This is a genomic window from Xanthomonas sp. LMG 8993, from assembly GCF_009835065.2.
GTDB lineage: Bacteria > Pseudomonadota > Gammaproteobacteria > Xanthomonadales > Xanthomonadaceae > Xanthomonas > Xanthomonas arboricola.
In genome coordinates this window covers 112,934-170,604 of record NZ_QVIF02000009.1, presented here as the reverse complement: position 1 = coordinate 170,604, position 57,671 = coordinate 112,934, and the positions used below count along the sequence as shown (strand labels likewise).

Annotated in this window: 47 protein-coding genes (2 of these 47 running past the window's edge); 24 read left to right on the top strand and 23 right to left on the bottom strand. The window is 66.2% G+C overall.

Going from position 1 to position 57,671, the window contains the following annotated elements:
- Positions 1–112: the 5' portion of an exodeoxyribonuclease V subunit gamma gene (gene recC / locus DYQ94_RS16470; RefSeq protein ID WP_126966917.1), read on the bottom strand. 3,293 nt of this gene lie to the left of the window's left edge; 112 of the gene's 3,405 nt are visible here — the first part of the coding sequence; the start codon lies at positions 110–112; its stop codon lies off the left edge, out of view.
- A 361-nt stretch (positions 113–473) separates the two neighbouring features.
- Positions 474–5,696, bottom strand: a complete 5,223-nt coding sequence (locus tag DYQ94_RS16465; protein ID WP_164738962.1) for a putative Ig domain-containing protein — start codon at positions 5,694–5,696, stop codon at positions 474–476.
- A gap of 258 nt (positions 5,697–5,954) precedes the next feature.
- Here DYQ94_RS16465 and DYQ94_RS16460 point away from each other — a divergent pair, with 258 nt between their 5' ends.
- The 4 genes from DYQ94_RS16460 to DYQ94_RS16445 all read left to right on the top strand — a co-directional run bounded on the left by DYQ94_RS16460 (position 5,955) and on the right by DYQ94_RS16445 (position 8,266).
- Positions 5,955–6,500, top strand: coding sequence for a phage tail protein (locus DYQ94_RS16460; protein ID WP_102585303.1), 546 nt, complete (start codon positions 5,955–5,957; stop codon positions 6,498–6,500).
- A 65-nt stretch (positions 6,501–6,565) separates the two neighbouring features.
- The gene (locus tag DYQ94_RS16455) at positions 6,566–7,093 is read left to right on the top strand and encodes a phage tail protein (protein ID WP_104544315.1); all 528 of its coding nucleotides are present in this window, start codon (positions 6,566–6,568) and stop codon (positions 7,091–7,093) included.
- Between the two features lie 59 nt (positions 7,094–7,152).
- Positions 7,153–7,692 carry a phage tail protein gene (locus tag DYQ94_RS16450; protein WP_024940541.1) on the top strand — a complete coding sequence of 180 codons (540 nt, stop codon included), beginning with the start codon at positions 7,153–7,155 and terminating at the stop codon, positions 7,690–7,692.
- A 4-nt stretch (positions 7,693–7,696) separates the two neighbouring features.
- Positions 7,697–8,266, top strand: coding sequence for a GNAT family N-acetyltransferase (locus tag DYQ94_RS16445; protein WP_126966915.1), 570 nt, complete (start codon positions 7,697–7,699; stop codon positions 8,264–8,266).
- On the opposite strand, the gene DYQ94_RS16440 is transcribed toward DYQ94_RS16445, so the two are convergent.
- Positions 8,259–8,546: a DUF6916 family protein gene (locus DYQ94_RS16440; protein ID WP_102255219.1), complete on the bottom strand. Its 288-nt coding sequence runs from the start codon at positions 8,544–8,546 to the stop codon at positions 8,259–8,261. The two genes, DYQ94_RS16445 and DYQ94_RS16440, sit on opposite strands and share 8 nt — an antisense overlap.
- A 235-nt stretch (positions 8,547–8,781) precedes the next feature.
- On the opposite strand from DYQ94_RS16440, the gene DYQ94_RS16435 reads away from it, so the two are divergent.
- Genes DYQ94_RS16435 through DYQ94_RS16410 form a run of 6 tightly spaced genes read left to right on the top strand, consistent with a single transcriptional unit; the run spans position 8,782 to position 12,890 of the window.
- A complete protein-coding gene (locus DYQ94_RS16435) occupies positions 8,782–9,576 on the top strand; it encodes an ABC transporter ATP-binding protein (RefSeq protein WP_054592475.1) in 795 nt (264 codons plus the stop codon).
- Positions 9,576–10,325 (top strand): MlaE family lipid ABC transporter permease subunit, encoded by a 750-nt coding sequence (locus tag DYQ94_RS16430; protein ID WP_016902129.1) that lies wholly within the window; start codon positions 9,576–9,578, stop codon positions 10,323–10,325. Before DYQ94_RS16435 ends, DYQ94_RS16430 begins: the two co-directional genes overlap by 1 nt.
- 11 nt (positions 10,326–10,336) lie before the next feature.
- Positions 10,337–10,882, top strand: coding sequence for an outer membrane lipid asymmetry maintenance protein MlaD (gene mlaD, locus DYQ94_RS16425; protein ID WP_016902127.1), 546 nt, complete (start codon positions 10,337–10,339; stop codon positions 10,880–10,882).
- Positions 10,879–11,541: an MlaC/ttg2D family ABC transporter substrate-binding protein gene (locus DYQ94_RS16420; protein WP_024940545.1), complete on the top strand. Its 663-nt coding sequence runs from the start codon at positions 10,879–10,881 to the stop codon at positions 11,539–11,541. The genes mlaD and DYQ94_RS16420 overlap by 4 nt, the downstream gene beginning before the upstream one ends.
- Complete coding sequence (locus DYQ94_RS16415; protein WP_016902122.1) at positions 11,531–11,830, top strand: STAS domain-containing protein; 300 nt, start codon at positions 11,531–11,533, stop codon at positions 11,828–11,830. Before DYQ94_RS16420 ends, DYQ94_RS16415 begins: the two co-directional genes overlap by 11 nt.
- Before the next feature lie 10 nt (positions 11,831–11,840).
- Entirely contained in the window at positions 11,841–12,890 is a 1,050-nt protein-coding gene (locus tag DYQ94_RS16410; protein ID WP_047129784.1) for an MlaA family lipoprotein, read from the top strand.
- Between the two features lie 247 nt (positions 12,891–13,137).
- Here DYQ94_RS16410 and DYQ94_RS16405 read toward each other — a convergent pair whose 3' ends face one another.
- The 3 genes from DYQ94_RS16405 to DYQ94_RS16395 all read right to left on the bottom strand — a co-directional run bounded on the left by DYQ94_RS16405 (position 13,138) and on the right by DYQ94_RS16395 (position 15,959).
- On the bottom strand, positions 13,138–13,683 hold the full coding sequence (locus DYQ94_RS16405) for a glutathione peroxidase (protein WP_126966914.1): 546 nt from the start codon (positions 13,681–13,683) through the stop codon (positions 13,138–13,140).
- 153 nt (positions 13,684–13,836) lie between these two features.
- Positions 13,837–14,241 carry a hypothetical protein gene (locus DYQ94_RS16400; RefSeq protein ID WP_184428997.1) on the bottom strand — a complete coding sequence of 135 codons (405 nt, stop codon included), beginning with the start codon at positions 14,239–14,241 and terminating at the stop codon, positions 13,837–13,839.
- Positions 14,242–14,423: 182 nt separating this feature from the next.
- Positions 14,424–15,959, bottom strand: a complete 1,536-nt coding sequence (locus tag DYQ94_RS16395) for a DNA recombination protein RmuC (protein WP_024939176.1) — start codon at positions 15,957–15,959, stop codon at positions 14,424–14,426.
- A 306-nt stretch (positions 15,960–16,265) separates the two neighbouring features.
- Between DYQ94_RS16395 and DYQ94_RS16390 the strand changes: the two genes are divergently transcribed.
- Together DYQ94_RS16390 and DYQ94_RS16385 are read left to right on the top strand one after the other, a co-directional pair.
- A complete protein-coding gene (locus DYQ94_RS16390; RefSeq protein ID WP_016902107.1) occupies positions 16,266–16,646 on the top strand; it encodes a hypothetical protein in 381 nt (126 codons plus the stop codon).
- 181 nt (positions 16,647–16,827) lie between these two features.
- The gene (locus DYQ94_RS16385) at positions 16,828–18,243 is read left to right on the top strand and encodes an amino acid permease (RefSeq protein WP_065046939.1); all 1,416 of its coding nucleotides are present in this window, start codon (positions 16,828–16,830) and stop codon (positions 18,241–18,243) included.
- 455 nt (positions 18,244–18,698) lie between these two features.
- Here DYQ94_RS16385 and DYQ94_RS16380 read toward each other — a convergent pair whose 3' ends face one another.
- The 10 genes from DYQ94_RS16380 to DYQ94_RS16335 form a co-directional block, all read right to left on the bottom strand.
- Positions 18,699–21,176 (bottom strand): GH92 family glycosyl hydrolase, encoded by a 2,478-nt coding sequence (locus DYQ94_RS16380; RefSeq protein ID WP_126966913.1) that lies wholly within the window; start codon positions 21,174–21,176, stop codon positions 18,699–18,701.
- 120 nt (positions 21,177–21,296) lie between these two features.
- On the bottom strand, positions 21,297–21,557 hold the full coding sequence (locus tag DYQ94_RS16375) for a hypothetical protein (RefSeq protein WP_237474937.1): 261 nt from the start codon (positions 21,555–21,557) through the stop codon (positions 21,297–21,299).
- A gap of 547 nt (positions 21,558–22,104) precedes the next feature.
- On the bottom strand, positions 22,105–22,497 hold the full coding sequence (locus DYQ94_RS16370; protein WP_016902101.1) for a DUF2628 domain-containing protein: 393 nt from the start codon (positions 22,495–22,497) through the stop codon (positions 22,105–22,107).
- Positions 22,498–22,634: 137 nt separating this feature from the next.
- A complete protein-coding gene (locus DYQ94_RS16365) occupies positions 22,635–24,365 on the bottom strand; it encodes a sensor domain-containing diguanylate cyclase (RefSeq protein ID WP_386135079.1) in 1,731 nt (576 codons plus the stop codon).
- Positions 24,366–24,507: 142 nt separating this feature from the next.
- Complete coding sequence (locus tag DYQ94_RS16360; protein WP_126966912.1) at positions 24,508–25,686, bottom strand: sugar diacid recognition domain-containing protein; 1,179 nt, start codon at positions 25,684–25,686, stop codon at positions 24,508–24,510.
- 161 nt (positions 25,687–25,847) lie between these two features.
- The gene (locus DYQ94_RS16355) at positions 25,848–27,017 is read right to left on the bottom strand and encodes a glycerate kinase (protein WP_126966911.1); all 1,170 of its coding nucleotides are present in this window, start codon (positions 27,015–27,017) and stop codon (positions 25,848–25,850) included.
- 25 nt (positions 27,018–27,042) lie between these two features.
- The gene (locus DYQ94_RS16350) at positions 27,043–28,353 is read right to left on the bottom strand and encodes an MFS transporter (RefSeq protein ID WP_126966910.1); all 1,311 of its coding nucleotides are present in this window, start codon (positions 28,351–28,353) and stop codon (positions 27,043–27,045) included.
- A gap of 477 nt (positions 28,354–28,830) precedes the next feature.
- Entirely contained in the window at positions 28,831–30,084 is a 1,254-nt protein-coding gene (locus DYQ94_RS16345; RefSeq protein WP_160954928.1) for a dipeptidase, read from the bottom strand.
- A gap of 236 nt (positions 30,085–30,320) precedes the next feature.
- Positions 30,321–30,638, bottom strand: coding sequence for a hypothetical protein (locus DYQ94_RS16340; protein WP_039518152.1), 318 nt, complete (start codon positions 30,636–30,638; stop codon positions 30,321–30,323).
- A gap of 31 nt (positions 30,639–30,669) precedes the next feature.
- On the bottom strand, positions 30,670–31,836 hold the full coding sequence (locus DYQ94_RS16335) for a class I SAM-dependent rRNA methyltransferase (RefSeq protein ID WP_024939159.1): 1,167 nt from the start codon (positions 31,834–31,836) through the stop codon (positions 30,670–30,672).
- Positions 31,837–32,097: 261 nt separating this feature from the next.
- Between DYQ94_RS16335 and DYQ94_RS16330 the strand changes: the two genes are divergently transcribed.
- Together DYQ94_RS16330 and DYQ94_RS16325 are read left to right on the top strand one after the other, a co-directional pair.
- Positions 32,098–33,054: a TerC family protein gene (locus DYQ94_RS16330; protein WP_160954927.1), complete on the top strand. Its 957-nt coding sequence runs from the start codon at positions 32,098–32,100 to the stop codon at positions 33,052–33,054.
- A gap of 436 nt (positions 33,055–33,490) precedes the next feature.
- A complete protein-coding gene (locus DYQ94_RS16325; protein ID WP_160954926.1) occupies positions 33,491–34,276 on the top strand; it encodes a rhomboid family intramembrane serine protease in 786 nt (261 codons plus the stop codon).
- Between the two features lie 86 nt (positions 34,277–34,362).
- On the opposite strand, the gene DYQ94_RS16320 is transcribed toward DYQ94_RS16325, so the two are convergent.
- Together DYQ94_RS16320 and DYQ94_RS16315 are read right to left on the bottom strand one after the other, a co-directional pair.
- Complete coding sequence (locus DYQ94_RS16320) at positions 34,363–35,463, bottom strand: glycerophosphodiester phosphodiesterase (protein WP_160954925.1); 1,101 nt, start codon at positions 35,461–35,463, stop codon at positions 34,363–34,365.
- Between the two features lie 254 nt (positions 35,464–35,717).
- Positions 35,718–38,018 (bottom strand): TonB-dependent receptor, encoded by a 2,301-nt coding sequence (locus tag DYQ94_RS16315; protein WP_065033268.1) that lies wholly within the window; start codon positions 38,016–38,018, stop codon positions 35,718–35,720.
- 195 nt (positions 38,019–38,213) lie between these two features.
- Here DYQ94_RS16315 and DYQ94_RS16310 point away from each other — a divergent pair, with 195 nt between their 5' ends.
- Positions 38,214–39,074: an acid phosphatase gene (locus tag DYQ94_RS16310; protein ID WP_160954924.1), complete on the top strand. Its 861-nt coding sequence runs from the start codon at positions 38,214–38,216 to the stop codon at positions 39,072–39,074.
- 173 nt (positions 39,075–39,247) lie between these two features.
- On the opposite strand, the gene mnmE is transcribed toward DYQ94_RS16310, so the two are convergent.
- From mnmE to rpmH, 5 genes are all read right to left on the bottom strand, one after another.
- Positions 39,248–40,594, bottom strand: coding sequence for a tRNA uridine-5-carboxymethylaminomethyl(34) synthesis GTPase MnmE (gene mnmE / locus DYQ94_RS16305; RefSeq protein ID WP_184428924.1), 1,347 nt, complete (start codon positions 40,592–40,594; stop codon positions 39,248–39,250).
- A gap of 20 nt (positions 40,595–40,614) precedes the next feature.
- Positions 40,615–43,317 carry a polysaccharide deacetylase family protein gene (locus tag DYQ94_RS16300; protein ID WP_184428926.1) on the bottom strand — a complete coding sequence of 901 codons (2,703 nt, stop codon included), beginning with the start codon at positions 43,315–43,317 and terminating at the stop codon, positions 40,615–40,617.
- Between the two features lie 93 nt (positions 43,318–43,410).
- Positions 43,411–45,132, bottom strand: coding sequence for a membrane protein insertase YidC (gene yidC / locus DYQ94_RS16295; protein ID WP_160954921.1), 1,722 nt, complete (start codon positions 45,130–45,132; stop codon positions 43,411–43,413).
- 15 nt (positions 45,133–45,147) lie between these two features.
- Positions 45,148–45,594 (bottom strand): ribonuclease P protein component, encoded by a 447-nt coding sequence (gene rnpA / locus DYQ94_RS16290; RefSeq protein WP_039512801.1) that lies wholly within the window; start codon positions 45,592–45,594, stop codon positions 45,148–45,150.
- A 38-nt stretch (positions 45,595–45,632) separates the two neighbouring features.
- A complete protein-coding gene (gene rpmH, locus DYQ94_RS16285) occupies positions 45,633–45,773 on the bottom strand; it encodes a 50S ribosomal protein L34 (RefSeq protein ID WP_002805908.1) in 141 nt (46 codons plus the stop codon).
- Between the two features lie 242 nt (positions 45,774–46,015).
- Here rpmH and dnaA point away from each other — a divergent pair, with 242 nt between their 5' ends.
- The 9 genes from dnaA to exbB form a co-directional block, all read left to right on the top strand.
- A complete protein-coding gene (dnaA, locus tag DYQ94_RS16280) occupies positions 46,016–47,344 on the top strand; it encodes a chromosomal replication initiator protein DnaA (RefSeq protein ID WP_024939149.1) in 1,329 nt (442 codons plus the stop codon).
- Positions 47,345–47,621: 277 nt separating this feature from the next.
- A complete protein-coding gene (gene dnaN, locus DYQ94_RS16275) occupies positions 47,622–48,722 on the top strand; it encodes a DNA polymerase III subunit beta (RefSeq protein ID WP_016901842.1) in 1,101 nt (366 codons plus the stop codon).
- Between the two features lie 1,085 nt (positions 48,723–49,807).
- Positions 49,808–50,914, top strand: coding sequence for a DNA replication/repair protein RecF (recF, locus tag DYQ94_RS16270; RefSeq protein WP_126966905.1), 1,107 nt, complete (start codon positions 49,808–49,810; stop codon positions 50,912–50,914).
- A gap of 114 nt (positions 50,915–51,028) precedes the next feature.
- Positions 51,029–53,473 carry a DNA topoisomerase (ATP-hydrolyzing) subunit B gene (gene gyrB / locus DYQ94_RS16265; protein ID WP_016901840.1) on the top strand — a complete coding sequence of 815 codons (2,445 nt, stop codon included), beginning with the start codon at positions 51,029–51,031 and terminating at the stop codon, positions 53,471–53,473.
- A gap of 67 nt (positions 53,474–53,540) precedes the next feature.
- A complete protein-coding gene (locus DYQ94_RS16260) occupies positions 53,541–54,377 on the top strand; it encodes a CPBP family intramembrane glutamic endopeptidase (RefSeq protein WP_126966904.1) in 837 nt (278 codons plus the stop codon).
- 62 nt (positions 54,378–54,439) lie between these two features.
- A complete protein-coding gene (locus tag DYQ94_RS16255; protein WP_016901838.1) occupies positions 54,440–55,246 on the top strand; it encodes a M48 family metallopeptidase in 807 nt (268 codons plus the stop codon).
- 152 nt (positions 55,247–55,398) lie between these two features.
- Positions 55,399–56,595: a tetratricopeptide repeat protein gene (locus DYQ94_RS16250; protein WP_024939146.1), complete on the top strand. Its 1,197-nt coding sequence runs from the start codon at positions 55,399–55,401 to the stop codon at positions 56,593–56,595.
- A gap of 153 nt (positions 56,596–56,748) precedes the next feature.
- A complete protein-coding gene (locus tag DYQ94_RS16245) occupies positions 56,749–57,420 on the top strand; it encodes an energy transducer TonB (protein WP_046345197.1) in 672 nt (223 codons plus the stop codon).
- A gap of 85 nt (positions 57,421–57,505) precedes the next feature.
- Positions 57,506–57,671 carry the 5' end (the start) of a TonB-system energizer ExbB gene (gene exbB, locus DYQ94_RS16240; RefSeq protein WP_005912445.1) on the top strand. It continues 596 nt past the right edge of the window, so 166 of the gene's 762 nt are visible here — the first part of the coding sequence; the start codon lies at positions 57,506–57,508; its stop codon lies beyond the right edge, outside the window.

Sequence of the window (57,671 nt, the reverse complement as noted above, 5' to 3'; positions counted from 1 at the left end):
GCAACGGCTGCTCCGGCACCGGCCGGCGCAGCTCCTGTGCGAGCAAGGCAGCCAGCGTATCCAGCGCATTTGAGGGATAGAGGCGGAAATCGGGCGCGGAAGTGGCGTGCATGCGTACGCGCATTGTGCCGGATGCGGCCGTGCTGCGCTGTTGGCCCAGGGCCGGCGCGCAGCGAGTGGCGCCACTGTTCGGGCCGTACTGGAGTGGGCAGGCGCGCGGCCAACCATGGCGATGACGGCCGACACGCTGGAGCTACTGCACCCGAACGCAGCAGGCACGAGCGGATTGCCGATTGCCTGCGATGCCGTGCGGCCGCGGCGCTCGGCGGTATCGCTGCAAGCCGCCGTCGACCAACGCGCCTCCAGGCGCCGGCACCGCCATGCAATACCCCTGCGGGGGCATCACAAAAAGCGATGGGCCGGGGTCTTCGCCCGGCCCATCGTGTTGGCTTGGTGCACGACGCGGGAGACGATCAGTATTTCTTTTCCAGGTTGATCATCCAGGTCTGATCGTTGTTGCTGTCGCCATCGGTGATGCCGCGGTATTCCAGCCGCGTCGACAGGCCCTGCTCGGTCAGCAACGCCGCGCCGATGCCCACCATCAGGCGGTTGCGATCGAACGCGCTCTGGCCCGCGCGGTAGAACGGCCCGCCGTTCAGATCGGCGTAGCTCAGCGTGGCATCGCCGCGGCCCTGGAAGTCGCGCTGATATTCCACGCGCAACTGCGGGGTCAGCCGGCCCCAGGCCACTTCGCGGCGCCATTCCAGGCGCAGGCCCAGGTTGCCGGTGGTGGTGGCCACGTCCATGTCGTCATAGCGCAGCGCGAACGGCGCCACGCCATCTTCGACATAGCCATCCAGCGTGGCGCGCGCCACATCCACACGCGCATACGGGGTAATCTGCAGCTCGCCGCGTTGCAGGTCCGCACCGGTGGACAGCGAGGCGATCCACTGCTTGCCGTCGCGGTTGCCTTCGGCCATCGAGGCGTCGTCGGTGACATAGCGGCGCAGGTCGTAGGACAGCAGCTGGTAGCCGACCAGGGTGTCGAAGAAGAACGCCTTGCCCGGATGGAAGCTGGCATACAACGCCATGGTGTAGGCGGTGGCCTTGGAGTGGCTGCCGTTCCTGCCCACATCGCTGTCGTCGCGGCCCCAACCCAGACCCGCACCGATCGCCAGCGACTGCGCCACCCGGTAATCGGCACCCACGCTCAGGCCGTCGGTCTGGAAATCCACGCCGTTGCTGTTGGACTGCTTGTCCAGGCTGCCCGAGCGGATCGCACCGCCCACCCACAGCCCCAGATCGCCCTGGCCCTGCGCGGTGCTGGTGCCGGTGCTGGCCACTGCCGGCGCATCGCGGAAGTCGTTGTCGGCCTCCTGCGTGTCCGGGCTGCACGGCTGCGCACTGATGCCGCGGTCGGCCTGGCGGCAATGCGAGGTCGGCTGGAAGCTCACCGCGTTGCTGAAGGTGCTGCCGCCGCGATGGGTGGCTTCCAGACGGCGCTGGAAGTTGTCGATCTGCGCCCGCGCAAAACGCCGCGTGGACTCGGACTGCGCATCGATCAGGCCGCGTACTTCCGCATCCATGCTGGGATCGCGGCGCGGCGCGATGGTGAACACCACGTTGGCCGGCACCGACGTGGCGAACGCGTTGGACAAGGTGAACTGCACCGTGGCCTGGCCGACGAAGGCCGGGTTCGGGGTGAAGGTCAGCATGAAGGTGGGCGTCTCGGCCATTGCAGCTGCCGCCGGCGACGGGCCCGATGCACGTGCCGCCGCCGCGGTGGCGAGACCACCAACCTGGGTGATGGTGGCGGTACCGGCCGACGCAGGCAGCACCGCAACCACGGCTGCCGCCACGAACGGCCCGCCGGTGGCATTGCGGGTCAGATCGACCTGCTGCGCCTCGCCCGGCACTGCCGCCGCAGTCACCGACACCGCAACCGGCCGCGCATTGACCGCAATGGTCACGGTGGCCGCCGCCGAGGTGCCGCCGCTGCCGGTGACCGTGTAGCTCACCACATCGGTGCCGACGAAACCGGCAGCCGGCGTGTAGACCAGTTCCAGCCCGTTGACCACGGCGGTGCCGTTGGTCGGCGCAGCGGCAATGGCGATCGCGGTGATGTTGCCGGTGTCGTTGGCGGTCACCGCCACCGTCACCGCAGCATCGGACATGGTGGCCGCCACATCCGCTACCGCCACCGGCGCCGCATCGCTCACCGTGAAGCTGTAGGCCTGGGTGGCGCTGGCATTGCCGGCATCGGCCACCGCGATGGTGAAGGACGAGGTGCCCTGCGTCGTCGGCGTGCCCGACAGCGTGCCGTCGTTGGCCAGCGTCAGGCCGGTCGGCAACGTGCCGCTGGCGATGCTGTAGCGATAGGGCGCAACGCCGCCGCTGGCCGTGAGCACCTGGTTGTACGCGCTGCCGCGCACCGCCGGTGGCAGGGTCGGTTGCGCCAGCACCAGCGTTGCCGCCGCGATGGTGACCGAATAGTTCTGGCTGGCCTGCACCGCCGGGCTGGGCGTGCTGTCGGTCGCGGTCAGGGTGAAGTTGAAGGTGCCGGACAAGGTCGGCGTACCACTGAGCGCGCCGGTCGCTGCATCGACAATCACGCCATTGGGCAATGCGCCCGCAGTCAGTGCATAGCGGTAAGGCGCAGTGCCGCCGGTGGCCGGCGTGATCGCCGCGGAGTACGCCTGCCCGGCCGTGCCTGCCGGCAAGGTGCTCGCCGGCAACGCCAGGTTCGGGCCGGCCACGGTCAATGCATAGGCCTGCGTGGCGGTGAAGGTGTTCGCGTCGGTCGCGGTCACGGTCACGTTGAAGCTGCCTTCCACCGTGGCGGTACCCGACAACGTGCCGTTGCTGGCCAGCGTGATGCCGGCAGGCAGGCTGCCCGCGCTGACTGCATAGGTGTACGGCGCGGTACCGCCGCTGGCGCTCAGGGTCTGGCTGTAGGCGGTGCCGCGGGTGGCGGCCGGCAGCGTGGTGGGCGCGATCACGACCACAGGTGCCGCGATGGTCAGCGTGTAGCTGCGGCTGGCCTGCGCCGCCGGGCTGGGCGTGCTGTCGGACACGGTCAGGGTGAAGTTGAACGTGCCTGCCACGGTCGGCGTGCCGCTGAGCGCGCCGGTGGCCGCGTCCACCACCACACCTGCCGGCAGGACACCGCCGGTCAATGCATAGCTGTAAGGCGCCGTGCCGCCGGTGGCCGGCGTGATCGCCGCGGAGTACGCCTGCCCGGCCGTGCCTGCCGGCAAGGTGCTGGCCGGCAACGCCAGGTTCGGGCCGGCCACGGTCAGTGCATAGGCCTGAGTGGCGGTGAAGGTGTTCGCGTCGGTCGCGGTCACGGTGACGTTGAAGCTGCCTTCCACCGTGGCGGTGCCCGACAACGTGCCGTTGCTGGCCAGCGTGATGCCGGCAGGCAGGCTGCCCGCGCTGACTGCATAGGTGTATGGCGCGGTGCCGCCGCTGGCGCTCAGGGTCTGGCTGTAGGCGGTACCGCGGGTGGCGGCCGGCAGCGTGGTGGGCGCGATCACGACCACAGGTGCCGCGATGGTCAGCGTGTAGCTGCGGCTGGCCTGCGCCGCCGGGCTGGGCGTGCTGTCGGACACGGTCAGGGTGAAGTTGAACGTGCCTGCCACGGTCGGCGTGCCGCTGAGCGTGCCGGTGGCCGCGTCCACCACCACACCCGCCGGCAGGACACCGCCGGTCAATGCATAGGTGTAAGGCGCCGTGCCGCCGGTGGCCGGGGTGATCGCCGCGGAGTACGCCTGCCCGGCCGTGCCTGCCGGCAAGGTGCTCGCCGGCAAGACCAGATTCGGGCCAGCCACGGTCAGGGTGTAGGCCTGGTTGCCGGTGAAGCTGCCCGCATCGGTCGCGGTCACGGTGAGGTTGAAGCTGCCTTCCACCGTGGCGGTACCCGACAGCGTGCCGTTGCTGGCCAGGGTGATGCCTGCCGGCAACGTGCCACTGGCGAGCGCGTAGGTATACGGCGCGGTGCCGCCGCTGGCGCTCAACGTCTGGCTGTAGGCGGTGCCGCGGGTGGCGGCCGGCAGCGCGGACGGCGCGACCACGATCGGCGGCGCAGCGATGGTCAAGGTGTAGCTACGTGTGGCCTGCGACGGCGTGCCTGTGGTGCTGTCGGTGGCGGTCACGCTGAAGCTGAAGCTGCCCACGCTGCCGGGGGTGCCGGTCAGGGCGCCGCTGCTGCCGTCGAGCGTGATGCCCGCCGGCAAGGCACCGGCGGTGACGGCGTAGGTGTACGGCGCAACGCCGCCGGTCGCCGGATTGAGCGCACTCGAATAGGCCTGGCCGGCGGTGCCGGCCGGCAGGCTGGTCGCCGGGAAGGTGGTCGTGGCCACGGCCACGGTCAGCGTGTAAGCACGGGCGCCGCTGGTGGGGCTGCCGCCGCTGTCGGTGGCGGTCGCGGTGAAGTTGAAGCCGCCGCTGGCGGTGGGCGTGCCGGACAGCACGCCGCCAGCGCTCAGGCTCAACCCGGCCGGCAACGCACCGGCCGTGATGGCAAAGGTGTACGGCGCGGTGCCGCCGCTGGCGCTCAGGGTCTGGCTATAGGCGCTGCCCGCGGTCGCCGCCGGCAGCGATGCCGGCCCGACCACCACCACCACATCGTCGTTGACGATGGTGCCGGTACCGGTGGCGCGGGCGATGCTCGCGTTGCTGGCGCCGGACAGGCCGACGCTGAAGGTCTCGTTGGGTTCGACCGCGGTGTCGCCATTGACGGTGATCGCCACGCCCTGCGCGGTAACGCCCGGCGCGAAGGTCAGCGTGCCGGAGCGGGCGGCGTAGTCGCTGCCGGCGGTGGCGGTGCCATCGGCGGTGATGTAATTGACCGACACGGTCTGGCCGCTGGCCGCACTCAGGCTCACCGTGAAGGTGGCCGTGGTGGTGCCGCTGTTGCCTTCATTGACGCTGACGTCGTCGATCGACAGTGCAGGCAGCGCATCGTCGTTGACGATGGTGCCCTGGCCCTGGCCATCGCCCACGCTCGCCCCGGTGACGTTGCTGACGTTGACGAAGAAGGTCTCGTTCGGCTCGCTGAGCGTGTCGCCGTTGACCAGCACGGTGAAGGTGGCGCTGCTGCTGCCGGCGGGGATGGTCTGCCCGGTCAGGCTGGAGGCAACGTAGTCCACGCCGGCAGTGGCGGTGCCGTCGGCGGTAGCGATATCGAAGCTGACGCCGCCGGTGCCCGCCGGCTGGCTGAGCGAGACGGTGAAGGTGGCATTGGTGGTGCCGGCATTGCCCTCGTTCACCGACACGTTGTTGATCGACAGCGTCGGCTGGTTAGGAGTGATGGTGATGTTGACGGTGATGGTGTCGCCCCGGCCATCTTCCAGCGGGAACGTATCGCTGGTGGCGCTGTCACCGTTGTGGGTGTAGGTGACGATCTGCGTGCCCTGCGCACCACTCGGATTGGGCACCACGAGCGTGCCGTGCGGGGGTTGCACGCCGTTCCAGCCGATGCCGATATCGTCTGCTCCCGTGCCATCGCAGGTCGTCACGTCGATCTGTACCGAACCGCCCTGCACCACGGTGGCGTTCAGCGTCGGGCAGTAGGTCGAGGCTTGCGCCATCGCCCAGCCTGGCGCCAAGAGCATCATCGCGAACAGGACAAACATCACGGCCAAACGTGCGCGGCCGCCGGTGGCGTCCGCTGGAAACCTACGTTGCTTGTTCACTGTCCACACCCCTGGAGCGCGCCATCCCCGGCGCCGGCAACGATCCTCGTGCCTGAAGACAACGTCGCCCTAGTGGGATTGCTCCCTTCGACATTGCGAGGGTATTTGAACAGGAACTGACTAACGAATAAAGAACAAAAACTTAATACTTCATTCCAATTCTGAATAGTTGAGACTTGCTCTATTCAAACATGACATGTATCTGTGCAAATTATTCCGACACGCAGTCGGCGTTGCACTTACGGGAAGGAAGTCCGCATGAGTGAGTTCTTCTTGGGTCAGATCATGATGACCGGCTTTGTGTTTGCGCCCAAGTATTTCGCGCAGTGCAATGGCCAACTGCTGCCGGTCAATCAAAACCAGGCACTCTTCAGCTTGCTTGGTACGCGTTTCGGTGGCGACGGCCGCACTACCTTTGGCTTGCCGGACATGCGCGGGCGCACGCCCATCGGCTTCGCACCGTCAACGGATCCGAGCTGGCAACCGCCGGTGCCGCCACTGGGCCAGATGGCTGGCAGCGAGAACGTGACGCTGCTGCCAAGCAATTTGCCCGCACATACCCACCTGCTGGAATCCACCAGCACTACGGGCAATAACCGCAGTCCTTCTGGCCGCAACTTCGGCAACAATGCCAGCACCACCGGTCCGGCCACTGCGCTCTATGCGGCACCGGGGACGCTGGTGTCCTTGGACCCGAAGTCGGTAGGCCCTGCCGGCGGCAGCCAACCGCATCCAAACATGCAGCCTTACACCACGATCAATTTCTGCATTGCGCTGTCCGGCATCTTTCCCTCGCGTAGCTAGTTCGCCGGCACTTCTACACGCTGCGTGCCGATGACGGCGCGGCATCACAGACCAGGAAGGACACCATGGCCACTCCATTCATCGGCGAGATCCGCATGTTCGGCTTCGGCCGCACCCCGCAGGGCTGGCAGGCCTGCGACGGCAGCCTGCTGTCGATCTCCGAGTACGAGACCCTGTTCGTGCTGATAGGCACGCTCTATGGCGGTGACGGGCAGAACACCTTTGCGGTACCGGACCTGCGCGGACGCGTGCCGCTGCACCAGGGCCAGGGCCCTGGTCTGAGCAACTACGTCATTGCCCACACCTCTGGCACCGAAACGGTGACGCTCGACAGCCTGCAGATGCCGGCGCACACGCACACGCTGGTCGCCACACCCACTGCCGCCACCGCGACCGCGCCTGCGGGATTGCTGCCCGGCACAGTGACCGGCGACGTGTTCTACGCGACCGATACGACCGGTGCCACGGCAGCGCCGATGGCGACGCAATCGACGACGATCGCCGGCGGCGGACAGGCGCACGACAACACTATGCCGACCTTGACGGTGCAGTACTGCATCTCCACCGCCGGCATTTTTCCACAGCAGAGCTGATCGATTCGGCGCACCGCGCTCATCGCGACGCCCACCCGTTCCATCGGAGGAATGCGTTCATGACCGAACCTTATACCGGCGAAATCCAGCTGTTTGGCTTCGATTTCAATCCCGTCGGCTGGGCGCTGTGCAATGGCGCCACATTGCCGATCGTTCAGAACACTGCGCTGTACTCGCTGCTGGGTGTCGCCTACGGCGGCAACGGATCCAGTACGTTCCAGTTGCCCAACTTCTGCGCGCGCGCCGGCTGCCAGCAAGGCCAGGGCGGCGGACTGAGCAACCGGCAGCGTGGTGACACGTTCGGCACAGCCGGGGTGAGCCTGCTGAGCAATCAGATTCCGCCGCACCAACACGGCATCAACGCATTTTCACAAGCGGACTCGACCAAAAAGACCGGCACACCCGCCAATGGTGCGGCACTGTCGACGATGAGCAGCAGCACCGCACGTCCATTCGTGACGGTGACGCAGCCTGATACGCAGTTCTCGCCGACCGCGCTGCTGCCCACCGGCAATGGCGTAGCGCACGAGAACCAGCAGCCCTATCTGGCCGTGAACTTCTGCATTGCGTTGTACGGCGACTACCCAGACTTCGGTTGACGTCATGGCACGCCTGCTTTCCAGCAAGGTGATGACAGCATCGTTGGGCGCAGGCCAGGCCGCTGTACCGGATGCGCATGCCATCGCATTGCGGGCCGAGCAGGATGCCGATCTACCCTGGCTGCAGGGTCTCTACGCGAGCACGCGCAGCGAAGAGCTGGCGCAGGTGCCCTGGCCGGACACAACCAAGCGCGCGTTTCTGGATCAGCAGTTCGCCCTGCAGCGCGCGCATTATCTGCGCCATTTTCCCGATGCGGACTTCATGGTCGTGCAGTGGCAGCACGAACGCATCGGCCGGCTGTATCTGCAGCGCGCACCGTCGCAACACGCAGTGATCGATATCAGCCTGATGCCGGCATGGCGTGGTAAAGGCATCGGCACTGCGTTGATTGTGCAGGCGCAAACCCGCGCATGTGCAGCGGGATGCGGCTTATCGCTGCACGTTCTGCATGCCAATCCAGCTGCCCAACGTCTCTATGCGCGTCTGGGGTTTGTCGCCGGCGATTCCGGCGATACGCATCTGGCAATGCATTGGCGCGGCACCGAAGCAGACGCGGTCACGCAGCTCAGTTGAAGATCGCCTGATACAGAAACCCGTCGCGCTCGCGCGCTACCGGCACCAGGAAGATGCCGATCTCGCCCAGCCGCGTGTGACGTAACCGATAGGTCTGCTGCGGAAACAGAAATGCCGAGCTGTTGCGGAACAGCAGCGAGAATGGCGCGCGATGGACTGCGTGCTTGGTGGGCAACGGCCGTGCCTCCACCAGCACGAATGGAACCTCGCCTTCGTTCAATGCGGCAGAGAACGTGTCGTTGACGCTGCCTGCAAAGTGCTCCAGGGTCAGTAAGTCCATTTTGTGCTCATGGTCGGCTGGGAATCCGATCATCCACGTAGGGCATACCTGCCACAACACCTGCGCGTTCGAAGATTGCATTGCGTCATGCATGAGACGGCCTGTTGCATAAGCGCCGGCGGTGACGCGTCTGCTGCAGTACAGGCGTCATGCGACAATACTGCACGCGCCGGTTCGGTTATGTTCAGCCGGATGACGGCTACTCTATCGCGTTGGAATTCTGTTAAAGGCTTCGATGACGGCGTCCGCATCCCCTGTCGTGCAGTTGTCCGGTGTCCGCATCGATCGCGGCGGTCGCACGATCCTGCGCGACGTCTCGCTCGACGTGCCGCGCGGTAGCATCACGGCCGTGCTCGGTCCTTCCGGTAGCGGCAAGTCCACCTTGCTGGCCGCACTGACCGGTGAGCTGCGTCCGGTTGCCGGCACGGTCACCCTGTTCGGCAGCGCAATCCCGCACGGCAACCGTGCACTGCTGGAGATGCGTCGCAATGTCGGCGTGCTGCTGCAGGGCAATGGCCTGCTGACCGACCTGAGCGTGGCCGACAACGTCGCGCTGCCGCTGCGCACCCACACTCGCCTGCCGGCGCCGGTGCTGCAGCGCCTGGTGCAGATGAAGCTGCATGCGGTGGGCCTGCTGGCCGCCGCCGATGCCTGGCCGCGCGAACTGTCCGGCGGCATGGCGCGGCGTGTGGCGTTGGCGCGGGCGCTGGCACTGGACCCGCCGCTGATGATCTACGACGAACCGCTGACCGGGCTGGACCCAATCGCGTCTGGCGTGATCATGAGCCTGATCCAGCGCCTCAACGACAGCCTTGGCCTGACCAGCATCATCGTCAGTCACCACGTGCACGAAACCCTGCCGATCAGCGACCAGGCCGTGGTCATCGCCAATGGCGGCATTGTGTTCGCCGGCACGCCCGAGCAATTGCAGGACAGCACCGACCCGCTGGTGCAGCAGTTCCTGCATGGCCAGCCGGATGGCCCGATCGCCTTCGATGCGGCGCCGCGGCGCGACCGGAGTGCTGCCTGATGGCCATGGTCGACTCGATCCGCGCCTTCGGCCGCGCCGGGCTGTTCTCGCTGACCGTGCTGCGCGGCTCGGTGCCCACGCGCGACTTCATCGCCGAACTGGTGCGCGAGATCTACAAGGTCGGTGCGCGCTCGCTGCCGATCATCGCCGTCGGCGGCGCCTTCGTCGGCCTGGTGCTGACCCTGCAGGGCTACCGCACGCTGACCACCTATGGTGCGTCGGATGCGCTGTCCACCTTGCTGGGGCTGTCGCTGTACCGCGAACTGGCACCGGTGCTGACTGCGCTGTTGTTCATTGGCCGGGCCGGCAGTTCGATCGCGGCCGAACTTGGCCTAATGCGCGCCACTGACCAGATCAAGGCGCTGGAGCTGATGGCCATCGATCCGGTGGCCAAGGCGGTGGCACCGCGCTTCTGGGCGGCGGTGCTGACGGTGCCGTTGCTCACCGGCGTGTTCTGCTCGCTGGCCATCACCGGCGGCTACTTCGAGGCCGTACACGTGTTGGGCATCGACAACGGCACATTCTGGTCGGGGTTGAGCAACAGCGTGGACTTCTGGGACGACTTCGGCGTGGCGATGCTCAAGTCGGCGATCTTCGGCGGCACGGCCGCATTGGTCGCCGCCTACGTGGGCTTCCACGCCGAGCCGACCATCGAAGGCACCTCGATCGCCACCACCCGTGCGGTGGTGAACGCCTCGCTGCTGGTGCTGATGTTCAACTTCGTCCTTTCTGCAATGTTGTTTAGGTGAGTGGAATAACTATGGCCATGCGTGGACCACGACTCGAATTCGCCGTCGGCGCCTTTCTGCTGCTGACCCTGGCCTCGCTGCTGGTGCTGGCGGTGGCCTCGACCAACCAGCGCTGGGGCTTCGGCTCCAGCCAGTACACGCTGACCGCGCGCTTCAGCCAGATTGGCCAGCTGCGGGCGCAGGCGCCGGTGAAGATCGGCGGCGTGACCATCGGCAAGGTGTCCGATATCAGCCTGGACCCGACCAAGTTCGACTCGGTGGTCACCCTGTCGCTGGACAACAAATACAAAGATCTGCCCGCCGACACCTCGGCCGGCATCTTCACCAGCGGTTTGCTGGGCGAGAGCTATATCGGGCTGCAGCCGGGCGGCGACCCGGAGACGCTCAAGCCGGGCGAAGAAATCGGCTTCACCCAGCCGGCGGTGGATCTGCTGCAGCTGGTCGGCAAGTACATGTTCAGTGGTGGCGGTGGTGGCAGCAATGCCCCGGCCGCCACCGATGGTCAGGCCCCGGCGCCTGCCCAGACCGCTTCTCCCTCTACGGAACCACACCAATGAAGACCACCCTGCTTTCCGCCATCCTGGCCTCGACCCTGCTGGTGTGCGCACCGGCCACCGTGCTGGCGCAGCCGGCTGCCGCCAGCGCGCCTGCGCAGGGCGCGGCGACCAAGACCGTCATCGACAGCAGCACCCGCATCCTGAGCACGCTGGATCAGCGCCGCGCCGAGTTCCGCAGCAACCCGGCCGCCCTGCGCCAGTACATCAATGGCGAATTGAACAAGGCCTTCGACCGCGATTACTCGGCCCGCCTGGTGCTGGGCGTCAACGGCCGTGGCGCCTCCGATGCGGACGTCAAGCTGTTCGCCGATGCGCTGGCCGACAACCTGATGCAGCGTTACGGCACCGCGCTGCTGAACTTCGAAGGCAAGCCGACCTTCCGCGCCAAGTCCGAGAGCGCGCTGCCGGGCAACCGCGGCGTCAAGGTGTCTACCGACCTGCTGCGCGCCGGCAACGACCCGACCCCGGTCGACTACATGATGCGTAACGTCGGTGGCCAGTGGAAGATCTTCGATGTGATGATCGAAGGCATCTCCTACGTGCAGACCTTCAAGACCCAGTTCGACGGCCCGCTGCGCGAGAAGGGCATCGCCAAGGTCGCCGCAGAGCTGCGTAGTGGCAATCTGCAGGTCGGTCCGGCACCGGCCAATGGCAAGTAACAGCTCCGTGCAACGCAATGGCGACACGCTGGTACTCACCGGCGTGCTCGACCGCGACGCGGTCACTGCGGCCTGGCCGCAGGCGATCGCGCAGCTGGACGGCATTCGCACGCTGGACCTGTCGGGTGTACAACGCCTGGACAGTGCCGGCGTGGCGATGCTGGCCGAACTGGCTGCACGTGTGCGCAGCAGCGGTGCCGGTCCTGTCACGGTGGTGGGTGAAGCGTCCGGTCTGGACGAATTGCGTGCCGCCTACCGTTTGTCCCCTACTTTCGATTTCCAGGCCTGAGCGCCACCCCATGACCCAGCTTCGCCCCCTTTCCCTGTTGGCCTGCCTGCTGCTTGGCGCCTGTGCCAGCCATGCTCCAAAGCCCGCACCGCCTGCGGCCGCTGCCGCGCCCGCCCCGGATGCGACGCCCGCGCCGGCACGCGACGATGCCGGTGTGACCGCGCAGCCGGCCGCCGCCGGCTTTGCCGCCCCCGACGCCCTGCCGGCCACCGCGGCGGCGCCTGCCGAGCAGACCAGCGCCGATGCCGGCACGGCCGGTGCCCCTACCTCGGCCGAGGACGACTTCGCTGCGCTCTACGGCCCCACCACCCCGCAGGCCGGCGCCAACGGTGCACCGGCACAACCCGGTGACGCGCCGTCCTACGATCCGTGGGAGCGCTACAACCGCGGCATGCACCGCTTCAACCTGGCGGTGGACCGCGGCGTGGCGCGTCCGTTGGCCACCGGCTATACCAAGGTGGTGCCGCGTCCGGCCCGCCTGGGCGTGACCAACTTCTTCGACAATCTCGGCACGCCGCTGACCATGGTCAATCAGCTGCTGCAGGGCCACCCGGTGTATGCGGTGCAGTCGCTGGGCCGCTTCGTGATGAATTCCACACTGGGCGTGGCCGGTCTGTTCGACCCGGCCTCCGCGGCGGGCATCCCGCGCCGCAGCGAGGACTTCGGCCAGACCCTGGGCGTGTGGGGCTGGCGCAATTCGCGCTACTTCGAGTTGCCGCTGTTCGGCCCGCGCACCGTGCGCGATACCTTCGGCCTGGGCGGCGACATTCCGCTGTCGCCGTTGCGCCAGGTCGACGACAGCGGTGCGCGCTTCGCCCTGCAGGGTTTGCAGCTGGTGGATACGCGCTCGCAACTGATGTCGCTGGATTCGCTGCGCGACCAGGCACCGGACGAATATGCACTGACCCGCGATGCGTGGATGCAGCGCCGCAACTACCAGATCGTGCGCGATCTGCGCAGCCATCGCGAGAAGGACAACGAGTTGCCCGACTACCTGCGCGAGGACAAGGACAGCACCGTGCCGGTGGATGCGATGCCGATCCCGCAGTGGATCCGTTGATCTGTTGAGCTTGCGGTTTGGATGAATACAAAGCCCGGGAGCGATCCCGGGCTTTTTTGTGCGCTGGTCTTTTACGGCCTTCCGGCTGACGGTGGCGGCTGGGGTAGCTGGAGCACCATCCGGGCCGCGATCGCGCGTGGAGGGAACTCCGCCGGCAAGGCCTTCCCCTTAGATGGCGCAGATCACCGGCAATATAAACAGCGATCGCAGCGACGCGGATCAAATCAGTTCGCCACCGCGCCAGGTGCTACGCCGCCAGCGCCGCATCCACCGCTGCACGCAGGCGCGCATCGTCTGCCGGCACGTCGGGGGCGAAGCGGTCGATGACCTGGCCGTCGCGGCCGATCAGGAATTTCTCGAAGTTCCACAATACGCCCGGTGCCGGGTTGGGTGCGATGCCGTAGCCGGCCAGCTTCTCGCGCATCGGGCCATCGCCGGTGGCTTGCGGGCGGGCGTTGGTCAATGCCTGATACAGCGGATGGGTTTCGGCGCCGGTGACGGCGATCTTGGAGAACATCGGAAAGCTCACGTCGTAGGTGAGCTGGCAGAACTGCGCAATCTCCGCCTCGCTGCCCGGCTCCTGTCCCTTGAAGTCGTTGGCCGGAAAGCCCAGCACTTCCAGCCCCTGTGCCTGCTTGTCGCGATACAGCGCTTGCAGGCCTTCGTACTGCGGGGTCAGTCCGCACTTGGAGGCGACGTTGACCACCAGCAACACCTTGCCGCGATAGTCGGCCAGCGTGGCGGGCTCACCGTCGATGCGGGCCACAGGGATGTCGTACAGCGTCTGGCTCATCGGTGCGTCCTGGACAGGTAGAGCCGAGAGCATAAACCGCCAGGGTGGAGCGAGCGATGCCGCTGGCTCATGGCGCTTGCAGTTATCTGTCGCGACGCGCACGGCCCGATCGGCTGATCGGCCCGTGCGCGCGCTTGACCCTGTTCGCAGCCATCAATCGATGCACAACGCGGCCTGGCCCATGCCGCCGACCACTTCCTGGCGGCAACCGAAGCGGTCGCTGTCGCGCTGGCAGGTGCCGGAGGTCGCGGTGCCGGTCGGCACGATGCTGGTGGCCAGGCAATCGCCGCGGCAGTCGGAGTTGTCACTGCAGGTCTTGCCGGCGTCGGCATACGGCACCACGCAACGCACCGTCTGCATGCGGCCGACCGGACGCAGCTGCCCGCCCTTTGCCGTGCAGTCGGCCGCGTCGGCAGAAACGGCGCGCGGAGGCTGCGGGGCGTCCGCCGCAGCGCCCGACCTGGTCGCCGGGGTATTGCTGCATGCGGTCAACAGCAGCGCGCAGAGCACTGCGTGGATCCATCGGCTTGCCATGTTGAAACTCTCGTCTTGAACCAGGTGGGTACCAGCATCGCGGTGGCGATGTCTGCGCGGCGTGCTCGCTATCGGCGCAGGAGGACTCGCCGGAGGCCTGCGTTGGTAGGAGCGCACCCGGGCGCGATGAGGCGTTATCGGTAATGCCTGGTCGCGCCCGGGTGCGCTCCTACGTCATGGCGTGTGGCATCGCCTTACGCAATGGATCACTCCTGCTCGTCGTTGCCGTCGTCTTCGCTGCTGCTTCCGGTGTCGTCGCTGCCGGGATCGTCCAGCAACGCCTGGGACTGTTCGCTGGCCAGGGTTTCCACGCCGCGCAGGCGGCGTTCGATGGTGCGGGTCTTGCGGCTGGCTTCGCCCAGGCTCTTGCCGACCGTGCTGATCTGGCGCTCGGCCTTTTCGAGAATGCCGGCGAACTTGCCGAACTCGCTCTTCACCGCGCCAAGCACCTGCCAGACCTCGCTGGAGCGCTTCTCGATCGCCAGCGTGCGGAAGCCCATCTGCAGGCTGTTGAGCAGGGCGGTGAACGTGGTCGGGCCGGCCAGCACCACGCGATGTTCGCGCTGCAGCAGGTCGACCAGGCCGGCGCGGCGGATCACTTCGGCGTACAGGCCTTCGGTAGGCAGGAACATCACTGCGAAGTCAGTGGTCTGCGGCGGGCAGACGTACTTGTCGCTGATCGACTTGGCCTGGATGCGGATGGCGCGCTCCAGCTGCGCGGTCGAATTCTTGATCGCGTCCAGGTCGCCCTTTTCCTGCGCATCGATCAGGCGTTCGTAGTCCTCGCGCGGGAACTTGGCATCGACCGGCAGCCATACCACGGTGTCGTCGCCACGCCCCGGCAGGCGGATCGCAAAATCCACCGCTTCGGCGCTGTCGGGCCTGACCCGCACGCTGCGCGCGTACTGCTCCATCGTCAGCGTCTGCTCGAGGATGTTCTCCAGCTGCACCTCGCCCCAGCCGCCGCGGTCCTTGACGTTGGTCAGCACGCGCTTGAGATCGCCCACGCCGGTGGCCAGCTGCTGCATTTCGCCCAGGCCGCGCTGTACCTGCTCCAGGCGTTCGGAGACGAGCTTGAAGGAGGCATCCAGGCGCGTATTGAGCGTGGTCTGCAGTTTTTCGTCGACGGTGGCGCGCATCAGTTCGAGCTTGCTGGCGTTGTCGTTCTGCAGGTTGGCCAGCTGTTGTTCCAGCGTGGCGCGCATTTCGCCGATGCGCAGTTCGTTGCGCTGGGTGAGTTCGGTCAGACGTTGGCCCAAGGCCTCGGTGAAGCGCTGCTGCGACTCGCCGGCCTCTTGCCGGCCCTTGCGGGAGTCTTCGGCCAGCGCATCGCGCAAGGCGGCCATGTGGGTATCGGTGCGTGCGATCAGCTCGGTCAGTTGCTGGCCGAACACCTGGATGCGGGTTTCCTGCTGCTGGCCGAAACCGTCGAGCTGGGTGCGCAATTCGGTCAGCCGCAGCGTCAGTAGTTCGCCGGTGCGTTGTTGCGCCAGGGCGCTTTCTTCGCGGGCCTTGCGGGCATCTTCGCCGAGCGCGTCGCGCAACAGGTCAAGGCGCTGGTCGGTGCGCGTGGACAGTTCGGTGAGATTGCGCGCGAAGGTTTCCAGGCGGCTGTCCTGCTGCCGCGCCAGGCCTTCGAGTTGCTCGCGCAATTCGCCGCGGCCGTCGCGTTGCTCGGCGCGCAGCGCCAGCTCCAGGCCGCTGGTGGAAGGACGTCGCAGCAGCGCGATCAGCTGCAACACCAGGACTGCGACGAGCAGTCCGAGAAGGATCAGGGATTCGGATGACATGTGCGCAGTGTAGCCGGGCCGGTCGCAGGGGCTGCGTCAGCGGCTTGCCGGCCGGCGGCGGCTGCCGGGCGCAGTTGGGTGACGCGCACTGCGCCAACGCAGCACGTCGGGGGCCACTTCGCGCAGATGCCTGCAACCGCTGCGCAAAGCGGGCCAGACACCGCCGCGGTGATGGAGTTGCAGGCTGCTCGCAGCGCATTGACCTCAACGTGACCTGCGCATGGCTAGGGTGGGGCTTCGTTCCTGCCAGGCCAGCTGATGACCACTGCCACCAACCAAACCCGTCTGTTCGCGCTGGGCCTGTTCGCGTTTCTCGGCAGCTTTGCGGCAATCGTGTGGTACCTGATGCGGCCGTACGGCACGGCGTATTTCTTCCCGGTGCACTTCTTGATCGGTGCGGCGTTGCCGTTCGGGTTCTACGCGATCGGCGGCACGCGGCTGTGGTTCTGGATCGGGATCGGGGTTACCGCATTGGTGCTGCTGTGGTTCAACTTCTGGGGGCATGATGCCAACGGGGCGGCGCCACGCCTGCTCGACTGGACCCACTTTGCCGCCGGTGCGGTGGGCCTGGTGGGCGCGTGGGCGGTGCAGTTGGTCTATCGCAATGTGCGTCCACCGCATCGCCCGTCGGTTGAGTGAGCGGGGATTGTGCGGGGCGGTCGCGTTTGACCAGGGAACGGCGAGGTGTGGCGCGGGCTCACAGCAGGCGGTGGGCGTGCCTGCGCTGCCATGCCCGCACCGACGCATGACCTCGGACCGATAGCTTTGCTGCAGCGCGTTGGGCGACACTCGGGAATTCTTTGATTCCCGCGAGGTCCGCATGTCGTCTTGGCTCAGGCGCAAATCCATCGATCAGGTCACCGTGCACGAGGCCGGTCGGCAACTGGTCCGCAGCCTGAGTTGGCCGCATCTGATCGCGCTGGGTATCGGCGCGATCGTCGGCACCGGCATCTACACGTTGATCGGGGTGGGCGCGGACAAGGCTGGCCCGGCGGTGCTGCTGTCGTTTGTGGCCGCCGGCATCGTGTGCGCCTGCGCGGCGCTGGCGTATGCGGAGATGGCCACGATGATGCCGGCCGCCGGCAGCGCCTACACCTACAGCTACACCGCGCTCGGCGAGAGCATCGCCTGGGTGGTGGGCTGGAGCCTGGTGCTGGAGTACTCGCTGGTGGTGAGCACGGTGGCGGTGGGCTGGTCGGGCTATTTCGTCGGCTTCCTGCAGTGGTTGGGGGTCAACCTGCCGCATGCCCTGGTGGCCGGGCCGCACGCCGGCGGCATCGTCAACCTGCCGGCGGTCGTGATCACCTTCCTGGTGGCCGGCATGCTGATGGCCGGCACCAAGGAAAGCGCCACGCTCAATGCGGTGCTGGTGGTGCTGAAGATCGTGGCGCTGGGTGTGTTCGTGGCGATCGCGTTGCCGGCCTTCGACAGTGCCAACCTGCAGCCGTTCATGCCGTATGGCTTCCCCAAGACCGCAGGCCCGGATGGCGTGGAGCGCGGGGTGATGGCGGCGGCGGCGATCATCTTCTTCGCGTTCTATGGCTTCGATGCGATCTCCACCGCGGCTGAGGAGACCAAGAACCCGGGCCGCGATCTGTCGATCGGCATCGTCGGTTCGATGATCGGCTGCACGCTGATCTATGTGCTGGTGGCGTTGTCGGCGGTGGGCGCGATGAGCTTCACCGTGTTCGGCAAGAGCCCCGAGCCCTTGGCGCTGATCATGCGCGAACTCGGCCACGGCAAGGCGGCGTTGGTGATCGGCGCGGTGGCGATCATCGCGCTGCCGACGGTGTTGCTGGCGTTTCTGTACGGGCAGAGCCGCATCTTCTTCGTGATGTCGCGCGATGGCCTGTTGCCGCGCGGCCTGTCCAAGGTCAACGCGCGCACCGGTACGCCGGTGGCGATCACCCTGTTCACGGCGGTGCTGGTGGCCGCGTTGGCCGGTGTGGCACGCCTGGATGAAATTGCCGCATTGGCCAACGCCGGCACCCTGGCCGCGTTCACCGCAGTGGCAGCGTGCCTGCTGGTGCTGCGCGTGCGCGAGCCGACGCGTGTGCGGGCCTTCCGTACACCGCTGGCATGGGTGGTGGGACCGGTGGCGATCCTGGGCTGCCTGTACCTGTTCTGGAGCCTGCCCAGCACCACGCAGGGCTGGTTCCTGGTCTGGAACGTATTGGGCGTGGTGGTGTATGTGGCCTATGGGCGGCGGAATAGCCGCTTGGCGAAGGTTGGGTAGTTCCATCTCCCATCGGGAGAAGGTAGCCAGAAGGGCCGGATGAGGGGCGCCCCAGATATCTTTCAGTGCCATGCATGACGAACGCGTCGCCACGCGCCTTCAAGCTTGAATCGTCGATGGGAAAGTCCTGGCGGTAGCCGTCCCGTGCCGCACGACTGCTTGCGGATGCACGCTGACCACTCCCTTCTCCCATCGGGAGAAGGTGGCCCGAAGGGCCGGATGAGGGGACGGGCGACGCCTGGTGTTATCCAACCTGGTCAGGGGCTTCGCTCCCTACCCTCGCCCCCCCCGCTCCGCGCCCCGGCCCACGCATGAGGCGCGGGCGCTCCCAGGCACGCGCGCCAGTAGCGCGCAAGCTGTGCCTTATCGCCCCGCAGGAGAGGGGCTTTAGCACATGCTCCGGCAACATCAGGGCTTTCCCTCGCACTCCCCACAACCCGGGGAGGAGCGTTGGCTCAAGGCGCGGCTGCAGGGGTGGCGCAGAACGAGGTTGGGAGTGCATCCGCCTGCGTGCCCCAGCCCTGGGTCGGGGGCTGTTTGGTCAGCGCGAACGACAGCGTGCCGCCCTGCTGCAGCTGGGCCCAGTCCAGGAACACCTGCCGCTGCGGTGTGCCGTTGAAACGCACGCTGTCCACGTATTGCAGCGCGCGGCCGTCGGCGCCGGGGGCGTCGATGCGCAGGCGCTTGCCGTTGCCCAGGTCCAGCGTGGCCCGCTTGAAGCGTGGGGCATGCAGCAGGAACTGCCCGCTGCCCGGCACCGCCGGATACAGGCCCAGGGCACTGAACAGGTACCAGGCCGACATCGTGCCGAGGTCGTCGTTGCCGGTGACGCCGTTGGGCGCATTGGTGAACAGCTGTTGGGCGGCGCGCACCACGGTGGCGGTCTTCCACGGCTGGCCGATCAACGTGTACATCCACGGTGCGTGCAGGTCCGGTTCGTTGTTGGGGTTGTAGCGGTACTGGTTGTAGTAGCTGTATGGGCCGACTACCCAGTGCGTGCGCGCGGCGTTGAGCGGGTCCTTCAGCAGGTCGTCGTAGGCGAAGAAGGCATCCAGGCGTTGGCCGGCCTGCTCGCTGCCGTGCATGGCCTGCAGCATGCCGGGGATGTCCTGCTGCACCAGCCACTGGTATTGCCAGGCGGTGCCTTCGTGGAAGCCATGCTGCGAGCGCGGGCTGTAGCGATCGTCCGAGGGGGCGTACCAGCTGCCGTCTTCCAGCCGCGGCCGTGGGAAGCCGCTGAAGCCGGTGTCGGCATCGCGCACGCTGGCGTCCCAGACGTTGTGCCAGTTGCCGCCGCGTTTGCGCAGCAGCGCGCTGTCGTTGGGGTGGCCGAGTGCCTGCGCCATCTGTGCCAGCGCGCAGTCGGCCAGCGCGTATTCCAGCGTGGCCGAACCGCCGTGGTGCGGGTCCACGTCCATGCCCTTGGACGGAAACGCGCGGTCGTACTGCACGAAGCCGTTGGCCAGGTAGCTGGCGTTGCCGGAACGGCCGGCGTGGCGCGAGTTGATTGGCGGTTGTTCGAAGGCGTTCTGGCGCAGCGCTGCGTACGCCTGCGCCTGGTTGTCCTGCAGCGCGCCGAAGCGCCACAGGTCAACCAGGAACGGGGTCACCGGGTCGCCGGTCATGATGTTGGTATCGAAGTTGGCATAGCCCCAGCGCGGCAGCCAGCCGCCTTGCTGATGGATCGCCAGCAGCGAGCGGCCGATGTCGCGCGCGCGCGCCGGCTGCAGCAAGGCGAGCAGCTGGTTCTGCGAGCGATAGGTGTCCCACAGCGAGAAATACTCGTAGTAGGTCCAGCCATCGGCGCGGTGGATCGCATCGTCGAAGCCACGATAGCGGCCATCGGCATCGCTGCCGGTCAGCGGCTGCAGCAGGGCGTGATACAGCGCGGTGTAGGCCACGCTGCGATCGTCGTTGCTGGCGCCATCCAGCTGCAGGCTGGCCAGCTGCTTGCGCCAGGCCTGTTGCGCGCGCTGGCGCATCTGCTCCAGGCCCAGCAGCTTGCCGCCGAGCATGCCGTCGGCGCGCAGGTTGTTGCGTGCACCTTCGGCATCCACGTGCGAGATGGCGCTGACCACGGTCACTGCGCGCGCGTTCTTGTTGTTGCCCAGCGGGAAACTGAGCCAGGCACCATTGGGCTTGAGTTCGCCGCCCATGCCGTGGCGCGCGTCGGGCACGCCGCCGTCTTCGCCCCAGACGCCGTGCGCGGTGAACGGGCGGTCGAATTCCAGCCGGAACCAGGTGGTGTATTCGTGGCCGCCGCAGAAACTTTGCGTGGTCAGTTTGCCTTCGACCACGCGGTCGCCGACCACCTGCAGCTGGCTGCCGATCACCACGTGGCGGTCGTTGGCCTGGCCCAGGTTGACCAGCACATGGCCAGTGTCGGCGCCGGGGGCGAATGTGTAGCGCTCGGCGGCGGCGCGGGTGAGCGCAGTGGCTTCGGCGTCGATGCCGCCGTAGTCGGTCAGCCGCACCTTGTAGTAGCCGGCCTGGCCGACTTCGCCGTCATGGGTGTAGCGGGCGGCGTAGCGCTTCTGGTCGAAGGCCTTGGCGTCGCCGGTGTCGAAATCGCCGCCCGGGCCGATGCGGCCGGTGACCGGCAGCACCGAGACCTGCCCGCCCTGCTCCCAGCAGCCGGCCCCGGATAGGAACGAGTGGCCGAAGCCGCGGATGCTGGGGTCGTCGTAGCGCCAGCCGGCGTAGTGCGCGCCGATCGGGCTGACCTGGACCAGGCCGAACGGCGCCGAGGCACCGGGGAAGGTGTTGCCGTCGTCCTTGCTGCCGATGAAGGTGTTGACCTGCGCCGGGTCCTGCGCGGCCAGCGGCGCGCACACCGCCATGCCGAGCAGGCACAGGCCGGCGGCGGCGCGGCGCCACCGCGGCGTTGATGGGAAATGCGACGAAGAGCGATCGGATGCAACGGCGAAGGGCATGCAGGACACCTCGGGGGAGAGAGCGGGCGAGGCCGCAGGTGGATGACGCGTGCCGACGGCCCGGACGCGGCGACCGGTCGATATCCGCCTGACGGCGGCTTGCGACGGATTGGCAGCGGCTCAGAAATCGAACACGTATTCTGCCGCGATTTCGCGCCCGACCGGGCTGAACAGGCGGCTGCGGATCTCCTCGGAGCCGATGATCTGCACCGGCGCCGGCCCTTCGGCCGGGACGCGCTTGATGCGCGAACCGGTCACGGTGACGGCATCGAGTTGTTGCGGGGCGCTGGCCTGCTGGGCCAGGGCGGACAGGGGCGACAGCAATGCGAGCAGCACGGCACGGGATAGCTGCTGCGGGCGACAACGGCGGCAATCGGTCATTCAAGCGTCTCGTCAAGGGCGGGTACGACGAAAAGACATCGTCTTTTCAAACACTTGCGGGGGAACGGCATACTTGGATCGATCTAAATCCGGTACCGCTTTGTGCCACTGGTTGGCAAAGGTTAAGCATTCTCGACCCGCGGCTGCACACCGCGGCGCAGCAAAGTGTGCGGGCCCTGGCAGTTTTTCGGTGTTTTAGGCGTTTTGAATCAGGCTGTTGCGCTTGGCCGGGTGCAGCAGTTTTGAAGCGTGTCAGTTGTGCTGACGGATGAGCTGGCTTAGGGGTGATTTGGCTACGTTGTGCGCGGTTGGTTGAGAGGGGTGCGCCTGGGCGTGTCGCGTATCGAGGGGCCGGACCCTCACCCCAAACCCCCGCTCTGCGCCCAGGCACGCGCGCCAGTGGCGCGCACGCTGTGCCTTATCGCCCCGGGGGAGAGGGGCTTGGTTCCCGGGGCTTGGTTGGCCCATAAAAAAGCCCGGTCAGTGACCGGGCTTGGCGACGCTGGCGTGGCGGCGGGAGGGGCCGACGCGCCGGTGACGCAGTTGCTCAGATCCAGCGCATGCCTTCGAACGGGTTCCAGCTGGTGCTGCCCTTCACCTTGTCCAGGTAATAGGCGTAGTTGGCGATCATGCCGGTCAACAACGACAGCGGCAGCCACAGCACATTCTGAAACGCGGCCGGCAGGAACGAGGCCACGATGCTCACCACGACGCTGATGCCGATCAGGCTCAACGCCTTGCGCCACAGGCCGATGATGAAAAAGTAGATGACGCCGAAGAAGAAGGCATAGAAGTTCATGCCGACCTTGACCTTCTCACCAAAGCTCAAGGTCTTCAGTGCGTTCTTGTAACTGGGGTCCTTGGGGCCACCGTGCCGGTCGAAGAAATCGAAACGGAACTGCCACTTGGGGCTGAGCTGGGTGCGATCGAAGGTGTCCATTCCAAACCATGTAGTTGAAAACGGTTACATGATAGGCGATCGCGTATTCACCGGACACGTTTGCGGGCGCCGGACGGAAGACGGGGTCAGCCGCCGATCAGTTTCGGCAGTGGCCGCTTGCAGCGGTGCAGCGCGCGTTATTCACGCTGGTCGCTGAGGCCGGTGCCGCGGCGCGCCCGGCGCAGCGCATACAGCGAGTGGTCGGCGCGGTCGACCACCGCCGCCAGCGCCTCGCCGTCGTTGCGCAGGGCGGTGCCCAGGGTGAACCGGATTGGCGCCTCGTCAATGGCGGCCATGTAGTCGCGCACCAGGGCCGCCAGCTGCGGCTGGGTGGGTTGATGCAGCAGCACCAGGAACTCGTCGCCGCCCAGGCGGACCAGACGGTCCTGGGTGCGCAGCGGCTGGTTGAGGAACCAGGCCATCTGCACCAGCACCTCGTCGCCGCGCTGGTGGCCATGGGTATCGTTGACCAGCTTGAACTTGTCCAGATCCACCACGATGCAGCCCCAGCGCACGCTGGGATCGCGCTTGTCGAGCTCGTCCAGGAAGCGGCGGTTGTAGCAGTTGGTGAGCGGGTCGGTGAACGACCATTCCAGCAGCTGCTTCTCCTGATGGTACTGGTTGGTGATGTCCTGGGCGTGCGCCAGCACGATGGTGGCGTCGGCCTCCACGTCCAGCACGTTGCGGTACTGCCAGTGGCGCAGGCTGCCATCGCTGGCGACCAGCTCGATCACGCCGGCGTCCTGGCCGTCGAGCACCATCCGCGACAGATAGCCGTGCAGGGCGGCATGCAGCTCGGGGCGGACGAATTCCAGCAACGAGCGGCCTTCCATGCCCTCCACGCTGCGGCCCAGCGAGCGCGCGGCGGCCGGATTGACGCTGATCAGGCGGCCATCCATGTCGTGAGTGCAGATCAGGCCCAGGCTGTACTGGAACATGTTGCGGAACTTGCGCTCGCTGGCGGCCAGCGCATCCACCGCGCGATGGCGGTCGGTGACGTCCTGGATCGCGCCGATCAGACGGGTGCGTCCGTCCACATGCTCCATCGAGCCGGTGCTGTGCACCCACAGCTGCCGGCCGGTGGCGCTGACCAGCGGCAGTTCCAGATCCCAGGGCGTGCCATCGCGCACGCAGGCCTCGACCGCCTCGGTGATCACCGCGCGCGCATCGAGCGGGTAGAAGCCGATCCCTTCGGCCAGGGTCGGCCGGTAGCCGGCCGGCAGATCGTGCAGGCGGCAGGTCTGGTCCGACCAGGTCAGGGTGCCGCTGGCCACGTCCACTTCCCAGCCGCCGACGCCGGCAACCCGGCCGGTGCGCTCCAGGAACGCCTCGCTCTCGCGCAGGCGTTGCTGCAGCTGTTCATTGGCGGCCTGGCGTTCCAGCATCAGCCGGCGCTGCTCCAGGCCTTCGGCGGCAACCCGGGCCAGCTGCTGCAAGGCGGCCAGTTGCGCCGGCTCCAGCGCGCGCGGGCGCTGGTCGATCACGCACACCGTGCCCATGCGCAAGCCGTCGGACAACACGATCGGCGCACCGGCGTAGTAACGGATCCCCGGCGCATCGGTGACCAGCGTATTGTCGCGAAAGCGCGGATCGGCCGGCGCATCGCGTACTTCCATCACCGCATCGTCCTGGATGGTGTATGCGCAGAACGCGAGTTCGCGTGGGGTTTCGCTGGCATCGGGCAGGCCGATATTGGCCTTCCACCATTGGCGATGTTCGTCCACCAGCGACACCAGCGCGATCGGCGTGCCGGCGATCGCCTGCGCGGCGGCGGCCAGCGCGTCGAAGAACGGCTCGGCATCGGTGTCGACGACCTGCAACAGCGCCAGACGCGACAGCCGCTCGGCCTCGCGGGAGGTGGATGACACGACGGCGTCGCAGTGGCTCAATGAAATGCTCGCTTGGTCCCCCGGGCAATCCGCTCAGTCTAGCGGACCGAACATACCTGCTAACGCAGCGTTGCGTGCGCCATCGCACAGAAGATGCCTTGTGCGCAGCCCACACGCTCCGTCACTGGATGGGCTCGGTCCCGCTTGCCGCAGTGGCGTCGCGCATCTGCAGGGCCAGATACAGGCGCACGCAGTCGTCGGTATTGCGCAGGTCCACGCCGCAGAGTTCTGCAATGCGCTGCATGCGGTAATCCAGCGTATTGCGGTGGATAGCCAGTGCCTTGGCGGTGGGCGCCATGCGCATGCCGGCGCCGAACCACACCGACAGCGTCTGCGCCAGGTCGCCGCGTCGGTCCTGGGCCAGCAGCGCCTGCAGCGGCTTGCGCAGTTCCTCGGCCTGCCAGGCCTGGCGCAGGTCGTCCACCAGCACCGGCAGGCGATGGTCGTCGTAGAAGAACGCATCGGCCTGCGGCGCGCGCGCCTTGCCGATGCGCATGGTGGTGCGCGCGATCTGGTGCGACAGCGCCAGCCCGCCGGGCTGCGGGAAATACTGCCCCAACGCGAGGCGGATACGCAGCGGGCTGCTGGCGCGCATGCGCTCGAGCAAGGTGTGGGCGCGGCGGCGTTGTTCGTCCACATCCCAGTGGCCGCGGCGGTCCAGTGCGGGCTTGAGCACCACCAGTTCGTTGAGCGCGGTGGCGGCGATCAGGTTGCCGCGCTCGGGCGTGGACAGCAGCGTGTGCAGGCGCTGCAGTTCCACCAGCATCGCGTCCAGGTCGAGGGTGTCGCTTTCCACTTCGATCACCGCTGCCACGCGCGGCAGGTCGAGCGCGATGCCGAGCCGTTCGGCCCAGCCGGCCAGTGCCGGGGTCGGCCCGTCGGCGCGGATCAGGCCGAGCGTGACTTCCTCGCGCAGGCGCGCATCGCGGGCCAGCAGGCGCAGCAGGCCGGCCTGTTCCAGCATCGCTTCGGCGGCCATGCGCACCAGTTCGGCCTGTTGCCCGATCCGCTGCGGGTCGCCGGTCAACCCGACGCAGCCGACGATGCGGCCATCGGCGATCAGCGGCAGGTTGACGCCCGGGCGAACCGCATCCAGCTGCTGCGCCAGCGCCGCATCGATCTCCACCCGGCCCTGCCTGGACAGCACCAGCAGCGCGCCCTCGTGCAGCTGACCGATGCGCGCCGGCTCGCCGCTGGCGATGATGACGCCGGTGTGGTCCATCACATTGACGTTGCCGTCGATGATGGTCATCGCGCGGTCGACGATGGACTGCGCCAGGGTGCGGTCGAGCGTGAGCATGGGCGTGGGGTCTGTTGACGCGATCGGGGAGGACACGGTGGCATGTTCGGTGCTGCATGGCGGTGCCCCGTCCTGCGCGCGCATGCATCAGGCAGGCAGCGCCAGTGGATAACGTGGCGACCGCATGGCACAGCCTGCGCACGGCATCCCGCGCGCTGCCGTCAGCGCGTGGCTGCACGCGCAGGCAACTGCGCCAAGGCCTGACCCAGCTGCAGCGCCGCGGCCACATTGTGGGCGGCGATGCGCACGTTGCTGGCGGCTTCGGCCAGCGCCTGCTCCACCGTGCAGGCGCGGTGCACCACCGCAAACATCGCGTCGATGCCGTGCCCATGCAGCAGCGCGGCGCCGTTGCCCAGGCAACCGGCGATGGCGATCACCGGCTTGCCGTGGCGCTGCGCCAGCCGCGCCACGCCCACCGGGGTCTTGCCGTGCAGGCTCTGGCTGTCCAGGCGGCCTTCGCCGGTGATGACCAGATCGGCCTGGGCGACCAGGGCATCCAGCCCGAGCGCCTGCGCGACGATCTCCACCCCGGGCCGCAACTGCGCACCCAGGTAGGCCACCAGCGCCGCGCCCAGGCCGCCGGCCGCACCGCCGCCGGGCAGGTCGTGCAGGCGCAGTCCCAGGTCGCGTTGCAGCACATCGGCGTAGCGCTGCAGGTTGCTGTCGAGCTGGCGCACCATGCTGGGGGTGGCACCCTTCTGCGGGCCGAATACCGCCGAGGCGCCGGTCGGGCCGATCAGCGGGTTGTCCACATCGCAGGCCACTTCGAACTGGCAGTCCTGCAGCCGCCGGTCCAGGTCCTGGGTATCGATCCGCGCCAGCGTCGCCAGCGCGCCGCCACCGGGGCCGATCGCCTCGCCCTGCGCATCCAGCAGCCGCACGCCCAACGCCTGCGCCAGGCCGGCGCCGCCGTCGTTGGTGGCGCTGCCGCCGATGCCGATGATGAAGCGCCGCGCGCCGGCATCCAGCGCGGCCAGGATCAACTCGCCCACGCCCGCGGTACTGGTGCGCAGCGGCGCGCGCTCGGCCGGCGGCACCAGTGCCAGGCCGCTGGCGGCGGCCATTTCGATCACCGCGGTGCGGCCGTCGCCGGTCAGGCCGAAGAACGCCTGCACCGGGGTGCCGAGCGGGCCGCTGACCGTGCAGTCGATCACCCGCCCGCCGGTGGCGGCCACCAGCGCATCGACCGTGCCTTCGCCGCCATCGGCCACCGGCACCTTGCGGTACTGCCAGTCGGGGAACACCTCGCGGAAGCCGGCCTCGATCTGGGTGGCCACCTCCAGCGCGGACAGGCTTTCCTTGTAGGAATCGGGGGCGATGACGATCTTCATGGGCACACTCGCTGGGACGGACGCATCACTGGTTCACCGCGCGTGCCGGCACCCGCAGCACCAGCGCGGCGCCCAGCAGCATGGCCCCGGCCAGCACATACAGCGCCAGCTCGGTGCTGTGGGTGGCGTCCTTGATCCAGCCCACCAGGTACGGGCTGACGAAGCCGGCGACCTGGCCGGTGGAGTTGATCAGCGCCAGCCCACCGGCAGCGGCGGCGGCGGTGAGAAAGCCGTTGGTCAGCGGCCAGAACAGCGGCAAGCCACTGACCGCGCCCATCGTAGCCAGGGTCATGCCGAACAGGGCCAGACCCAGGTTGTCGGTGACGCTGGCGGCGATGCACAGCCCGGCCGCCCCCATCAGCAACGGGATCACCAGGTGCCAGCGGCGCTCGCGGCGGCGGTCGGCCGAGCGCCCCATCAGCAGCATGAACACCGCCGCGGCCAGGTACGGAATGGCGCTCATCAGGCCGATCCGGGTCGGGTCGGTGACGCCGCTGCCCTGGATGATCGAAGGCAGCCAGAAGTTGATCGCATACACCCCGCTCTGGATGCAGAAGTACACCGTGCCCAGCATCCATACCGCCGGGCTGCGCAGCACCGCGCCCAGCGAGCTGGAGGCGCCGGCCGGCTTGCCGGCTTCGTCGGCGGCCAGCGCGCGGGTCAGTGCCTGCTTCTCCTGCGGGTCCAGCCAGGTGGCCTGCTGCACGCCATCGCTGAGCAGGAACCACACCCCGATGCCCAGCAGCACGGTCGGCAGGCCCTGCAGCAGGAACATCCACTGCCAGCCGGCCAGGCCACCCTGCCCGGCCGAGAAATGGCCGAGGATCCAGCCCGACAACGGCCCGCCCAGCACGCCGGAGATCGGGATGGCCGACATGAAGACGGTCATGACCCGGCCATGCTGGGCGCGCGGAAACCAGCGCGTCAGGTACAGCACGATGCCGGGGAAGAAGCCGGCCTCGGCCGCGCCGGTGAGCAGGCGCAGGGTGTAGAAGCCGGCCGGCGTGCGCACGAACATCAGGCAGGTCGACAGCAGGCCCCAGCTGACCATCATGATCGCCACCCAGCGGCGCGCACCGATGCGCTGCAGGATCAGATTGCTCGGCACCCCGCAGGCCAGGTAGCCGATGAAGAAGATGCCCGCACCCAGCCCGTACACGGTCTCGCTCATGCCCAGATCGCCGAGCATCTGCAGCTTGGCGAAGCCCACGTTGACCCGGTCCAGGTAGTTGAACAGGTAGCAGACGAACAGGAACGGGATCAGCCGCCACAGGATCTTGCGGTAGGTCGGGGCCATGTCATCGGGGGGCGGCAGTGGCCGGGTGGCTTGGGTCATCGCACGCTCCAGCAGTCGGTGGGCCCCACCGGCGCGCAGTGCTGGCACCGGCACCACACAGGGGTCGGCGCATTCTAGTTGGAGCTTTTTCCCGGAAGCATCGTCAGCCTGCTGCCTGTCTGCCGGCAGGCACACGCCGGTTTTTGTGCAAATGCCCAAATCAGCCACAACCGCTCCCGGCGTGTGCCGGGCTCGGAACGCGACAGCAACCATGCTGTTGGTGCAGGGCTGGCGACCCCGATGCTGCGACGGCGGCCCGCCACCCAACCACCTGGCTGACAACCAGCGCCGGCGCACTCCGCGCGCGCCCCTATCAGCCCATCCGGCGAAGAAGCCAGCAGCAGCGACGCGCCTCTACCCCAGCCCTGCACTTACAACCAAGCCGGCGGCCACCGCCAAGCCCGACGCAGCACCCAGCCCGCACGACAGACCGCCTCGGCCTTGCGAATCCCGAATCCCGACTCCCCAATCCCAGCACTACCTCCCCACTCCCGACTCCCGATTCCCCACCGCATACGCCTGCGCCTGCCCCATCACCCGCAGCAGGTTGCCGCCCCAGATGCCGGCGATCTGCTGCTCGGTGTAGCCCTTGCGCAGCAGCCAGGCGGTGATGCGCGGCAGGTCGGAGACGTCTTCCAGGCCGACCACGCCACCGCCGCCGTCCCAGTCCATGCCGATGCCCACGTGCTCGGGCCCGACCACCTTGAGCACATGCTCCAGATGGGCGAAGAAATCCTCCTCGGTGGCGCGCTTGATCGGATAGCGCGCATCCAGGTCCTTGAGCGCGGCGCTCAGGGCCGTGCCGTCGGCGATCTTGATGTGCTCCCAGCCGCCGTATTGCTCGGTCAGCGCCTTCTCGGCGGCCTTGCGCTCGGGGCTGGCGCCGCTATCGACCAGATAGCCGCCGTAGGAATTCACCTGGATCACCCCGCCGTGCTCGGCCAGCACCTTCAGCCGCGCGTCGTCGATATTGCGCGGATGGTCGAACACCGCACGCGCGCCGCTGTGCGAGAGCACGATCGGCACCGGCGACAGTGCGATCAACTGGTCGAACACCGCATCGGAGGCATGCGATTGATCGATCACGATGCCCAGCGCCTGCGCCTGTTGCACCAGTTGCTTGCCGGCCGGGCTCAGGCCCTTCCACTCCGGCCCCTTGGGGTCGGTGGCCGAGTCGGCGAACTCGTTGTTGAGAAAATGCACGGTGCTCATCAGGCGCAGGCCCTGCGCGTAATAGAAGCGCAGCAGCGTGGGGTCGGCCACCAGCGGGCTGGCGTTTTCCATGCTGATGTACACCACGCGCTTGCGATCGGCCTTGATGCGCGCGGCATCGGCGGGCGTGGTGGCGAAGGCGAAGCGCTGTGGTTGCGCGGCCAGCAGCGTGTGGATCTTCAACAACCGCTGCAGACCGGCATCGCGATCGTCCAGATGCGCGGCCGCACTGCGATTGCCCTGCGCGGTGTAGACCGCCCAGAAGCCGCCATCCAGCGCGCCTTCGACCATGCGCGGGTAATCCACCTGCGACAGCCGGTTGCCGGCATGCGCCTGCAACACGTCGAAGTCGGGGCGCTCCAGGTTGGCCGGCGTGTCCAGATGCGAATCCAGCGTGACCAGGCGCTGTTGCAGCGCCGTGGCGCGCGCCAGCTCGGCCTTGGAAAACTCCAGCGCGTGGGCAGGCAGCGCGGTGGCGAGCAACAGCGAGACAGACAGAGACAGCGTGTGCAGGTGCATGCGATCTCACAGCCAGGTGGGGGTCACCGGATCATAACGGCTTGCGGCACGCGTACTGCACGCGCCACGGCGCAGGCGATGCGCACATTGCGGCTCTGAAAAAATACACACGGAACCACATTGCGCGCAGTGCCAACGTCTGTACGCCGCGCCCAGCTTGCAGCCGCACGCAGGGATCCATGCGTGGCCCACCGTGACCGCTTGCCTGGCGATGGCATGCGGGGCTAGGTGTGGGTTCAATCGCCCAGTTCGGCCAGGCGCGCGCGCACGCTCTCGACATCGACGTGCTCGCGCACGTGCAGCCACTGCCGCGCCCATACCGAGCGCAGCACGATCCAGGCACCGAGCACGCCCAGGCAGGTCGAGCCCAGCGCCAGCAGCAATGGATGCAACGGCGAACCGTTGCCGGTCTGGAACAGGTACATGAAGGCGCCAGCGAACAGCAGCCACACCCCGAACACCGGCCAGTTGCTGGCCAGCAGACTGGCATGGGGCCGCTCGATCTCGCGCAGCAACCGGCTCAGCGCCTTGCGTTCCTCATCGTCCGCTGTCATCGACTGGCCGCTCCAGGGGTTGATCGCCGCGCTAGATCACGCGGCAGAAAACAGCCTTCAGATAGCGCGATTCCTGCACGTGCGCCATGAACGGGTGGTCCGGACCGGCGCCGGCCACCTTCAGGATCTGGATGGTGCGCCCGGAGAAATACGAGGCGCGCCGCAGCATGTCCAGGAACTCCTGTTCGGCCACCAGCCCGGTGCACGAGAAGGTGGCGAACAGGCCACCGGGCTTGACCACGCCCAGCGCCAGCTTGTTCATGTCCAGGTACTTCTTCAGCGCCGGAATCACCTGCTCGCGGTCGCGGGTCATCTTGGCCGGGTCCAGGATCACCACATCGAACTGCTCGCCGCGGTTGGAGGCATCGCGCAGCCAGGGGAAGATGTCGGCCTGCACGAACTTCGGCCGCACGTTGTTGAGCTTGGCGTTGCCCTTGGCGATGGCGATCACGTCCTCATCGATGTCCACGCCCAGCACCTCGGACGCGCCGCGCGCAGCCGCATACACCGCAAAGCCGCCGGTGTTGCAGCACAGGTCCAGCACGCTCTTGCCTTCGACCTGCTCGCTCAGCCACTGGCGGTTCTCGCGCTGGTCGGCAAAGAAGCCGGTCTTGTGCGCACCGGCCGGGTCGGCACGGAACTTGATGCCGTACTCGGTGATCACCGACGCTTCGGTGGTGGTGTTGCCGTGGAAATCGAAGCTTTCCTGCTTCTGCACGTGTTCGTCGGCAAAGCTGTGGAAGCGGCAGCCCGGGAACTGCTCGCGCAGCGCCTCGTAGATCCATTCGCGGTGGCGGAACATGCCGGCGGCGAAGAACTCCACCACCACCAGGTCGCCATAACGGTCCACCACCAGGCCGGACAGGCCGTCGCCTTCGCTGTGCACCACGCGCCAGGCGTCGGACACCGCGTCGAGCTTGAGCCAGTCGCGGCGCAGGCTCACTGCCGCGGCGATCTTGCGCGAGAACCAGCCCGCATCCACCGGCACCGCCTGGTCGGTCTCCAGGATGCGCACGGCGATGCGCGAGTGGCCGTTGTAGAAGCCGCGGCCGACCCACTCCCCGTCCACGCCGACCACATCGACGATGGTGCCGGGTTTGGGCTTGGCGGCGGGCTTTTCCACCAGCTTCTGGAAGATCCACGGGTGGCTGGAGCGCCACGCATTCTTGAGTCGGACGACGGGGACAGGAGTATTCATCCGCCCATTGTATCCGGCTGGATTGACGTGCCTGCCCCGGGCACGCAGAATCGGGCATAGAAGGGGAGTAGCTCCCAGCGTTGTCGCCGTCATGACGAGCCCTGCCAACAGGCGCTCCGGTGCAACGGCAACCGGCCCGGCCGGTTGTGAGCGAGACCTTCGCCGCGCAGGCGAAGGTCCGTCACCCGGAATCCACGATTTCCGTGTCACAAGGCCTCAGCCCACCGGCTGTCCAGGTCGTTTCACTTTCGGGATTCTTGTATGCAAACCATTGGCAATGTCTGGTTATGGGGCGGCTTCGCGATCGTGGTGATCGTGGCGCTGTTGGTCGATCTGGTGCTGATGCGCCACGGCGGTGCCCACAAGGTCACCTTCAAGGAAGCCACCTGGTGGAGCATCGGCTGGGTGCTGCTGGCGCTGGCCTTCAACGCCGGCCTGTGGTGGTACCTGCAGGGCAGCATGGGCGATGCGGCGGCCGACCGCATCGGGCTGGAGTTCCTGACCGGCTACCTGGTCGAGAAATCGCTGGCGGTCGACAACATCTTCGTGTTCCTGATGGTGATGACCTACTTCGGCGTGCCCGAGGAGCAGCGCCAGCGCGTGCTGATCATCGGCGTGCTGGGCGCGATCGTGCTGCGCGCGATCATGATCTTCGCCGGATCGGTGCTGCTGACCAAGTTCCATTGGCTGCTGTACGTGTTCGGCGCCTTCCTGCTGCTGACCGGCATCAAGATGTGGTTCTCCGCCGGCAAGGAGCCGGACCTGGAAGCCAACCCGGTGCTGCGCTGGATGCGTGGCCATCTGCGCCTGAGCCCGCAATACCACGGCCATGCGCTGAGCGTGATCAAGGACGGCAAGTGCTGGTTCACCCCGTTGTTCGTGGTGCTGATCCTGATTGCGGTGATCGATGTGATCTTCGCGGTGGACAGCATCCCGGCGATCTTCGCGATCACCACCGACCCGTTCATCGTGCTGACCTCCAACGTGTTCGCGGTGCTGGGCCTGCGCGCGATGTTCTTCCTGCTGGCCGGCATGGCCGACCGCTTCCATCTGCTGCCGTACGGCCTGGCGGTGATCCTGGTGTTCATCGGCACCAAGATGATGATCATCGATCTGTACAAGATCCCGGTGCTGGTCTCGCTGGCGGTGGTGATCGTGATCCTGGTCTTCACCATCGTGCTCAGCCTGCTGCGGCCGCCCAAGCCGGCCGGGCACTGACCGGCCGGGATTCGGGATTCGGGATTCGGGATTCGGGATTCGGGATTCGGGAATCGGGAATCGGGAATCGGGAATCGGGAATCGGGAATCGGGAATCGGGAATCGGGGTTGTGCTTGGCTGCAGCTGATGGTGCAAGGGATGCCGCGGTTTCGCTTCGGCTCTCGCCACTGGGGCCGGTCGTGGTCTTCGGCCGTGATCGTCGGCTCCGTCGCCCATTACGCGACTCGGCTGCAGCGCACCACAGGCGGTACCGGAGCATTGGGACCGCGCCCTGGTTGCCACCACACCTAACTGCGGTGAGGTATTGGCCGCCGCGGCCTGCCTGCCGGGCTTCGTATCAGCCCGGCGGGCAGCAGGATTGTCCCGCCGCCGGATCCGGTTATCCCGCGCAAATAGGGCTTGCAAAGGCAAAACCACGCCGCCATCCGTGAATGCATGACAACGCATTCCCTTGCCCCCGATCCCACCACCCAGAGCCGCCTGGATCGTTCCCGGGTCTTGCGTGCCTTCAACTTCAGCCTGGCCGCCGTGCTGCTGCTGGTGGCGGTGTTCACCGCCCAGGGCATGTTCGACTGGCGCGCCTGGGCGGTGGCACCGCTGCAGGCCGACGGCCTGCTCGGCATCCTCTCCGCGCCGCTGCTGCACGGCTCGCTCGCGCATCTGGGCGCCAACGCCGCCGCGCTGCTGATCCTGGGCACACTGGCCGGCAGCGTGTATCCGCGTGCCACCGCCCTGGCGCTGCCGTTGCTGTGGCTGGGCTCGGGACTGGGCGCGTGGTTGCTGGGCGAGCCCGGTAGCCGGCATCTGGGCGCCAGCGGCGTCACCCACGGGCTGATGTTCCTGGTGTTCGTGCTGGGCCTGCTGCGCCGCGACCGCCCGGCGATTGCCACCAGCATGATCGCCTTCCTGTTCTACGGCGGCATGTTGCTGACCATCCTGCCGCACGAGGCCGGCGTGTCCTGGCAATCGCATCTGGGCGGCGCGGTGGCCGGCCTGATCGCCGCGCTGCTGCTGCGCCTGCGCGACCCGCAACAGGCCAGGCCGCGCTACAGCTGGGAAGACGAGGACGAAGACGCTGCCTGGGAGATCAGCAACGCCGAACGCGACGTGCTGGAACCGCCGCCGCCACGCCAGGTGCCGGTGCTGTGGCAGCGCCAGGAAGACGGCTCGCAGAACGTAGTGCTGCATTTTCCGCCACGCGAACGGCCACCTGGGACGTAGGAGCGCGCTAGCGCGCGATGGAGCGTTATCGGGAACGCTTCATCGCGCGCCAGCGCGCTCCTACAGACCGCATATGCGTCCAACGGTTAACGCGTTGCACGCTCGCTCAACGCACGCCGTGCCAGGCCCGGATCGTCGGCAAAGAACGCATCGATACCGGCATCCAGGTACGCCTTCAACTCGGCCAATGCACCGGCCTCGTTACGTTCGGTCACCGCAGCACTGCTGCGGTTGTTGGCGGCCAGAAAGTAATTCTCCGGGCGGAAGGTATACGGCTGCACCTGCAGTCCTGCCGCATGCGCGTCGTGCACCAGGCTGGTCGGCGTGCCCAGGCGTTGCTGCGCATCCAGCGGAATGATGCTGCGGATGTCCGGGCCGATCGCATCGGCGTAGCTGGCAACCTGTTTCAGCCCTTCGGGCGTGATCATCTGCGCGTAGGTGCGCGGTGCGCTGCCTACGCCCGCATCGGGCAGCGCCATCTGCGCGCCGCCCAACAGCTGCAGCAAACGAATAGTGCTGTTGCGCCCGATCTTGCCGCGCAAGTAACGCAGGTTGCCGGTCTCGAACGACTGGATCACCACCGGCGCGGTCTGCGTGTAGGCATGCGCACGCAGGCTCGCCAGCACCTTGTCTTCCATCGCCAGATTCAGCGCACTGAAATAGCTCGGGTGCTTGATCTCCGGAATCAGCCCGATCGTGCGCCCGGTCGCTGCCGATTCGGCCGCGACAAAATCGATGATTTCGTCGAAGGTGACGATCTGAAACTGCCCATCCCAACGCGTGCCGCGCAACTGCGGCAACCGCTCGCGCGCGCGCAAGGTCTTCAATTCGGCAAGAGTGAAGTCTTCGGTGAACCAGCCTTCCATCGCCTGGCCATCGATGGTCTTGCGGGTCTTGCGCGCGGCGAACTCCGGGTGGCTGGCCACATCGGTGGTGCCGCCGATCTCGTTCTCATGACGCGCCACCAGCACACCATCCTTGGTGGACACCAGATCCGGCTCGACAAAATCGGCGCCATCGACAATCGCCTTGGCATACGAGGCCAGGGTGTGTTCCGGGCGCAACGCGCTGGCGCCACGGTGCGCAAAGATCTGCACCGTCTTCGCCAACGGCGCCTCTGCCAACGCGGGCCCGCTCATGCCGACCATCATCGCCCCCAACACCAACGCACGGTGGAACTGCATCATGCCTTTCTCCAACAAAAAAGCAGCCATCAACACCACGGCACAACCGCCAGATGAGCGCGGCCGATGAGCGAGGCGGGATGCACGACCTTGCATCCCGCACCTCCGCATCGTCGCATCCGCCCGACAATCACTCGACAGGTCTCGCCAGCCACTCTAAAACCATCCACGTCGATCACCACCGGAAATCAGTCAGCAGCCATAAGACCCGCTGTTACCAATCCCCAATCCCCAATCCCGACTCCCCAATCCCTAACTCAGAACTTGGCATCCAAGGTCAAAAACACCTGCCGCGGCGCGCTGGCATGGAATGCCAGCTGACGGCCATTCGGATCGCTGTTGGCGAACGCGGTGAGGTTGGACGCATAGCGCTTGTCGGTGAGGTTGGTCACGTTGAGCGAGAGCTTGAGCCCCTGCAGCACGCCGGCCTGGCCGAAGTCGTACCCGGCGCCCGCATCGAACGAGGTGTAACCGCCAAAGCCCTGGTCGTTGGTGTAGGTGTAGTAGCGCTGGCCGGTGTACTTGCCGCGCAGGTTGATGTTCCAGTTGGCGTAGTTGAAGGCGATTTCGCTGGCAAACATGCGCTTGGGCGTATCCACCGTGGTCTTGCCGGCAGTCGGAATGATCACCCCGTTCTGCACGTAGTTGTCGTCGTAGGTCGAGCGGTTGATCGAGGCCGAGTTGTACCACTGCAGGTAGCTGGTCGGCTTCCAGATCACGGTCAGTTCGCCGCCGCGGCTGCTCACCGAGCCCACGTTGAAGAAGCGCGTGGTGCAGGCCGGCGTGGTGCCCTGCTGGATGCTGGCGCAGGGATTGAGCGAGAGCAGGCGGTTGTCGAAGGTCACGTCGTAACCCACCAGCGAGGCTTCGAAGCGGTCACGCACGAAGCGGTAACCGGCTTCCACGGTGCGCGACTTTTCCGGCTCCAGTGCGCCGACGCTGGCATCGAAGGAGGCCTGCGTCACCAGCAACGGACCACCGGCGCCGCCGCCCTGGAACGCGGCGATGTTTTCCGCGTACGAGGCGAACACTTCCTGCCCGTCTGCGATGCGATAGCCCAGACCGACCTGCGGCAGCACCGACTCGCTGGCCTTGATCGAACCGGTCGCCACCGGCGCTTCCACCGCCAGCCCCGGCGTTTCGCGCGCGGTCATTTCGGTGCTCGGGCTCTTGATGCCCAGATCCAGGCTCAGGCGCTCGTCGAGGAACTTGAAGTTGCCCTGCACATAGAACTGCCGCGTGGTGATGATGTAGTTCTGCGAGAACAGCCGGCGGTCGGGATCCTGCAGGAACTTGTCATCGCTGACCGGCCCGTCGATCCAGTAGAAATTGCGCTCCACATCGTGGTGATTGCGCTCGTACCACAGCCCGGCTTCGAGATGATGCGGGCCCAGGTTCCAGCCGAGCGAGGCGATGCCGCCGGTGCGGTTGATCCAGTAATTGGTGCTGCGGATGGAGATCGGCAATGCCTGCGGCGTGCCCGGGTTGGACGCCTGGCCCGGCGACCACCAGTGGCCCTGACCCTTGTTTTCGTGGTGGTAGACCTGGGTGTGCAGGCTGATGGCATCGTTGGGCTGGAAGTCGCCGGCCACATAGAACAGATCGTCGTCGCGCAACGCGCGGCTCTGGTAGTACGCATCGTCGATGTTGTCCACGCCGCCGCTGAAGCCGCAGCGCGCCGCATTGCGCGTGGCCGGTGCGCAGTACGCCGCGGCCAACGCCCGGTTCCAGTCCGGTGCGTACAGGTTCCAGTCCCAGCCCAGGCCACGCGCCATGCCGCTCTTGGACAGATACGAATAATCGGCCTGCGAGGTCCGCGAGGTGTCGGCGAACGCGGTCAGCTTGCCGCCGTCGAACTGGTACACGCCCTTGGCATTGAACTGCCGCGTGGTGGTCGGCGACTCCGGGCGCGCCCACATGTCGGCTTCGGCATTGATGCCGGACAGATACGCCGAAAACCCGTTGTAGTCGCCGGTGTCCACGCGCAGGAAGGTGCGGCGGTTGGCATCGGAGCCCACCGTCTGCGACAGCTGCCCGCCGAACACGCTGGACGGATCGGCCGAGTAGTACTGGATGGTGCCGCCCAGGTTGCTGGTGGATGCGGTGCCCAGTGCGCCGATGCCCGATGCCAGCTCCACGCCGCCGAAGTTTTCCGCAATCAGGGCGCGGCTGATATTGAGGCCGTTGTAGTTGCCGTAGGCGTTGTCACCCAGCGGCAGGCCGTCGAGCGTATAGCCCAGGCGCGTGCCGTTGAAGCCACGCAGGCTGATCGTCTGCGACTCCTCGTTGGCACCGAAGGCATCGTTGGATTGCACGTTGACGCCCGGCATGCGGTTGAGCAGCTTCTGGATGCTGGTGCCCGGCGGCAACACCGGAATGTCCTGCTGGGTGATGCGCTGCACCTGACGCGTTTCGCCCTGGCCGATCACCGAGACCGCGTCGAGTTGCTGCACGGTCGTGCCGGTGTCGGCAGTCACCTCGGGATCGGCGGCGTAGGCGGCCGGCGACAGCACGAGCGCGGTAAGGACGGCGGCACTTAACAGATGGGTCTTGGGCATGAGCGGCAGGGGGGACGAGTCAAAAGATGACGGCAAGCGTGCGACAGCTGTCTTGCGCCGATGCGACCGGGACATGACAGTGCTGCGACAGCGGCTGCGCATTCCGCGCCGCAACTGCGTTGCGCTGGCATGCAGATGTCATCTGCGCGTCGTAATCTGCGCCCTCATCCATCCGTGTTGTCCGAGGGTTGCTGCATGTCCGATCGCATTGTTCGCGCTTGTTTCCGGACGCTGTCCAGCGTCGCCATCGCGGTGCTGGCATGGGGATGCGGCAGTGCGAGCGCCCGCGACAAGGCGGCTCCGGCGGGCTCGGTGATCGCCACCGATGCACACGGCTACCTGGAAAAAGCACAGGTGCCCGACAGCCTGCGCCTGGTACCGCCACCGCCACAGGACGGCAGCGCCGCGCTCGCCAACGATCAGGCCATCGCCACATCCATGCTTGCCCTGCGCGGCACACCACGCTGGGACCTGGCCACACAGGATGCTGCACTGACGTTCCCGGCGGCCGCCAATCACTTCAGTTGCGCGCTCGGTATCCAGATCGACCAGGCCCACACCCCGCACCTGCTGCGTCTGCTCGAACGCAGCATGCGCGACGCCAGCACCAGCACCAGCGCGGCGAAGGCACGCTATCAGCGGCCACGCCCGTTCATGCGCAACGACCAGCCGATGTGCACGCCCGACGATGACGCGGCGCTGCGCAAGAACGGCTCCTACCCCTCCGGCCACACCGCCATCGGCTGGAGCTGGGGCCTGATCCTGGCCGAGCTGGCACCCGCCCAGCGCGACGCCCTGCTCGCCCGCGGCCGCGCCTTCGGCGACAGCCGCCTGGTCTGCAACGTGCACTGGCAGAGCGATGTCCTGCAGGGCCGCATCATGGGCGCCGCCACCGTCGCCGCCCTGCACGACAACCCCGAGTTCCAGAAGGATCTAGCCGCTGCGCGCCGCGAGATCGACAAGGCGCATGCAAAGCAACCTGCCACCGCCACTGCATCGCCAGCCTGCGATGCCGAGAACGCGGCATTGCAGACGGTGCTGCCGGGTGTGATGTGACGCGTTTTGCAGCGCAGTTGCGGGCGCTCGCTTCGAGTTCCGGTATCGGCATGTGACCCGCTGTACAAGCGTTGTGCTTGTCGCCGTCCCTGATCCTTGATCCTTTCCTTGATGCAGAACACCAACAGCCAGCGTCTACATCGGCTCGTCATGCGTCGCGGCAGGTAAGCGGTTTACTTGCCGATGCAAAAACTCGAAAAGATCTTGCCCAGCAATTCGTCGGCGCTCAGCTTGCCGGTGATCTCGCCGAGTGCTTCCTGTGCCAGGCGCAATTCTTCGGCGGCCAGTTCGAGCTGTTCGAAGCCCAGCTCCAGATCCGCTGCGTCTGCATGCTGTTCGGCGCGGCACAATGCCTCGACATGCCGCGTGCGTGCGGAGAATTCGCCTTCCACGCTGTCCGCTCCGTCGCCCAGCGCAAGCTCGCGCAACCGGGCGTGCAACTGCTCCAGTCCCTGCCCGGTCACCGCCGAGACCGAGACCGCGACCGCGTCGCGATCGAGCGCTGTGGCTTCGGCCAGCAGATCGCATTTGTTGTGGATCCACAGCTGACGCGGCACAGTATCGATGGCATCGCCGATCGCATCGCGCGCGGCTTGCGGGTCGCGTGCATCCAGTACCACCAGCGCCAGGTCTGCGCGCTGCAACTCCGCACGTGCGCGACGCATGCCCTCGCGCTCGATCGCATCACCGCCCTCGCGCAGGCCGGCGGTGTCGACCAACACGAGTTCGAAACCATCGAGCTGGATGGCTTCCTGCAAGGTATCGCGGGTGGTCCCGGCGACATCGGTGACGATGGCGCGCTCGCTACCGGCCAATGCATTGAGCAAGGAACTCTTGCCCGCGTTGGGCGGACCGATCAGCACCGCGTGCAGGCCGTCGCGCAGCTTGCGCCCGCGCTCGGCATCGCGCAGCAGTTGCGCCAGCAATGCGCGCGCCTGCTGTAGCCCGTCGCGCACCTGCGCCCCTCCCAGGGTGTCGAGCGGCTCGTCGGCAAAGTCGATCGCCGCTTCCACATGGACGCGTAGCCGGGTGAGGCTGTCGCTGAGCGCATCGACCCGTTGCGAAAACACACCGTCCAAGGATCTGCGCGCAGCGCGTGCCGCGCGCAGATCGCCGGCGGCGATCAGATCGGCGATGGCTTCGGCCTGCGCCAGATCGAGTTTGCCATTGAGAAAGGCGCGCTCGCTGAACTCGCCCGCGCGTGCCTGGCGCGCGCCCAGCGCAATGCAACGCGCCACCAGCTGCCGCAACAGCACCGGGCTGCCGTGTCCCTGCAGTTCCACCACCGCCTCGCCGGTGAAGCTGTGCGGCGCCGGAAACCACAAGGCGATGCCATCGTCGATCACCTCGCCCTGCGCATCGCGAAAGCGCGCGTAGCGTGCCTGCCGTGGCTGCAGATTCGGGACACCCAGCTCGGCGGCGATCTGCGCCGCCTGCGGCCCGGACAGGCGCACGATGCCGATGCCTCCGGTTCCGGCGGCGCTGGCGATGGCAACAATGGTCGATGGCGAAGAAGACATAGTCAGACAGGTTGCGCGGATCAGAGGCGTTGCAGTTGCGTGCGTGCCTGCTCGGCGCCGCTGCCTTGCGGCTGCAGTTCCAGATAGGTGGCGTAGGCCTTGCGTGCCTTGTCACGGTCGCCGGCTTTTGCGTATGCATCGCCGAGATTGAGATAGGCCACCGCACGCGACGGATCGATTTTCAGGGTATTTTCCAGCCAGCGCGCCGATTCGGCAAAGCGTTCCTGGCGGTAGTACACAAAGCCCAGGTTGTTGGCGGCCAAGGCGAAATCCGGGCGCAGCTTCAAGGCTTCGGCAAACTGCTCGGCCGCTTCGGCGTAGCGTTTTTCCTTGTACAACTGCAGGCCGCGCTCGTTGGCCAGCTGCGCACGTTGACGGTCGCTGCTCTTCACCGCCGTCGGCAAGACCAGCCTGGCTTCGCCGCCTTGCAGCGTCTTCACCGTCACCGGCGCCGCAGCTGTTGCAGCACCGCTGGTGGTGGCGGCGGGACGCGCCGCATCCACGCGTCCGTTGAGTGCGATCGCGTCGGCAGACAACTGCGCGGTGCCGGCGGTCAGGAACTCCTCGCCACTCGGTACCTGGAACACGAACTCGCCGCCCTGCGAGCCGGGCAGGCTGCCGAACGCCGGGGTCTGCGCCGACACTGCCGACACCGCCGGTGCGACATAGGCCGCCAGTTCGGTACCGGTGATCAGGCCATCGCCATTGAGATCGCCCTTGCCCGCCAGCGCCTGCAGCAGTACCCAGGTAAACACCGAATGCCCGTTCGGGCCGCTATCGGCCACCTGCTGATCGGCACCGCCGGCAGTGAGCATCTGGCGGGCGATGCGTCGTGCGTTCTCGCGCAGGTAGGCGCCGGACGTCGGCCCGCCGCGCGTCAGCCCCAATCCGCTATAGCAGGCATCCATCACGAACAGCACATGCTTGGCCTGCAGGCTTTCGGCGATGTTCTGCAGGTCGCTCATCGCGATCGCATCGCTGGCCAGTTGCTGCGGATCCGAGTCGACCGGAATGATGTAGCCCAGGTCGCGCCCGGATGCCAGCCGGCGCGTGGCGCCATGCCCGGCGAAGAACACGAACACGCGGTCGTTGGTCTGCGCGCGTCCCTCGCCGAGGCGATCGTGGAATGCCGCAAGAATATTGTTGCGCGTGGCCTGCCCGTTCTTGAGCACGATCACCTGCGAGGACGGAAACCCCAACGGGCCGGTCAAGGTGCTGGCGATGGCCTGCGCGTCGTTGGCGGCATATTCGAGCTTGGGCCAGTGCGCGTAGTCGTCGATCCCGATCACGATCGCCCAGGAGTTGGCGTAGCCGGTGGTCACGGTTGCCTCGGCCGCCGCGCCGGGCGCGCGCGCCACCGAAAACTCGCGGCCATTCCAGCCGGCGAACTGGTAGCCATCGGCGATCAGGCGATCCAGGATCTGCGGCAGCGCCTTCACTGCACGGTCGTGGATGTCATGGAACAACACGATGCCGCGCTGCTCCTTGTTCACCTGGTCGAGCACGCGCTGCACGATCGACTCGGGCACAGGGTCGGCCCAGTCCATCGAGTCGATGTTCCACATGATCGACTTCAGGCCTGCCTCACCCAGCAGCTGCAAGCCTTCGGCATTGCGCGCCCCATACGGAAACCGGAACAACGGCGCACGCTTGTCGTCCACCGCCCGCAACAACGTGTCGGTGTCCAGCACCTGGCTGCGCAACGCATCGCCGGTGGTCTTGGACAACTGCGCATGGGTCAGGCTGTGGTTGCCCACCGCATAGCCTTCTTCCATCAGCGTGTGGCTGATCTTGGATAACGGCGCGAGTGTCGGCTTGCCCTGCGCGTCCAGGCTGCCCAGGTTGCGGCCCACTTCGAAGAACACGCCCGGTACGTCGTAGCGTTTGAGGATGGCCACGATCTCCTCGGTATAGGCCTTGTGCGGGCCATCGTCGAAGGTCAGCACCACCGTCTTGGGCGGCAGGTCGCGGCCGAAGATTTCGCTGTCGCTATCGCGCGCGGAGAACGGGTACGGCTCCACCACGCCATGATCGCGCAGGATCTTTTCGCGCGTGTACAGGCTGCGCAGATGCGCCACGTAGTCGTCCCACTTCTCGCGCTTGGGCACGATCGCGCGGCTGCGATCGAAGCGGCTGAAAATCTGCGTCAGTTCCTTGTTGTAGCTGCGCTCGATCTCGTCCAGCGCTTCCAGATCCTCACCGATGCGCTGATGCAGCTTCACCGCCGGCAGTGCCGAATCGCGGCCAATGCGTGCGTGCAGGTCGCGCAACACTTCGGCAAACGCCAGGCGGTCGGCATCGTAGAGATCCGGTGCCGATTCGATCTCGTCCAGCACCGTGGCGATCGTTGCGAAGCGACGCGCTGCGTTCGACGTCAGCACCGTCTCGAATCGCGCAGCGATGCGTTCTCGCTGTTGGAGGTTTTCATGGAACAGCTGCTGCCCCACGCTGCTGGAGGTGGCGCGATCGCGTGGCGTCTGGGCATCCGCGTCGGCCAGCAACACGATGATGCGGCGATGCCGGTCCAGTTGCTCGCGCAGCTGCGCGATCAGTGCGCGTGCGTCGTCGCTGTCGGCTTCGGCTGGCGCACCAGTGGCGGCCGGCGCAGCGGTGCTGGCAGCAGACGCTGCCTCGCCGGCGGTCTGCTTGCCGCAGCCGGCCATCGCCAGCATTCCTGCGAAAGCGGCGCACAGCCACAGGCGATACAGCGGCGATGACATCACGACGGCGTCCTTGGCAATGAAGACAACAGGGCAGACAGCAACTGCGGCGACATGCAGAAAGCCCGCCTTGCGGCGGGCTCTGTGCAACTGCGCTTACTTGGCGTTGGCCTGGATGATCTTGCTCGGCTTCTCGCCGTGCTGGCGGATCATCCACCACTGGATCAGCAGACCCAGGCCGCCGTTGACCACCCAGTACAGCACCAGGCCGGCCGGCATGAAGGCCATCATGACGCCGAACACCAGCGGCATGAACTGCATCATCTTGGCCTGCATCGGGTCCATGCCCGGGGTCGGGGTCAGCTTCTGCGTGGCCCACATGATGGCGATGTTGAGCACCGGCAGGATGAAGTACGGATCGCGCGCGGTCAGATCCTGGATCCAGCCCAGCCACGGCGCCTGACGCAGTTCCACCGATTCCACCAGCACCCAGTACAGCGCGAAGAAGATCGGCATCTGGATCAGCAGCGGTAGGCAGCCGCCCATCGGGTTGATCTTTTCCTTCTTGAACAGCTCCATCGTCGCCTGCTGGTACTTGACGCGATCGTCGCCGTAACGCTCCTTCAGCTGCGCCAGGCGCGGCTGGAAGCGGCGCATCTTGGCACCGGACTTGTACTGCGCAGCCGACAGCGGATACAGCGCCAGACGCAGCAGCACCACCAGGCCGATGATGGCCCAGCCCCAGTTGTGCAGGAAGCTGTGCAGATGGCTCAACACCCAGAACAGGCCCTGGCCGATGATGGCCATGATCGAGAAGCGGCTGTAGTCGACTACCCGGTCCAGTCCCTTCACGTCTTCCTTGGCGATCAGGCTGACCAGCTTCGGGCCCACCCACAGGCGCGCTTCGGTGGTCGCGGTCTGGCCCGGCGCCACGGTGAAGGCCGGGCCACGCAGTTCGGCCACGTCACGCGGGCCGTCCTGGTTCAGCACGTAAAGCGAGGCCTGGTCCTTCTGCGGAATCCACGCAGTGAAGAAGTGGTGCTGCAGCAGCGCCACCCAACCGCCGGTGATCTGGCGATTGAGGCCGCCGTCGTCCATGTAGTCCTTGAACGCGCGACGCTCGTAGCCTTCCTGCGGGCTGTACCAGGTCGCCCCGTTGAAACTGAAGGAATCCGGGTTGGTCATGCCGCGGCTGAGGATGGTCGGCACCCGGCTCAGCTTGCGGAACACGTAGCCGTTCCACGGCGCGCCACTCTTGTTGATCACCTCGTCCTTGATCGAGATCGCATAGCGACCGCGCTCCAGGGTGAAGGTGCGGCGGATCGATACGCCGTTGGGGCCATTCCACACGAAAGGCACCACCAGGGTGTTCTGGCCCTTGGCCAGTTCGAATGCGGTGCCGGGCTGTTCGGCGCGGAAGCCGCCCACGCCCGGTACCGGCGAATGCTCGCTGGCCCAGCCGCTGGTGGCGTTATAGGGATGCGCGGCATCTTCGGTCAGCAGGCTGACCGGCGCGGTGCCGTCCTTGGTCTGCGGAAACTGCAGCAGTTCGGCATCGAGCACGCTGCGGCCGTCCAGCTTCAGGCGCAGCACGTCCGAGGTCAGGGTGATCACCGGCGCGGCGCCGGCAGCGGCCGGCGGCGCGGCAGTCGTGCTGGTCGCCGGTACAGCGCCCGGCACGCCCGCCTGCGGAATGGCCTGGGCCGACGGCACATTGGCCGACGGTGCCGCAGCGTCCAGATCGCGCGCAGCCGGCACCGACTGCGTCGCCGCAACCACCGGCGCATTGGCGGCGGCCTTGTCCTTGCCCCACTCCATCCACAGCAGCGCCGCGACCATCAGCCAGGCAAAAATCAGGAAAACACGGGTCTGGTTCATCGGGCAGCAACTCGCTCAGTCGGAACTGGGTTCCGGCTCTGTCGGGGAAAGGGAGGATGGGTGCATCGTCCTGGCGGGCGGCATTGTGCCGGGCGCAGCAGGCAGGGGCAATGCGCCGGCACGGCGCAGCAGACGCAGGAAAGCGTCGCGAATCTGTGGATTGGTCGCTTTTGCGGCTGCGGAGCGCGCCACAATCACGTAATCGCCGCCGGCAAGCTCGGGCAGCAGATGCCGCATGGCATCGCGCAATACGCGTTTGATCCGGTTACGTCCCACCGCACGCGTGTCGACCTTGCGCGACACCGCCATGCCCAGGCGCGGCGGCGTATCGCCGGTCCGCCAGTGCAGGCTGAGCAACGGGTCCGAGGTACGACGTGCAGTATCGAAAACGACCGTATATTGCGCACGCGTACGAACCCGCGCAGAGCGAGGAAATCGCCTGCACGGGTTCGATGCGTTCACGTTAGGGACTGCCTCGGCCGCAGGGAGCGGCGCGGCAATCAAGCGCTCAGGCGCTTGCGGCCCTTGGCGCGGCGGCGAGCCAGGATCTTGCGGCCGTCGGCAGTTGCCATACGTGCGCGGAAGCCATGGTCGCGTGCTCGCTTGAGGTTGCTGGGTTGGAAAGTACGCTTGGTGGCCATGGGGCCCTCTGCATGAATGGAGACGAATAGAACCGGCAATTCTATAGGGCCATCAGCGGCCGGGTCAACTCCCCGCAGATGTTAGCGGAGGTGATGGCGGTCAAGCCCTGTGGATGGACCTGTGAATAAGTCTGGGAAAACCCTGTCCTCGGTGCTAGTCTGGCGCATCCTCTTTTCACTACCGGGCTGCGAGCACGGCGCTTTTCTGCGCGCCGCAGCCAGCAACAGATGATCATACTTTGATGGATGCTTGGCCCCGCTGTCTGGAACGTCTCGAAGCCGAATTCCCGCCCGAGGACGTCCACACCTGGTTGAAACCCCTGCAAGCCGAAGACCGCGGCGACAGCATCGTGCTGTATGCGCCGAACGCCTTCATCGTCGACCAGGTCCGCGAGCGCTACCTGCCGCGGATCCGCGAGCTGGTGGCGTATTTCGTCGGCAACGGCGAAGTGGCGCTGGCGGTCGGCTCCCGCCCGCGTGCGCCGGAACCGCAGCCGGCACCGATGGCCACGCCCAGCGCACCGGTTGCCGCGCCGATCGTGCCGTTCGCCGGCAATCTGGATTCGCACTACACCTTCGCCAACTTCGTCGAGGGTCGCAGCAACCAGCTCGGTCTGGCCGCCGCGATCCAGGCCGCGCAGAAGCCGGGCGACCGCGCCCACAACCCGCTGCTGCTGTACGGCAGCACCGGCCTGGGCAAGACCCACCTGATGTTTGCCGCCGGCAACGCGCTGCGCCAGGCCAATCCCGCCGCCAAGGTGATGTATCTGCGCTCGGAACAGTTCTTCAGCGCGATGATCCGGGCGCTGCAGGACAAGGCGATGGACCAGTTCAAGCGCCAGTTCCAGCAGATCGATGCGCTGCTGATCGACGACATCCAGTTCTTCGCCGGCAAGGACCGCACGCAGGAGGAGTTCTTCCACACCTTCAACGCGCTGTTCGATGGCCGCCAGCAGATCATCCTGACCTGCGACCGCTATCCGCGTGAGGTCGAAGGCCTGGAGCCGCGGCTGAAGTCGCGCCTGGCCTGGGGCCTGTCGGTGGCGATCGACCCGCCCGATTTCGAGACCCGCGCGGCGATCGTGCTAGCCAAGGCGCGCGAGCGCGGCGCCGAGATTCCGGACGACGTGGCGTTCTTGATCGCCAAGAAGATGCGCTCCAACGTGCGCGACCTGGAAGGTGCGCTCAACACGCTGGTTGCACGCGCCAACTTCACCGGCCGGTCGATCACGGTGGAGTTTGCCCAGGAGACGCTGCGCGACCTGTTGCGCGCCCAGCAGCAGGCGATCGGCATTCCCAACATCCAGAAGACCGTGGCGGACTACTACGGCCTGCAGATGAAGGACCTGCTCTCCAAGCGACGCACCCGCTCGCTGGCGCGTCCGCGCCAGGTGGCGATGGCGCTGGCCAAGGAACTCACAGAACACAGCCTGCCCGAGATCGGCGACGCCTTCGCCGGCCGCGACCACACGACCGTGCTGCATGCCTGCCGGCAGATCCGCACGCTGATGGAGGCCGACGGCAAGCTGCGCGAGGACTGGGAAAAGCTGATTCGCAAGCTCAGCGAGTAGGCCGGCAACGGTCTTGACCGCCCGCTTGGAGAAAAGCGTGGAAACGTTGGGGTCAAATGCGGGAGAATCTGTGGATAACGTTGCCTCGCAGGTCGGGCGGAAAACTATCCACAGGTTTTACCGCCAGACCAGGGGCACTAGTCCAACGACTTTCAGGCGCTAATTTGTCTTTGGAAACAAACAGTTATGGTGGTTATCCGCTGAAAACGGCCCTACCATCACCACCAAGCTTTTGATTTATTCCATTATCTTTTAAAGCATAGGGGCACGGAACCACATGCGTTTTACACTGCAGCGCGAAGCCTTCCTCAAACCATTGGCCCAGGTGGTCAATGTGGTCGAACGCCGTCAAACCCTGCCGGTTCTGGCCAATCTGCTGGTGCAGGTCAAAGACGGACAGGTCTCCTTGACCGGTACCGACCTGGAAGTGGAAATGATCTCGCGCACGATGGTGGAAGACGCGCAGGACGGCGAAACCACGATTCCGGCGCGCAAGTTGTTCGACATCCTGCGTGCCCTGCCCGACGGCAGCCGCGTCACCATCTCGCAGACCGGCGACAAGGTCACGGTGCAGGCCGGGCGTAGCCGCTTCACCCTGGCAACGCTGCCTGCCAACGATTTCCCGTCGGTGGACGAAGTCGAAGCCACCGAGCGCGTTGCAGTACCAGAGGCGGCGTTGAAGGAGTTGATCGAGCGGACCGCGTTCGCCATGGCCCAGCAGGACGTGCGTTATTACCTCAACGGCTTGCTGTTCGACCTGCGCGAGGGCTTGCTGCGGTGCGTGGCCACTGACGGCCACCGTCTGGCGCTGTGCGAGACCGAGCTGGAAAAATCCGGCGGTGCCAAGCGCCAGATCATCGTGCCGCGCAAGGGCGTAACCGAGTTGCTGCGTTTGCTGGAAGCGGCGGACCGCGAAGTGGAGCTGGAAGTCGGTCGTAGCCATATCCGCGTCAAGCGTGGCGATGTGACCTTCACCTCCAAGCTGATCGACGGCCGCTTCCCGGATTACGAGGCGGTGATTCCGATCGGCGCCGATCGCGAGGTCAAGGTGGACCGTGAAGCGCTGCGTGCATCGCTGCAGCGTGCGGCGATCCTGTCGAATGAGAAGTACCGTGGTGTGCGTGTGGAAGTGTCGCCGGGTCAGCTGAAGATCAGCGCACACAACCCCGAGCAGGAAGAAGCGCAGGAAGAAATCGAGGCCGACACCAAGGTCGACGATCTGGCCATCGGCTTCAACGTCAACTATCTGCTCGACGCGCTGTCTGCACTGCGCGATGAGCACGTGGTTATCCAGCTGCGCGATGCAAATTCGTCGGCACTGGTGCGCGAGGCAAGCAGCGAGAAGTCCCGCCATGTGGTGATGCCGCTGCGTCTCTGACGTCGCGTTCCACGTGGAACACGAAGAGCCCGGCGAAAGCCGGGCTTTTTTGTTCTGGAAGTCAATATCGCTACGTTCGTTGCGGTGTAAGGCTTTGGGAAGCTTGAGCGTCCGTGGGCATCCGCTCTGCGCTGGTATTGGGTGCCCAGATGCGTCAGTGCCTTACCCGGAGCTACTTTGCCTTCGGGCATGAGCCTCAGAGCATCAATGCCGCACGTTTACCAAGCCAAGAACGGTTCGATAGACGCCACTCACGGGTAGTCAGACTTCGAGGGCCGGACAAGGGCACTGGTTCGTTTGTTTGGATTGACGGGTGTGAGTTGGAACACGAGCGATATCAAAAAACTGGCATCAGCCCGGTGCGCTGCTGTCGTCAGCACGGATACTTTGCCCGTCTGTGTTTCAGACATGTCCAAGGATCAGTGAGCTGTCTTGCCTAGGGAACGCGCCGCGTGCGATCGCTGTGCTCTGGGCAAGCAGGCAACCTAACCGTGACCTGTCGAGTTGCGGAGGCTTTGTTGGAAAGTCCACGGAATGCACGTGGAACGACGTGCTTCTCCTCGTGTCACCAACCGCATTGAGGAAAGCCGGCTTGTCGCAGCTCCAGTGAGATTCGGTGGCCATGCATGCTGCGTTTCGTCGTCCAGCGAAGTCGCGCTCACTGGAGTTAGCCTGAATGGGTTCATCAAGAACGAAGTGGTTCGCTTCCAACCAGTATTACCAGCTGCGTCTAGCGTGAGCGTCCTTGAGCCGGTTTTTGAGTTATGCACATCGCGCTTTGCTTTTAAATCTATAAATAATTTAAGAGCTTGGTGGTGATGGTAGGGCCAGATTTCGCCGGAAACCACCCTATGTGTTTGTTTTTAAATTACTTTTAGGCCTCGAAACCCTGTGTCTAGACCCGTGTAGAGAGGTCCGCAACCTGTGGATAAGCGGGAACGGCTGCTCGGGCCTGCTTTTTATCCACAGGTTGTCCCCTGCCTGTCCCTTGGGTCGCTTCACGTCTGCGCGGGCAGGATCCGCATCGATCACGTATCCTCCGCTCCGACCGGGATGCCGGATCACAGCGCAGAGCAGACCGATCGATGCACGTAGTGCGGTTGTCCATCCATCGACTTCGTCGTTTCGAGACCGTCGACCTCCACCCCGCCAGTTCCTTGAACCTGCTGACCGGCGATAACGGCGCGGGCAAGACCAGCGTGCTGGAAGCGTTGCATCTGATGGCCTACGGCCGCAGCTTTCGTGGCCGTGTACGCGACGGGCTGATCCAGCAAGGCGCCAGCGATCTGGAAGTCTTCGTGGAGTGGCGCGAAGGAACCGCCGCGACCGGGGAACGCACGCGGCGGGCGGGGCTGCGCCATAGCGGTCAGGAATGGACGGGGCGGCTGGATGGCGAAGATGTCGCCCAGCTAGGCGCTTTGTGTGCGGCGCTGGCTGTCGTGACCTTCGAGCCCGGCAGCCATGTGTTGATCAGTGGCGGCGGTGAGCCGCGGCGGCGCTTCCTGGACTGGGGGCTGTTCCACGTGGAACCTGACTTCCTGGCACTGTGGCGGCGCTACGCGCGAGCGCTCAAACAGCGCAATGCCCTGCTCAAGCAGGGCGCGCAGCCGCGCATGCTCGATGCCTGGGACCACGAGCTCGCCGAATCCGGCGAAGCGCTGACATCGCGTCGCCTTCGCTATCTGGAGCGCCTGCAGGAGCGATTGATTCCGGTCGCAACCGCGATCGCCCCGTCGCTCGGGCTGTCCGCGCTGACGTTCGCACCGGGCTGGAAGCGCCATGAGGTGTCGTTGGCCGATGCGCTGCTATTGGCACGCGAGCGTGATCGCCAGAACGGCTACACCTCGCAAGGGCCGCACCGGGCCGATTGGGCGCCAGCCTTCGATGCATTGCCGGGCAAGGATGCGCTCTCGCGCGGCCAGGCAAAGCTCACCGCCCTTGCCTGCCTGCTGGCGCAGGCCGAAGACTTCGCCCACGAGCGCGGCGAATGGCCGGTGATTGCCCTGGACGACCTGGGCTCGGAGCTGGACCGCCACCACCAGGCCCGCGTGCTGCAGCGCCTGGCGTCCGCACCGGCGCAGGTGCTGATCACCGCAACCGAAATGCCGCCCGGCCTGGCCGAATCCGGCAAACTGCTGCACCGGTTCCACGTGGAACACGGCAATGTGGCCGTGCTGACGCCCTCCGCGTAACCGTCGGCGGCGCAGGTGGGCCGACTGGTATAATTTACGGGCTATCCCCCTTTTCCCACGGTGCGATGCGGCTCCTGCCGCCTGCGCCCGTGTTGTGGAGCTAACGGCACACGCATGACCGACGAACAAAACACCTCGCCCACCCCCAACGGCACCTACGACTCCAGCAAGATCACCGTGCTGCGTGGCCTGGAAGCCGTCCGCAAGCGCCCCGGCATGTACATCGGCGATGTCCATGACGGCACCGGCCTGCATCACATGGTGTTCGAGGTGGTCGACAACTCGGTCGACGAAGCCCTGGCCGGCCATGCCGACGACATCGTGGTCAAGATCCTGGTCGATGGCTCGGTCGCGGTGTCCGACAACGGCCGTGGCGTGCCGGTCGACATCCACAAGGAAGAAGGCGTCTCGGCGGCGGAGGTGATCCTCACCGTGCTGCATGCCGGCGGCAAGTTCGACGACAACAGCTACAAGGTATCCGGCGGCCTGCACGGCGTGGGCGTGTCGGTGGTCAATGCGCTGTCCGAGCACCTGTGGCTGGACATCTGGCGCGACGGCTTCCACTACCAGCAGGAATACGCGCTGGGCGAGCCGCAGTACCCGCTCAAGCAGCTGGAAGCCTCGACCAAGCGCGGTACCACGCTGCGCTTCAAGCCGTCCGTGGCGATCTTCAGCGACGTCGAGTTCCATTACGACATCCTGGCGCGCCGCCTGCGCGAGCTGTCGTTCCTCAATTCGGGCGTCAAGATCACCCTGATCGACGAGCGCGGCGACGGCCGCCGCGACGATTTCCACTACGAGGGCGGCATCCGCAGCTTCGTCGAGCATCTGGCGCAGCTCAAGTCGCCGTTGCACCCGAACGTGATCTCGGTGACCGGCGAGCACAATGGCATCGTGGTGGACGTGGCCCTGCAGTGGACCGACGCCTATCAGGAAACCATGTACTGCTTCACCAACAACATCCCGCAGAAGGATGGCGGCACCCACCTGGCCGGTTTCCGCGCTGCGCTGACGCGTGTGCTGAGCACCTACATCGAGCAGAACGGCATCGCCAAGCAGGCCAAGGTCGCGCTCACCGGCGACGACATGCGCGAAGGCATGATCGCGGTGCTGTCGGTCAAGGTGCCCGACCCCAGCTTCTCCTCGCAGACCAAGGAAAAGCTGGTCAGCTCGGATGTGCGCCCGGCGGTGGAAAACGCCTTCGGTGCGCGCCTGCAGGAGTTCCTGCAGGAGAATCCGAACGAGGCCAAGGCCATCACCGGCAAGATCGTCGACGCCGCCCGTGCGCGCGAAGCCGCCCGCAAGGCGCGCGACCTGACCCGCCGCAAGGGCGCGCTGGACATCGCCGGCCTGCCCGGCAAGCTGGCCGACTGCCAGGAAAAAGACCCGGCGCTGTCCGAACTGTTCATCGTCGAGGGTGACTCGGCAGGCGGCTCGGCCAAGCAAGGCCGCAACCGCAAGAATCAGGCGGTGCTGCCGCTGCGCGGCAAGATCCTCAACGTCGAACGCGCGCGTTTCGACCGCATGCTGGCCTCCGACCAGGTCGGCACGCTGATCACCGCGCTGGGCACCGGCATTGGCCGCGACGAGTACAACCCGGACAAGCTGCGTTACCACCGCATCATCCTGATGACCGACGCCGACGTCGACGGCTCGCACATCCGGACCCTGCTGCTGACCTTCTTCTACCGGCAGATGCCTGAGCTGATCGAGCGCGGCTACATCTACATTGGCCTGCCGCCGCTGTACAAGCTCAAGCAGGGCAAGAGCGAGCTGTATCTGAAGGACGACGCGGCGCTCAACGCCTACCTGGCCAGCAACGCGGTCGAAGGCGCGGCGCTGATCCCCGCCACCGACGAGCCGCCGATCACCGGCGAGGCGCTGGAAAAGCTGTTGATGCTGTTCACCAGCGCCAACGAGGCGATCGCGCGCAACGCGCACCGCTACGACCCGGCGCTGCTCACCGCGCTGATCGACCTGCCGCCGCTGGATGTGGACAAGCTGCAGGCCGAAGGCGAGGTGCATCCCACCCTGGATGCGCTGCAGGCGGTGCTCAACCGCGGCACCCTGGGCACGGCGCGCTACCAGCTGCGTTTCGACCCGGCTACCGATGGCGCCTCGGCGTCGCTGGTGGCGGTGCGCAGGCACATGGGCGAGGAATTCACCCAGGTGCTGCCGATGGGCGCGTTCGAAAGCGGCGAGCTGCGTCCGCTGCGCGAGGTCTCGCTTGCCCTGCACGACCTGGTGCGCGAAGGCGCGCAGATCGTGCGCGGCAACAAGACCCACCCGATCACCAGCTTCGCCCAGGCGCATGCCTGGCTGCTGGAAGAGGCCAAGCGCGGCCGCCAGGTACAGCGCTTCAAGGGCCTGGGCGAAATGAACGCCGAACAGCTGTGGGAAACCACGGTCAATCCGGACACGCGTCGCCTGTTGCAGGTGCGTATCGAAGATGCCGTGGCCGCCGATCAGATCTTCAGCACCTTGATGGGCGATGTGGTCGAGCCACGCCGCGACTTCATCGAGGACAACGCGCTGAAGGTGTCCAACCTGGACATCTGAGCCACCGTTGCCCGTCGGCGCACCGCTCAGGCGCTGCGCCGACGCCTGCGGTTTTTTCAGGACGACGATGAGCGCAGATCCTTCTTCGCGGCCGGTAACGACGCCGGCCGCCGGCACCGCCCCGCTGCTGCCGCCATTGCTCGGCTTCGGTATCGATGTGCTGATCGCCACCGGCCTGCTGCTGTCGCTGAGCGTGGCCGGGTTTGCGCTCTGGGGCGTGTTCCGCGGCGTCAGTGCCGTGCAGGCCGCCAAGGCGCAGGGCCTGACGCTGTCCTCGAGCGAGATCATGGCCACCATCGGCCAACCCGGCGTGCTGGTGCAATTGCTCACCGCGTTGGTCAGCACCGCCTCGCCGGCGCTGCTGCTGTATTACTGGCGCCGCCGTGCGACGGCAGACGAACACCGGGCCTCGCGCGCCGCTGCAAGGCGTGCCTCCACCTGGGGCTGGACCGCGCTGATCGCGGTCGGCGTGTTCCTGCTCAGCAATCTGGTCAGCGTCGCGGCATCCGCGTTGGGCATCAAACCGGTGCCGACCAACCTGCCGCTGATGGAAGAAGCCATCAGGCAATGGCCGCTGGCGCTGGTGGTGTTTGCCGTGGCGATCGCCCCGGCGTATGAAGAATTGCTGTTCCGACGCGTCTTGTTCGGCCGCCTGCTCGCCGCTGGCCGGCCCTGGCTGGGCATCGCGCTGAGCAGCGCGATCTTTGCGCTGGTGCACGAAGTGCCCGGCGTCAGCGGCAACGGACCGGCTGCCATCGTGCAGCTGTGGCTGGTGTACGGCGGCATGGGGGCGGCGTTCGCATGGCTGTACTGGCGCACCGGCACGCTATGGGCACCGATCGTGGCGCATGGCGTCAACAACGCCACCGCCCTGGCGGCACTGTACTTTTTTGGCATCGGCTGAGCCGTTTGACGAAAAGTTAAGACGAGCCTGCCAAAATGCCCCCAGAGTTCAAGGGGGATTGAATGAAAGCCAGGCTGTTGATCGTTGTCGCCGTCTTTGCACTGACGGCATGTGCCACCACAACCTCGCCGACCGGCCGCCGACAGGTGGTGGGAGGCGTCACGCAGGACCAGCTCGACAAGCTTGGCGCCGAATCGTTCGCGCAGACCAAGGCCAAGGAAAAAGTCAGCACCGACGGCAAGCAGAACGCCTACGTGCAGTGCGTGGTCAATGCGCTGGTGGCGCAGCTGCCGCCGCAGTGGCGCGAAACCCGCTGGGAAACCGCGCTGTTCGTGGATAACGAAGCCAACGCCTTTGCGCTGCCCGGTGGCAAGGTCGGCGTGAATACCGGCATATTCACTGTCGCCAAGACGCAGGATCAGCTGGCTGCCGTGCTCGGGCACGAAATCGGGCATGTGATCTCCCGCCATCACGAAGAGCGCATCACCCGCCAGCTCGGCGCGCAGACCGGCCTGGGCATCATTGGCGCGCTAGCCGGCGCGGCCTACGGCGACGGCGCCGCCAGTGCCGTCAACCAGGTCGGCGGGATGACTGCCCAGACCGTATTCCTGCTACCCGGCTCGCGTACCCAGGAGAGCGAGGCCGATGTGGTCGGCCAGCGCCTGATGGCCCAGGCCGGCTTCGACCCTGCCCAGGCCGTGACGCTATGGCAGAACATGATGGCCGCCAGCGGCAATCGCCAGCCGCAGTGGCTGTCCACCCACCCCGACCCCGCCAATCGCATCCGCGAACTGCAGGCAGACGTCAATCAACTCGAACCGGTTTACCAGCAGGCGCGACAGGACGGGCGCGTGCCGCGTTGCGGCTGATATCGCAGCGCTCACGTACCGAATGTCGCAACACAGCATGGAAACCGTTTTCGGGAACTGAGACTTTCTGCTAAGTTTGCCGGCTCAGATTTTTCGTACAGCGTTTATTCCGCTTTTCGTACCGCCCGACGGCGGCTCGTCCGAGGTGAAACATGAAACTGCTCAACCGCAAGCAAGCCCTGTTGTCCCTGTTCATCGCCGCGTCCCTGGGCGGGGCTGTCGTCACCGACGCGGTTGCGCAGTCGGATCGGTCGTCCGAGCGCGCCAGCCGCAAGTCCAAGAACAGCGGCAAGGCCGAAGAGTTGTATCCGCAGTCCACCCGCGCCGCGCCGACGATCAAGCCCTCCTCCAAGATGGGCAGCAAGCTGCAGAAGCTGATCGAAACCTTCAACAAGGGCGAAGACTTCCCGGCCGTGCGCAGCCAGGCCGACGAGATCCTCGCCAATGGCTCGGCCAACGAAGCCGATAAGGCGCTGGCGTCGCAGCTGGCCGCCCAGGCGGCGTACAACATGGACGACACTGCTGCTGCCAAGAAGTACCTGCAGCAGGCGATCGGCCTGAATGCGCTGGACAACAACGGCCAGTTCCAGTCGATGCTGATGCTGGCGCAGTTGCAGATGCAGGACGACCAGCAGGCCGAAGGCCTGGCCACGCTGGACAAGTATCTGGAAGAGAGCAAGTCGCAGCGTCCGGAAGACCTGATCCTCAAGGGCCAGGCGCTGTACCAGGCCGAGCGCTACAAGGAAGCCATTCCGGTGCTGAAGCAGGCCATTGCCGCCTCGCCCGAGCCGAAGGACACCTGGAACCAGTTGCTGATGGCGTCCTACGCCGAAGCCGGCCAGACCGGTGAAGCGGTGGCCGCTGCCGAAGCGCTCGCCGCCAAGACGCCGAACGACAAGAAGGCCCAGCTCAACCTGGCCAGCATGTATATGCAGGCCGACCAGATGGACAAGGCCGCCGCAGTGATGGACAAGCTGCGCGCTGCCGGGCAGTTGACCGAAGAAAAGGAGTACAAGCAGTTGTATTCCATCTACGCCAACACCGAGAACAAGGAAAAGGACGTCATCGCGGTCATCAATGAAGGTATGCAAAAAGGCATCCTTAAACCCGATTATCAGACATACCTTGCGCTGGCACAGTCGTATTACTACAGCGACGACGTGCCCAAGGCGATCGAGAATTGGCAAAAGGCCGCACCGCTTTCCAAGGACGGCGAGACCTATCTGAATCTGGCCAAGGTGCTGCATTCGGAAGGTCGCATCCCGGAGGCCAAGCAGGCCGCGCAGCAGGCAATCGCCAAGGGTGTCAAAAAACCTGATGACGCCAAGAAGATCATCAATCTGAAGTAAAAAAGAAAATAAACCCCCGAAATCCCTGTGTTTTTAGTGGTTACAGGACTCGGGATTGGTATAAGCTTGGGGGTTCCTGCGGTGTCAAAGCCGTCCGAAAACCTGGGGATCATCACAGTGATCCGGGGCCCCCACTGAAAGAGCCATTGGCGCATGACGGAACAACTCGTTATCCACAGGCATGACTATGATGCCGGGAACCAGGGTCTGAGCTGGGCCCGCATTATCGGCATTGCTTTCGTAATTGCCTTGCACCTCACTGCACTGATGATGTTGCTGATCCCTGCAGTGGCGCCGAAGGCTCCGGCAGAGAAGGAGCGCACCACCATGGTCACCTTGGTGGATGCACCGCCTCCTCCCCCGCCGCCGCCGCCGCCGCCGCCGCCGGAAGACAAGCCGCCACCGCCGGTCAAGAATCTGTCGCCGCCGAAGCCGTCACCGGTTCCGCCGCCGCCGGAAGCTCCGGTTGTCGATGTTCCCGAACCGCGTCCCAGCGATATCGTCACGCCGCCGAGCCCGCCGGCTCCGCCGCAACCGCCGAGTGACATCGGCGCCAGTGTCGATATCTCGTCCAAGAACATGAACCCGCCGAAGTACCCGCCGGCTGCATTCCGTGCCGGTGTCCAAGGTGAGGTCATCCTGATCGTGGATGTGGATGCCAACGGCAACGTGACCAATGTGTCGGTCGAAAAGTCCAGCCGCAACCGCGACCTTGACCGTGCCGCGATGGACGCAGCACGCAAGTGGAAGTTCAACGCCTCCACTGTCAACGGGCAGAAAGCCGCCGGACGTGTCCGCGTCCCGGTCAACTTTGCTCTGAACTGATCCCACGGGCCGGCCACGGTCGGCCCAGGATCCTGTCTTCCTTTCGCTCCACCCTTCATCACCACACACAACAAAGGTAAGCGTCATGCTGCAGGAATTCTTTATCGCCGCCGCTGCAGGGGGCTCCAATCCGTCGGCCGCCCTGTCGCAGATGGGCTTCGAGCACTTGATCACTGAAATGACGTCCAGCCCCGGCGATTTCGCCGTGTCCTGGGTCGTTCTGATCACCCTGATCGCCATGTCCGCTGCCT

Excerpts from the sequence above, each read along its gene's own strand:
- DYQ94_RS16375 (WP_237474937.1), bottom strand. The coding sequence starts at position 21,557 with ATGACCGATTGCCGCCGTTGTCGCCCGCAGCAGCTATCCCGTGCCGTG.
- DYQ94_RS16360 (WP_126966912.1), bottom strand. The coding sequence starts at position 25,686 with ATGCTCACGCTCGACCGCACCCTGGCGCAGTCCATCGTCGACCGCGCG.
- DYQ94_RS16340 (WP_039518152.1), bottom strand. The coding sequence starts at position 30,638 with ATGACAGCGGACGATGAGGAACGCAAGGCGCTGAGCCGGTTGCTGCGC.
- dnaA (WP_024939149.1), top strand. The coding sequence starts at position 46,016 with ATGGATGCTTGGCCCCGCTGTCTGGAACGTCTCGAAGCCGAATTCCCG.
- DYQ94_RS16455 (WP_104544315.1), top strand. The coding sequence starts at position 6,566 with ATGGCCACTCCATTCATCGGCGAGATCCGCATGTTCGGCTTCGGCCGC.
- DYQ94_RS16255 (WP_016901838.1), top strand. The coding sequence starts at position 54,440 with ATGAAAGCCAGGCTGTTGATCGTTGTCGCCGTCTTTGCACTGACGGCA.
- DYQ94_RS16450 (WP_024940541.1), top strand. The coding sequence starts at position 7,153 with ATGACCGAACCTTATACCGGCGAAATCCAGCTGTTTGGCTTCGATTTC.
- DYQ94_RS16380 (WP_126966913.1), bottom strand. The coding sequence starts at position 21,176 with ATGCCCTTCGCCGTTGCATCCGATCGCTCTTCGTCGCATTTCCCATCA.
- DYQ94_RS16355 (WP_126966911.1), bottom strand. The coding sequence starts at position 27,017 with ATGAAGATCGTCATCGCCCCCGATTCCTACAAGGAAAGCCTGTCCGCG.
- DYQ94_RS16315 (WP_065033268.1), bottom strand. The coding sequence starts at position 38,018 with ATGCCCAAGACCCATCTGTTAAGTGCCGCCGTCCTTACCGCGCTCGTG.
- DYQ94_RS16330 (WP_160954927.1), top strand. The coding sequence starts at position 32,098 with ATGCAAACCATTGGCAATGTCTGGTTATGGGGCGGCTTCGCGATCGTG.
- DYQ94_RS16440 (WP_102255219.1), bottom strand. The coding sequence starts at position 8,546 with ATGGACTTACTGACCCTGGAGCACTTTGCAGGCAGCGTCAACGACACG.
- gyrB (WP_016901840.1), top strand. The coding sequence starts at position 51,029 with ATGACCGACGAACAAAACACCTCGCCCACCCCCAACGGCACCTACGAC.
- DYQ94_RS16370 (WP_016902101.1), bottom strand. The coding sequence starts at position 22,497 with ATGGACACCTTCGATCGCACCCAGCTCAGCCCCAAGTGGCAGTTCCGT.
- DYQ94_RS16420 (WP_024940545.1), top strand. The coding sequence starts at position 10,879 with ATGAAGACCACCCTGCTTTCCGCCATCCTGGCCTCGACCCTGCTGGTG.
- DYQ94_RS16250 (WP_024939146.1), top strand. The coding sequence starts at position 55,399 with ATGAAACTGCTCAACCGCAAGCAAGCCCTGTTGTCCCTGTTCATCGCC.
- mlaD (WP_016902127.1), top strand. The coding sequence starts at position 10,337 with ATGGCCATGCGTGGACCACGACTCGAATTCGCCGTCGGCGCCTTTCTG.
- DYQ94_RS16435 (WP_054592475.1), top strand. The coding sequence starts at position 8,782 with ATGACGGCGTCCGCATCCCCTGTCGTGCAGTTGTCCGGTGTCCGCATC.
- DYQ94_RS16260 (WP_126966904.1), top strand. The coding sequence starts at position 53,541 with ATGAGCGCAGATCCTTCTTCGCGGCCGGTAACGACGCCGGCCGCCGGC.
- DYQ94_RS16310 (WP_160954924.1), top strand. The coding sequence starts at position 38,214 with ATGTCCGATCGCATTGTTCGCGCTTGTTTCCGGACGCTGTCCAGCGTC.
- DYQ94_RS16390 (WP_016902107.1), top strand. The coding sequence starts at position 16,266 with ATGACCACTGCCACCAACCAAACCCGTCTGTTCGCGCTGGGCCTGTTC.
- DYQ94_RS16245 (WP_046345197.1), top strand. The coding sequence starts at position 56,749 with ATGACGGAACAACTCGTTATCCACAGGCATGACTATGATGCCGGGAAC.
- DYQ94_RS16325 (WP_160954926.1), top strand. The coding sequence starts at position 33,491 with ATGACAACGCATTCCCTTGCCCCCGATCCCACCACCCAGAGCCGCCTG.
- recF (WP_126966905.1), top strand. The coding sequence starts at position 49,808 with ATGCACGTAGTGCGGTTGTCCATCCATCGACTTCGTCGTTTCGAGACC.
- rpmH (WP_002805908.1), bottom strand. The coding sequence starts at position 45,773 with ATGGCCACCAAGCGTACTTTCCAACCCAGCAACCTCAAGCGAGCACGC.
- DYQ94_RS16335 (WP_024939159.1), bottom strand. The coding sequence starts at position 31,836 with ATGAATACTCCTGTCCCCGTCGTCCGACTCAAGAATGCGTGGCGCTCC.
- dnaN (WP_016901842.1), top strand. The coding sequence starts at position 47,622 with ATGCGTTTTACACTGCAGCGCGAAGCCTTCCTCAAACCATTGGCCCAG.
- yidC (WP_160954921.1), bottom strand. The coding sequence starts at position 45,132 with ATGAACCAGACCCGTGTTTTCCTGATTTTTGCCTGGCTGATGGTCGCG.
- DYQ94_RS16350 (WP_126966910.1), bottom strand. The coding sequence starts at position 28,353 with ATGACCCAAGCCACCCGGCCACTGCCGCCCCCCGATGACATGGCCCCG.
- DYQ94_RS16320 (WP_160954925.1), bottom strand. The coding sequence starts at position 35,463 with ATGATGCAGTTCCACCGTGCGTTGGTGTTGGGGGCGATGATGGTCGGC.
- DYQ94_RS16405 (WP_126966914.1), bottom strand. The coding sequence starts at position 13,683 with ATGAGCCAGACGCTGTACGACATCCCTGTGGCCCGCATCGACGGTGAG.
- DYQ94_RS16410 (WP_047129784.1), top strand. The coding sequence starts at position 11,841 with ATGACCCAGCTTCGCCCCCTTTCCCTGTTGGCCTGCCTGCTGCTTGGC.
- DYQ94_RS16385 (WP_065046939.1), top strand. The coding sequence starts at position 16,828 with ATGTCGTCTTGGCTCAGGCGCAAATCCATCGATCAGGTCACCGTGCAC.
- DYQ94_RS16445 (WP_126966915.1), top strand. The coding sequence starts at position 7,697 with ATGGCACGCCTGCTTTCCAGCAAGGTGATGACAGCATCGTTGGGCGCA.
- mnmE (WP_184428924.1), bottom strand. The coding sequence starts at position 40,594 with ATGTCTTCTTCGCCATCGACCATTGTTGCCATCGCCAGCGCCGCCGGA.
- DYQ94_RS16345 (WP_160954928.1), bottom strand. The coding sequence starts at position 30,084 with ATGCACCTGCACACGCTGTCTCTGTCTGTCTCGCTGTTGCTCGCCACC.
- DYQ94_RS16460 (WP_102585303.1), top strand. The coding sequence starts at position 5,955 with ATGAGTGAGTTCTTCTTGGGTCAGATCATGATGACCGGCTTTGTGTTT.
- DYQ94_RS16430 (WP_016902129.1), top strand. The coding sequence starts at position 9,576 with ATGGCCATGGTCGACTCGATCCGCGCCTTCGGCCGCGCCGGGCTGTTC.
- DYQ94_RS16415 (WP_016902122.1), top strand. The coding sequence starts at position 11,531 with ATGGCAAGTAACAGCTCCGTGCAACGCAATGGCGACACGCTGGTACTC.